This is a genomic window from Streptomyces sp. NPDC057136, from assembly GCF_042670885.1.
In the GTDB taxonomy this organism is placed as follows: domain Bacteria; phylum Actinomycetota; class Actinomycetes; order Streptomycetales; family Streptomycetaceae; genus Streptomyces.
Genome location: NZ_JBHUUV010000033.1, coordinates 18,936 through 72,414, shown reverse-complemented (window position 1 = coordinate 72,414; position 53,479 = coordinate 18,936). Strand labels below are relative to the sequence as shown.

Annotated in this window: 62 protein-coding genes and 4 pseudogenes (1 of these 66 running past the window's edge); 33 read left to right on the top strand and 33 right to left on the bottom strand. The window is 70.3% G+C overall.

All coding sequences use genetic code 11. The features are described 5' to 3' along the window. The 6 genes from ACFT7S_RS30375 to ACFT7S_RS30350 form a co-directional block, all read right to left on the bottom strand. On the bottom strand, positions 1-302 hold the beginning of the coding sequence (locus ACFT7S_RS30375) for a sensor histidine kinase (RefSeq protein WP_382737352.1). Its footprint begins 1,120 nt before the window's first position; 302 of the gene's 1,422 nt are visible here — the first part of the coding sequence; the start codon lies at positions 300-302; the stop codon falls past the left edge of the window. Beyond that, complete coding sequence (locus ACFT7S_RS30370; RefSeq protein ID WP_382737351.1) at positions 299-1,030, bottom strand: response regulator transcription factor; 732 nt, start codon at positions 1,028-1,030, stop codon at positions 299-301. The genes ACFT7S_RS30375 and ACFT7S_RS30370 overlap by 4 nt, the downstream gene beginning before the upstream one ends. 42 nt (positions 1,031-1,072) lie before the next feature. Further along, positions 1,073-1,261: a hypothetical protein gene (locus tag ACFT7S_RS30365; RefSeq protein ID WP_382737350.1), complete on the bottom strand. Its 189-nt coding sequence runs from the start codon at positions 1,259-1,261 to the stop codon at positions 1,073-1,075. Positions 1,262-1,309: 48 nt separating this feature from the next. Further along, a complete protein-coding gene (locus ACFT7S_RS30360) occupies positions 1,310-2,437 on the bottom strand; it encodes a S1C family serine protease (RefSeq protein WP_382737349.1) in 1,128 nt (375 codons plus the stop codon). Between the two features lie 108 nt (positions 2,438-2,545). Further along, positions 2,546-3,589 (bottom strand): LacI family DNA-binding transcriptional regulator, encoded by a 1,044-nt coding sequence (locus ACFT7S_RS30355; RefSeq protein ID WP_382737348.1) that lies wholly within the window; start codon positions 3,587-3,589, stop codon positions 2,546-2,548. Positions 3,590-3,613: 24 nt separating this feature from the next. Further along, positions 3,614-4,420 (bottom strand): response regulator transcription factor, encoded by an 807-nt coding sequence (locus ACFT7S_RS30350; protein ID WP_382737347.1) that lies wholly within the window; start codon positions 4,418-4,420, stop codon positions 3,614-3,616. A 300-nt stretch (positions 4,421-4,720) separates the two neighbouring features. On the opposite strand from ACFT7S_RS30350, the gene ACFT7S_RS30345 reads away from it, so the two are divergent. The 8 genes from ACFT7S_RS30345 to ACFT7S_RS30310 all read left to right on the top strand — a co-directional run bounded on the left by ACFT7S_RS30345 (position 4,721) and on the right by ACFT7S_RS30310 (position 10,107). After that, complete coding sequence (locus ACFT7S_RS30345; protein ID WP_382737346.1) at positions 4,721-5,644, top strand: alpha/beta hydrolase; 924 nt, start codon at positions 4,721-4,723, stop codon at positions 5,642-5,644. Between the two features lie 40 nt (positions 5,645-5,684). Next, positions 5,685-5,939, top strand: coding sequence for a MoaD/ThiS family protein (locus ACFT7S_RS30340; RefSeq protein WP_382737345.1), 255 nt, complete (start codon positions 5,685-5,687; stop codon positions 5,937-5,939). 10 nt (positions 5,940-5,949) lie between these two features. Further along, complete coding sequence (locus ACFT7S_RS30335; RefSeq protein WP_382737344.1) at positions 5,950-7,191, top strand: hypothetical protein; 1,242 nt, start codon at positions 5,950-5,952, stop codon at positions 7,189-7,191. A gap of 181 nt (positions 7,192-7,372) precedes the next feature. Then, entirely contained in the window at positions 7,373-8,062 is a 690-nt protein-coding gene (locus ACFT7S_RS30330; protein ID WP_382737343.1) for a DUF2993 domain-containing protein, read from the top strand. Between the two features lie 274 nt (positions 8,063-8,336). Beyond that, positions 8,337-8,417 carry a putative leader peptide gene (locus ACFT7S_RS30325; RefSeq protein ID WP_350310325.1) on the top strand — a complete coding sequence of 27 codons (81 nt, stop codon included), beginning with the start codon at positions 8,337-8,339 and terminating at the stop codon, positions 8,415-8,417. A gap of 145 nt (positions 8,418-8,562) precedes the next feature. Continuing rightward, a complete protein-coding gene (locus ACFT7S_RS30320) occupies positions 8,563-9,408 on the top strand; it encodes a sulfurtransferase (protein WP_382737342.1) in 846 nt (281 codons plus the stop codon). 50 nt (positions 9,409-9,458) lie between these two features. Next, complete coding sequence (locus ACFT7S_RS30315) at positions 9,459-9,746, top strand: DUF1416 domain-containing protein (protein WP_097868095.1); 288 nt, start codon at positions 9,459-9,461, stop codon at positions 9,744-9,746. Positions 9,747-9,846: 100 nt separating this feature from the next. After that, positions 9,847-10,107 (top strand): DUF3099 domain-containing protein, encoded by a 261-nt coding sequence (locus ACFT7S_RS30310; protein WP_382737341.1) that lies wholly within the window; start codon positions 9,847-9,849, stop codon positions 10,105-10,107. Positions 10,108-10,129: 22 nt separating this feature from the next. Here ACFT7S_RS30310 and ACFT7S_RS30305 read toward each other — a convergent pair whose 3' ends face one another. Further along, the gene (locus ACFT7S_RS30305) at positions 10,130-10,492 is read right to left on the bottom strand and encodes a DsrE family protein (RefSeq protein WP_382737340.1); all 363 of its coding nucleotides are present in this window, start codon (positions 10,490-10,492) and stop codon (positions 10,130-10,132) included. 105 nt (positions 10,493-10,597) lie between these two features. Here ACFT7S_RS30305 and ACFT7S_RS30300 point away from each other — a divergent pair, with 105 nt between their 5' ends. The 6 genes from ACFT7S_RS30300 (at position 10,598) to ACFT7S_RS30275 (ending at position 15,628) form a co-directional block, all read left to right on the top strand. Continuing rightward, positions 10,598-11,470, top strand: coding sequence for a hypothetical protein (locus ACFT7S_RS30300; RefSeq protein ID WP_382737339.1), 873 nt, complete (start codon positions 10,598-10,600; stop codon positions 11,468-11,470). Next, complete coding sequence (locus ACFT7S_RS30295) at positions 11,467-12,288, top strand: hypothetical protein (protein WP_382737338.1); 822 nt, start codon at positions 11,467-11,469, stop codon at positions 12,286-12,288. Before ACFT7S_RS30300 ends, ACFT7S_RS30295 begins: the two co-directional genes overlap by 4 nt. Further along, entirely contained in the window at positions 12,285-13,241 is a 957-nt protein-coding gene (locus tag ACFT7S_RS30290) for a hypothetical protein (RefSeq protein WP_382737337.1), read from the top strand. The genes ACFT7S_RS30295 and ACFT7S_RS30290 overlap by 4 nt, the downstream gene beginning before the upstream one ends. Before the next feature lie 236 nt (positions 13,242-13,477). Then, a complete protein-coding gene (locus ACFT7S_RS30285; RefSeq protein ID WP_382737335.1) occupies positions 13,478-14,050 on the top strand; it encodes an FABP family protein in 573 nt (190 codons plus the stop codon). A 53-nt stretch (positions 14,051-14,103) separates the two neighbouring features. After that, complete coding sequence (locus tag ACFT7S_RS30280) at positions 14,104-14,553, top strand: Fur family transcriptional regulator (RefSeq protein ID WP_382737334.1); 450 nt, start codon at positions 14,104-14,106, stop codon at positions 14,551-14,553. Between the two features lie 109 nt (positions 14,554-14,662). Further along, on the top strand, positions 14,663-15,628 hold the full coding sequence (locus tag ACFT7S_RS30275; protein ID WP_382737333.1) for a YgfZ/GcvT domain-containing protein: 966 nt from the start codon (positions 14,663-14,665) through the stop codon (positions 15,626-15,628). A gap of 31 nt (positions 15,629-15,659) precedes the next feature. Here the strand turns inward: ACFT7S_RS30275 and dtd are convergent, their stop codons facing one another. Next, the gene (gene dtd, locus ACFT7S_RS30270; protein WP_382737331.1) at positions 15,660-16,109 is read right to left on the bottom strand and encodes a D-aminoacyl-tRNA deacylase; all 450 of its coding nucleotides are present in this window, start codon (positions 16,107-16,109) and stop codon (positions 15,660-15,662) included. Positions 16,110-16,224: 115 nt separating this feature from the next. On the opposite strand from dtd, the gene ACFT7S_RS30265 reads away from it, so the two are divergent. The 3 genes from ACFT7S_RS30265 to ACFT7S_RS30255 all read left to right on the top strand — a co-directional run bounded on the left by ACFT7S_RS30265 (position 16,225) and on the right by ACFT7S_RS30255 (position 19,327). Then, positions 16,225-16,965, top strand: coding sequence for an ABC transporter substrate-binding protein (locus tag ACFT7S_RS30265; RefSeq protein WP_382737329.1), 741 nt, complete (start codon positions 16,225-16,227; stop codon positions 16,963-16,965). A 49-nt stretch (positions 16,966-17,014) separates the two neighbouring features. After that, positions 17,015-17,992, top strand: coding sequence for an asparaginase (locus ACFT7S_RS30260; RefSeq protein ID WP_382737327.1), 978 nt, complete (start codon positions 17,015-17,017; stop codon positions 17,990-17,992). 84 nt (positions 17,993-18,076) lie between these two features. Continuing rightward, the gene (locus tag ACFT7S_RS30255) at positions 18,077-19,327 is read left to right on the top strand and encodes a GNAT family N-acetyltransferase (protein ID WP_382737325.1); all 1,251 of its coding nucleotides are present in this window, start codon (positions 18,077-18,079) and stop codon (positions 19,325-19,327) included. Positions 19,328-19,423: 96 nt separating this feature from the next. Here ACFT7S_RS30255 and ACFT7S_RS30250 read toward each other — a convergent pair. Further along, a pseudogene (locus tag ACFT7S_RS30250) lies at positions 19,424-19,837 on the bottom strand (ATP-binding cassette domain-containing protein); the annotation flags it as partial. 88 nt (positions 19,838-19,925) lie between these two features. Here ACFT7S_RS30250 and ACFT7S_RS30245 point away from each other — a divergent pair. Further along, positions 19,926-20,708, top strand: coding sequence for a TetR/AcrR family transcriptional regulator (locus tag ACFT7S_RS30245; RefSeq protein WP_382737323.1), 783 nt, complete (start codon positions 19,926-19,928; stop codon positions 20,706-20,708). An 11-nt stretch (positions 20,709-20,719) separates the two neighbouring features. Here ACFT7S_RS30245 and ACFT7S_RS30240 read toward each other — a convergent pair whose 3' ends face one another. Then, positions 20,720-21,706, bottom strand: coding sequence for a zinc-binding dehydrogenase (locus tag ACFT7S_RS30240; RefSeq protein ID WP_382737366.1), 987 nt, complete (start codon positions 21,704-21,706; stop codon positions 20,720-20,722). Positions 21,707-21,810: 104 nt separating this feature from the next. Between ACFT7S_RS30240 and ACFT7S_RS30235 the strand changes: the two genes are divergently transcribed. Continuing rightward, the gene (locus ACFT7S_RS30235) at positions 21,811-22,464 is read left to right on the top strand and encodes a TetR family transcriptional regulator (protein ID WP_382737321.1); all 654 of its coding nucleotides are present in this window, start codon (positions 21,811-21,813) and stop codon (positions 22,462-22,464) included. A 78-nt stretch (positions 22,465-22,542) separates the two neighbouring features. Here ACFT7S_RS30235 and ACFT7S_RS30230 read toward each other — a convergent pair whose 3' ends face one another. From ACFT7S_RS30230 to ACFT7S_RS30170, 13 genes and pseudogenes are all read right to left on the bottom strand, one after another. After that, on the bottom strand, positions 22,543-23,160 hold the full coding sequence (locus tag ACFT7S_RS30230) for an HAD family hydrolase (RefSeq protein ID WP_382737365.1): 618 nt from the start codon (positions 23,158-23,160) through the stop codon (positions 22,543-22,545). A 69-nt stretch (positions 23,161-23,229) separates the two neighbouring features. Beyond that, positions 23,230-23,868: pseudogene (locus ACFT7S_RS30225) on the bottom strand (HAD family hydrolase); the annotation flags it as partial. 58 nt (positions 23,869-23,926) lie between these two features. Next, positions 23,927-24,451 carry a TIGR03618 family F420-dependent PPOX class oxidoreductase gene (locus ACFT7S_RS30220; protein ID WP_382737319.1) on the bottom strand — a complete coding sequence of 175 codons (525 nt, stop codon included), beginning with the start codon at positions 24,449-24,451 and terminating at the stop codon, positions 23,927-23,929. Between the two features lie 32 nt (positions 24,452-24,483). After that, positions 24,484-25,950, bottom strand: coding sequence for an MFS transporter (locus tag ACFT7S_RS30215; protein ID WP_382737318.1), 1,467 nt, complete (start codon positions 25,948-25,950; stop codon positions 24,484-24,486). A gap of 119 nt (positions 25,951-26,069) precedes the next feature. Further along, the gene (locus ACFT7S_RS30210) at positions 26,070-26,558 is read right to left on the bottom strand and encodes a MarR family winged helix-turn-helix transcriptional regulator (protein ID WP_382737316.1); all 489 of its coding nucleotides are present in this window, start codon (positions 26,556-26,558) and stop codon (positions 26,070-26,072) included. Between the two features lie 58 nt (positions 26,559-26,616). After that, on the bottom strand, positions 26,617-26,958 hold the full coding sequence (locus tag ACFT7S_RS30205) for a deoxyxylulose-5-phosphate synthase (RefSeq protein WP_382737314.1): 342 nt from the start codon (positions 26,956-26,958) through the stop codon (positions 26,617-26,619). A gap of 117 nt (positions 26,959-27,075) precedes the next feature. Continuing rightward, positions 27,076-27,390 (bottom strand): annotated as a pseudogene (locus ACFT7S_RS30200) (YciI family protein); the annotation flags it as partial. Next, a complete protein-coding gene (locus tag ACFT7S_RS30195) occupies positions 27,391-27,669 on the bottom strand; it encodes a DUF5958 family protein (protein WP_382737312.1) in 279 nt (92 codons plus the stop codon). It abuts the pseudogene before it with no gap. A gap of 34 nt (positions 27,670-27,703) precedes the next feature. Next, positions 27,704-28,045, bottom strand: a pseudogene (locus ACFT7S_RS30190) (DUF664 domain-containing protein); the annotation flags it as partial. 35 nt (positions 28,046-28,080) lie between these two features. After that, positions 28,081-28,752, bottom strand: coding sequence for a hypothetical protein (locus ACFT7S_RS30185; protein WP_382737364.1), 672 nt, complete (start codon positions 28,750-28,752; stop codon positions 28,081-28,083). 222 nt (positions 28,753-28,974) lie between these two features. Further along, positions 28,975-29,973: a type I glyceraldehyde-3-phosphate dehydrogenase gene (gene gap / locus ACFT7S_RS30180; RefSeq protein ID WP_382737310.1), complete on the bottom strand. Its 999-nt coding sequence runs from the start codon at positions 29,971-29,973 to the stop codon at positions 28,975-28,977. Between the two features lie 106 nt (positions 29,974-30,079). After that, complete coding sequence (locus tag ACFT7S_RS30175; protein WP_382737308.1) at positions 30,080-31,072, bottom strand: GlxA family transcriptional regulator; 993 nt, start codon at positions 31,070-31,072, stop codon at positions 30,080-30,082. 298 nt (positions 31,073-31,370) lie between these two features. Continuing rightward, positions 31,371-31,994: a histidine phosphatase family protein gene (locus ACFT7S_RS30170; RefSeq protein ID WP_382737306.1), complete on the bottom strand. Its 624-nt coding sequence runs from the start codon at positions 31,992-31,994 to the stop codon at positions 31,371-31,373. Positions 31,995-32,306: 312 nt separating this feature from the next. Here ACFT7S_RS30170 and ACFT7S_RS30165 point away from each other — a divergent pair, with 312 nt between their 5' ends. From ACFT7S_RS30165 to ACFT7S_RS30145, 5 genes are all read left to right on the top strand, one after another. Next, positions 32,307-32,852, top strand: coding sequence for a hypothetical protein (locus ACFT7S_RS30165; RefSeq protein WP_382737304.1), 546 nt, complete (start codon positions 32,307-32,309; stop codon positions 32,850-32,852). A gap of 195 nt (positions 32,853-33,047) precedes the next feature. Then, positions 33,048-33,548, top strand: coding sequence for a hypothetical protein (locus ACFT7S_RS30160; protein WP_382737302.1), 501 nt, complete (start codon positions 33,048-33,050; stop codon positions 33,546-33,548). A 99-nt stretch (positions 33,549-33,647) separates the two neighbouring features. Then, a complete protein-coding gene (locus ACFT7S_RS30155; RefSeq protein WP_382737301.1) occupies positions 33,648-34,178 on the top strand; it encodes a helix-turn-helix domain-containing protein in 531 nt (176 codons plus the stop codon). 28 nt (positions 34,179-34,206) lie between these two features. Beyond that, complete coding sequence (locus tag ACFT7S_RS30150) at positions 34,207-34,803, top strand: hypothetical protein (protein WP_382737299.1); 597 nt, start codon at positions 34,207-34,209, stop codon at positions 34,801-34,803. Between the two features lie 156 nt (positions 34,804-34,959). Further along, positions 34,960-35,298, top strand: a complete 339-nt coding sequence (locus tag ACFT7S_RS30145) for a DUF2516 family protein (protein ID WP_382737297.1) — start codon at positions 34,960-34,962, stop codon at positions 35,296-35,298. Here ACFT7S_RS30145 and ACFT7S_RS30140 read toward each other — a convergent pair. From ACFT7S_RS30140 to ACFT7S_RS30130, 3 genes are all read right to left on the bottom strand, one after another. Next, positions 35,280-36,653, bottom strand: coding sequence for a PP2C family protein-serine/threonine phosphatase (locus ACFT7S_RS30140; RefSeq protein WP_382737295.1), 1,374 nt, complete (start codon positions 36,651-36,653; stop codon positions 35,280-35,282). The genes ACFT7S_RS30145 and ACFT7S_RS30140 overlap by 19 nt on opposite strands. Positions 36,654-36,979: 326 nt before the next feature. Beyond that, on the bottom strand, positions 36,980-38,041 hold the full coding sequence (locus ACFT7S_RS30135; protein ID WP_382737293.1) for a C40 family peptidase: 1,062 nt from the start codon (positions 38,039-38,041) through the stop codon (positions 36,980-36,982). A 323-nt stretch (positions 38,042-38,364) separates the two neighbouring features. Further along, positions 38,365-39,204 carry a class I SAM-dependent methyltransferase gene (locus ACFT7S_RS30130; protein WP_382737291.1) on the bottom strand — a complete coding sequence of 280 codons (840 nt, stop codon included), beginning with the start codon at positions 39,202-39,204 and terminating at the stop codon, positions 38,365-38,367. Positions 39,205-39,409: 205 nt separating this feature from the next. On the opposite strand from ACFT7S_RS30130, the gene mshA reads away from it, so the two are divergent. The 3 genes from mshA (at position 39,410) to ACFT7S_RS30115 (ending at position 42,260) form a co-directional block, all read left to right on the top strand. Next, entirely contained in the window at positions 39,410-40,762 is a 1,353-nt protein-coding gene (mshA, locus tag ACFT7S_RS30125) for a D-inositol-3-phosphate glycosyltransferase (protein WP_382737289.1), read from the top strand. Then, on the top strand, positions 40,755-41,264 hold the full coding sequence (locus tag ACFT7S_RS30120) for a YbjN domain-containing protein (protein WP_382737287.1): 510 nt from the start codon (positions 40,755-40,757) through the stop codon (positions 41,262-41,264). The genes mshA and ACFT7S_RS30120 overlap by 8 nt, the downstream gene beginning before the upstream one ends. Before the next feature lie 213 nt (positions 41,265-41,477). Next, entirely contained in the window at positions 41,478-42,260 is a 783-nt protein-coding gene (locus ACFT7S_RS30115; RefSeq protein WP_382737285.1) for a hypothetical protein, read from the top strand. Between the two features lie 84 nt (positions 42,261-42,344). Here the strand turns inward: ACFT7S_RS30115 and ACFT7S_RS30110 are convergent, their stop codons facing one another. From ACFT7S_RS30110 to ACFT7S_RS30100, 3 genes are all read right to left on the bottom strand, one after another. Next, the gene (locus tag ACFT7S_RS30110) at positions 42,345-42,536 is read right to left on the bottom strand and encodes a hypothetical protein (RefSeq protein WP_382737363.1); all 192 of its coding nucleotides are present in this window, start codon (positions 42,534-42,536) and stop codon (positions 42,345-42,347) included. A gap of 86 nt (positions 42,537-42,622) precedes the next feature. After that, positions 42,623-42,871 (bottom strand): hypothetical protein, encoded by a 249-nt coding sequence (locus ACFT7S_RS30105; protein ID WP_382737283.1) that lies wholly within the window; start codon positions 42,869-42,871, stop codon positions 42,623-42,625. An 84-nt stretch (positions 42,872-42,955) separates the two neighbouring features. Then, a complete protein-coding gene (locus ACFT7S_RS30100; protein WP_382737280.1) occupies positions 42,956-43,867 on the bottom strand; it encodes a TetR/AcrR family transcriptional regulator C-terminal domain-containing protein in 912 nt (303 codons plus the stop codon). A gap of 134 nt (positions 43,868-44,001) precedes the next feature. On the opposite strand from ACFT7S_RS30100, the gene ACFT7S_RS30095 reads away from it, so the two are divergent. Continuing rightward, positions 44,002-45,582, top strand: coding sequence for an MFS transporter (locus ACFT7S_RS30095; protein ID WP_382737278.1), 1,581 nt, complete (start codon positions 44,002-44,004; stop codon positions 45,580-45,582). Positions 45,583-45,681: 99 nt separating this feature from the next. On the opposite strand, the gene ACFT7S_RS30090 is transcribed toward ACFT7S_RS30095, so the two are convergent. Next, entirely contained in the window at positions 45,682-46,038 is a 357-nt protein-coding gene (locus ACFT7S_RS30090) for a hypothetical protein (protein WP_382737276.1), read from the bottom strand. Next, positions 46,035-46,586, bottom strand: a complete 552-nt coding sequence (locus ACFT7S_RS30085) for a DUF6232 family protein (RefSeq protein ID WP_382737274.1) — start codon at positions 46,584-46,586, stop codon at positions 46,035-46,037. Before ACFT7S_RS30085 ends, ACFT7S_RS30090 begins: the two co-directional genes overlap by 4 nt. Positions 46,587-46,994: 408 nt before the next feature. On the opposite strand from ACFT7S_RS30085, the gene ACFT7S_RS30080 reads away from it, so the two are divergent. Then, the gene (locus tag ACFT7S_RS30080) at positions 46,995-47,405 is read left to right on the top strand and encodes a hypothetical protein (protein WP_382737272.1); all 411 of its coding nucleotides are present in this window, start codon (positions 46,995-46,997) and stop codon (positions 47,403-47,405) included. 96 nt (positions 47,406-47,501) lie between these two features. Here ACFT7S_RS30080 and ACFT7S_RS30075 read toward each other — a convergent pair whose 3' ends face one another. Beyond that, a complete protein-coding gene (locus tag ACFT7S_RS30075; protein WP_382737270.1) occupies positions 47,502-48,263 on the bottom strand; it encodes a phosphoglyceromutase in 762 nt (253 codons plus the stop codon). A gap of 204 nt (positions 48,264-48,467) precedes the next feature. Between ACFT7S_RS30075 and ACFT7S_RS30070 the strand changes: the two genes are divergently transcribed. Beyond that, positions 48,468-49,781 (top strand): MDR family MFS transporter, encoded by a 1,314-nt coding sequence (locus ACFT7S_RS30070; RefSeq protein ID WP_382737269.1) that lies wholly within the window; start codon positions 48,468-48,470, stop codon positions 49,779-49,781. A gap of 65 nt (positions 49,782-49,846) precedes the next feature. Further along, positions 49,847-50,428, top strand: a complete 582-nt coding sequence (locus ACFT7S_RS30065) for a hypothetical protein (RefSeq protein WP_382737367.1) — start codon at positions 49,847-49,849, stop codon at positions 50,426-50,428. A gap of 3 nt (positions 50,429-50,431) precedes the next feature. On the opposite strand, the gene phoU is transcribed toward ACFT7S_RS30065, so the two are convergent. Beyond that, positions 50,432-51,115: a phosphate signaling complex protein PhoU gene (gene phoU, locus ACFT7S_RS30060; RefSeq protein ID WP_382737267.1), complete on the bottom strand. Its 684-nt coding sequence runs from the start codon at positions 51,113-51,115 to the stop codon at positions 50,432-50,434. 201 nt (positions 51,116-51,316) lie between these two features. Here phoU and ACFT7S_RS30055 point away from each other — a divergent pair, with 201 nt between their 5' ends. After that, complete coding sequence (locus ACFT7S_RS30055) at positions 51,317-52,579, top strand: sensor histidine kinase (protein WP_382737265.1); 1,263 nt, start codon at positions 51,317-51,319, stop codon at positions 52,577-52,579. Beyond that, complete coding sequence (locus ACFT7S_RS30050) at positions 52,576-53,256, top strand: response regulator (protein ID WP_382737263.1); 681 nt, start codon at positions 52,576-52,578, stop codon at positions 53,254-53,256. Before ACFT7S_RS30055 ends, ACFT7S_RS30050 begins: the two co-directional genes overlap by 4 nt. Positions 53,257-53,479 lie beyond the last annotated feature (223 nt).

Here is a 53,479-nt window from a genome sequence, read left to right as displayed (position 1 = left end):
GTCTTGGGAGCGATGCACACCGTGCCCTGGGAGTCGATGAGCTGCACGGTGTACGCGCCGGGGAACGGCGGGGGCGGAATCAGGGTGGCGCCCTTGCAGTACGCGTACAGGTCGGTCAGGTACGTCTGGGCGACCTTGGAGCTGCGCAGCGAGTCGTTGAGCTGCCGTTCCAGCTGCGCCTTCGTCACGAACCAGCAGGCCGCCGCCACCGCGGCGACCGCCACCGCCACCGCCGTGGCGACCAGCAGGGCCAGGCGGGAGCGGAGCGGGAGGCCGCGGAACCGGCGTACGAGACCCGTCACCCCTCCCCACCCCCCGACCGCAGCGCGTACCCCACGCCCCGGACCGTGTGGACGAGACGGGGTTCGCCGCCCGCTTCCGTCTTGCGGCGCAGGTACATCACGTACACGTCCAGGGAGTTGGAGCTCGGTTCGAAGTCGAAGCCCCAGACCGCCTTGAGGATCTGCTCGCGGGTCAGTACCTGCCGCGGGTGAGCCAGGAACATCTCCAGGAGCGTGAACTCGGTGCGGGTCAGCTCGACGCGGCGGGTGCCGCGGGTGACCTCGCGGGTGATCAGATCCATCCGCAGGTCGGCGAAGGACAGCACGTCGTTGTCGGGGACGTCGCCGCCCGCCGCCGCCGCGTACGAGCTGCGGCGCAGCAGGGCGCGGATGCGGGCGAACAGCTCGTCCAGCTCGAAGGGCTTGACCAGGTAGTCGTCGGCGCCCGCGTCGAGGCCGGTGACCCGGTCCCCGACGGTGTCGCGGGCGGTGAGCATCAGGATGGGCGTGGTGGTGCCGGTGGACCGGATGCGGCGGGCGGCGGTGAGGCCGTCCATGCGCGGCATCTGGATGTCCAGGACGATCAGGTCGGGGGCGTACGACTCCGCCTTGGCGAGGGCGTCGTACCCGTCGACGGCGACCTCGGTGCCGTATCCCTCGAACGCGAGACTGCGCTGCAGGGCCTCGCGCACGGCGGGCTCGTCGTCGACGATCAGGATGCGCTGCGGATCGTCTTCGGCGGGGCTCATCGCTGGTCGTCCTCTTCTCGTTCCGGCCTCATCGGGGTGCTGTCAGCCTCGCACGGCCATGGCGCGACGGCGTGCGGCGCGACGCTTGCGGCCGGTGGGGTCCGAGGTGGCGCTGATCTCGTGGGCGCGCCCGGGGGCCTTCCGGGCGGCCATGGCGGTGGCGAGCCTGAGGGGCAGGGCCAGGTCGGCCGGGCCGGTGGGGGTGTCTGAGCTGTCTGAGCTGTCTGTCATGGCGGCCTCCTCGGCCTGTCGGTGCGGGGTGCTGCGGTGTTACTTCGGTCAGGAGTCGTTGCCCGCCCGCAGGGCGTCCAGGTCGGCCTTGACGGTGTCGACGGGGATGGCGAAGCCGAGGCCCACGCTGCCCGCGGCGGAACTGCCCGCAGAGCTCGCCGAACTCGGGGAGTACATCGCGGAGTTGATGCCGATGATCTCGCCGTTCATGTTGATCAGCGCACCGCCGGAGTTGCCGGGGTTGAGCGAGGCGTCGGTCTGGATCGCCTTGTACGTCGTCTTCGACGTACCCGTGTCGCCGTTGAACTGCTGGCCGCCGAACTCGAACGGCCAGTCGCTGCCGCCCTGTTGCTGCTGGCTCCGGTCCGAGCCCGCCGAGTCCTCGGAGGACTTCGCGACCGTGACGTCGCGGTCGAGGGCCGAGACGATGCCGCTGGTGACGGTGCCGGTCAGGCCCTCGGGCGAGCCGATCGCCACGACCTGGTCGCCGACCTTCACCCCTGAGGAGTCGCCGAGCGAGGCCGTCTTCAGTCCGCTCGCACCCTGGAGCTTGATGAGCGCGAGGTCCTTGTCGGCGTCGGTGCCGACGACATCGGCGGTGTACTTCTTGCCGGTGCTGAGCGTGACCTCGATCTCGGAGGCGCCGGTGATGACGTGGTTGTTGGTGATGATCTCGCCGTCGGACGTGATGACCACACCGGAGCCGGTGGACTGGCCCGCCGTCGACGTCGCGCCGATCTCGACGATCGCGGGCGACACGGCCGCCGCGACACCGGAGACGGTGCCGGCGCTGCTCTGCGAGACGGTCGTGCCCTGCACGACGCCGCCGGAGCCGGAACCGTTCGTGCCGCCGTCGGTGAACTGTCCGATGAGGGTCGCGGTGCCACCGCCGACCACCGACGCCGCGATCGCCACGGCCGCCAGCAGCGCGAACGGGCGCTTGGCACGGCGTGCGGGCTTCGACGGCTCGGGCGCGGGCTGCGGCGGCGGGTAGCCACCGGGACCACCGGCGTCGGCGCCACCGCCGCCGGGCCACACCGTGGTGCCGGGACCCGCGGCGATCGGCTGCGCGGGCTCGTACGGCGGCGGCGGCGGGTAGGCCGCTGCGCCGTTTCCGGACGAGGGATACGTCGGATACATCGCGTACTCGCCGCTCGGGCGGTGGCTCTCAGTCATGTACACGAGCGTGTCCGGCGAATATGAGAGGAGGCTGAGGGTGCCCTGAGAAGCCCGGCAGAACCCTGTATGCCCCATATAAGGACGGGGCGGCGGGATGCCTGAAGGCTACGGAGCCGGGACCGTCGGCTCCCCGCAGCCGCACGACCGCCGGACCACCAGCGCCGAGGGGAACTGCTTCAGCCGCTCGCGGCGCGAGCCCGCCACCCGCAGCGAGTCGTCGAGGACCAGGTCCACGGCCGCCCGCGCCATCGCCGGACGGTCGGAGGAGATCGTCGTCAGCGGAGGGTCGGTGAGCGCGGCCTCCTTCACGTCGTCGAAGCCCGCGACCGCCAGCTCACCCGGCACGTCGATACGCAGCTCGCGTGCCGCCCGCAGCACACCGATGGCCTGGTCGTCCGTGGAGCAGAAGATCGCCGGGGGCCTGTCGGGACCCGCCAGCAGCTGAAGGGCAGCCTGGTAGGCGTCGTAACGGTTGTACGGGGCCTGGAAGAGCCGGCCCTCCGTGGACCGCCCGGACTCGTGCATCGCCCGGCGCCAGCCCTCGACGTGGTCCGCGACCGGGTCGCCGACCGAGGGGGTCTGCTCCGTGCCGCCGAGGCACGCCACGTACGCGTTGCCGTGTTCCAGCAGGTGACGGGTGGCGAGCTGGGCGCCGCCCACGTCGTCCGTGACGACCGCGACGTCGTCGATCGCCTCGGGCCGCTCGTGCAGCAGCACCACACGGGCGTCCCACGCCTCGATCTCGGCGGCGGCACGCTCGCTGGGGCCCTGGCTGACCAGGATCAGACCGGAGACCCGCATACCGAGGAACGCGCGCAGGTAGTGGACCTCGCGCTCGTCCCGGTAGTCGGAGTTGCCGACGAGGACCATTTTCCCTCGTTCGGCGGCGGCCTGTTCGACCGCGTGCGCCATCTCCGCGAAGAACGGCTGCCGGGCGTCCGGCACGATCATGCCTATGAGGTCGGTCCGCCGCGAGGCCATCGCCTGGGCGACCCGGTCGGGCCGGTAGGCCAGCTCCTTGATCGCGGCGAGTACCCGCTCGCGCGTGGCCGGGGCAACCGGCCTGGGTCCGTTGTTGATGACGTAACTGACGACCGCGGTCGACGTCCCCGCCAGTCTCGCCACATCGTCCCGCGTCACCTTGGCCACGCGCGGCAGTCTACGCGGATGGACCTACCTCGCGGCAGGCCGGACCGGGGCTTCTTCCGTGACGTCGGACTCCTCCGGCTGCTCCGAACGGGTTACGGGTTCCGGGGTGGTCCTCGTCGACACCTGAGCCTTGGCCTCCTCCGCCGCGGCACGCTCCACCTTCTCCGGTGCGACGAAGCGGTAGCCGACGTTGCGGACCGTACCGATCAGCGACTCGTGCTCGGGGCCGAGCTTGGCGCGCAGCCGCCGGACGTGGACGTCGACCGTCCGTGTACCGCCGAAGTAGTCGTATCCCCAGACCTCCTGGAGCAGCTGGGCGCGGGTGAAGACCCGGCCCGGGTGCTGTGCGAGGTACTTGAGCAGTTCGAATTCCTTGAAGGTCAGGTCGAGGACCCGTCCCTTCAGTTTCGCGCTGTACGTCGCCTCGTCCACCGAAAGATCACCATTACGGATCTCCATCGGGGAATCGTCGGACACGATCTGCTGACGGCCGGTTGCCAGCCGCAGCCGTGCCTCGACCTCGGCCGGGCCCGCGGTGTCCAGCAGCACGTCGTCGATGCCCCAGTCGGCGGTGACGGCCGCGAGGCCGCCCTCCGTGACGACGAGGATCAGCGGACAGCCGGGTCCGGTGGACCGCAGCAGCTGGCAGAGCGAGCGCACCTGCGGAAGGTCGCGGCGGCCGTCGATCAGAATGACGTCGGCACCCGGGGTGTCGACGAGAGCGGGTCCTTCGGCGGGGGCGACCCGCACGCTGTGGAGCAGTAGGCCGAGGGCGGGAAGCACCTCCGTCGACGGTTGGAGCGCATTGGTCAGAAGCAGCAGTGAACTCATCGCCGCCCACCTGCCTGGGTCGTCGGTCGATCGTGCACGGTTCGCTCGCCCATTACGTCAGTCCTCCTCGTTCCCTGCGAGAGGGGCACTCCCGGGTCGGACCCGGGGGAGTAGTGCGGCACTGCTTCGTACGGCCGTATGACGTAGGGCCTGCGCCGTTCGTCATACGGGATTTACTGGTACGGCCCCGCGCCCTGAGGCCGCTGAGCTTGTTGAAACGTCTCCGTAACAACGCGTGGAAAGCACAAAAGGACCCGGGGGCTGCATTGCCCGAGTCCTCTTCGAAGCAGAATAACCCACATGTGTTCTGTCTCCGAGGGTCGGTTTCCGAGTTCTTCTGTTCGCTTGATCACGCGGGCTCCTCTGCGCACCGCGTTGCGCACCGATGACGGGACCCGGATCGAGGCGGTGTACGTACCGTGTACGGCGGGTGCCGGGGCCGCTGCCGAGGGGATGGGTGCCGGGACGGCGATCGTCGTCGCGCACGGCTTCACGGGCTCGGCCGACCGCCCCGCGGTGCGCCGGGCCGCGCGGGCGTTCGCGCAGCGTGCGGCCGTGATCACGTTCTCCTTCCGGGGACACGGGAGGTCCGGCGGGGTGTCGACAGTCGGGGACCGCGAGGTCCAGGATCTGGCGGCCGCGGTGGCGTGGGCGCGTTCACTGGGGCACGAGCGGGTCGTCACCGTCGGGTTTTCCATGGGCGGTTCCGTGGTGCTGAGACATGCCGCGCTGTATACGAAGCCGTCGGCCGTGCATCAGGAACCGCTCGGGGCGCCTTCGGATATCGGTGTCGGAGGCATTGCAGCGCACAAGGGGCGCATTGAAGCGCGCACCGCGGCGCACGCGGACGCGGTGGTCTCCGTAAGCGCCCCCGCACGCTGGTACTACCGGGGTACTGCTCCGATGCGCCGCCTGCACTGGGTGGTCACCCGCCCGGCGGGCCGGCTCGTCGGCCGCTACGGTTTCGGCACCCGGATCGACCGCAGGGACTGGGACCCGGTGCCGCTCTCCCCGGTCGCCGCGGTCCCGCTGATCGCCCCGGCCCCGCTGCTGATCGTGCACGGCGACCAGGACCCGTACTTCCCGCTGGACCACCCCCGGATGCTGGCCGAGGCCGCAGGGGGCGGCGCCGAACTGTGGCTGGAACGGGGCATGGGGCACGCGGAGAACGCGGCAGACGAGAGCTTGCTCACGCGCATCGCCGACTGGACGGCCGCGCGGTGACCGATGATGGACAACTGACGCACGACGAAAGGGTGGAGCCATGGCAGCGGGAACGATCCGCTACTGGGCCGCGGCCAAGGCCGCCGCGGGGATCGCGGAGGAACCGTACGCAGCGGCGACGCTCGCCGAGGCGCTCGAAGCGGTGCGCGAACGGCACCCGGGCGAGCTGACCCGCGTACTGCAAAGGTGTTCGTTCCTCATCGACGGTGACCCCGTCGGAACCCGTGGCCATGAGACCGTACGGCTTGCCGAGGGCGGCACGGTCGAGGTGCTCCCGCCGTTCGCAGGAGGGTGAACCGCAGACCATGAGCAGCAGCGATCAGCAGTATCCGAACAGTCAGCAGTACGCGTACGGGGACGGGGACCCCGGTGCGCAGCCGCCCGCCGACCCGTACGCGGGTCAGTCCTACGCCGACCCGTACGCCGACCCGGCTCAGGCGCAGCCCCAGCAGCCGTACGGTGACCCCGCCCCGTACGACCCGCAGTCGGCCTGGCCGACGCACCAGGCGCAGGCGCAGGCGCAGCGGCCCGCGTCGCCCGAGGACCACGGTCCGTCCGACCAGGGCGCGACGCAGACGTGGCAGGGGCAGACCTGGGACACCCAGTACCAGCCGACCGTGCAGCCGCAGCAGTCGCAGACGTATCAGGCGCAGTCGGGTTCGTACCCCCTGCCTCCCGAGGCACCTGTCGCCCCTGCTGCCCCGGTCGCCTCGGCCGCGGTGCAGGACGACACCCCCGGAGCGCCGGAAGCCGCCACCTACAGCTCGCCCACCACCGTGGGCAACGCCCGGATCACCGATGCCCAGCGCGCCCGCGCCGAGGGCCGCTCGCCGGTCATCGCGCCGGGTATGCAGCCGGCCGGTATCACCGCGGGCCTCGGTCTGCTGCTCGCGCTCGGTGCGGCGATGGGGCCGTACGCCCTGCTCGTGCCGCTCGTCCTGCTCCAGGCGGTCATGGCCGCCGGATGGTTCAGGCTCAACGGCATGTGGCCCGCCCGGCAGGGCATCGCGCTCGCCTTCATGGGCGGCTTCGCCGCCGATGTCGCTCTGCTCGCCGCGGGCCGTGAGAACGCCGCGGCGGCGCTCCTCGGCACGCTCGGCGTCTGGGTGCTGCTCACCCTGGTCCTCCAACTGCGCAGCCACGCGGGCGCCGACGAGCGGATGTACGGGCTGATGGCCACCGTCGTGTCGGCGGCGCTCACCGTCCTCGCGGCCGGACATCTGGCAGCGATTCCGGACGCGGTGACCGTGGGCGGTGTCGCCGTGGCCGCCGCCGTGCTCGCCAGGGCGCTTCCGCTGCCGGGCGCCGCTTCGGTCGTCGTGGCACTGCTCGCGGCCGCCGGTGCGGGTGTCGCGATGGGCGGGTTCACCGACTTCGGCTCCAAGGCGGCGTTTCTCGGACTCGCCGCGGGTGGGTGCGCGCTGATCGGGCTGCGGGTGGCGAGCTACGACTACCCGTCGCGGTTCGTGCACATGACGGCCGGGGTGGCACTGCCGCTGACCGCCGCGGCCCCCGCCGTCTATCTGATCGGCCGCGCGATCGCCTGATGTCTCCCCGCCGCCCAAGTCCCCACGCCCCTACGTGTCGTTCGTCGCTTTCCGGCCGTTCGCCGCGGCCGGGGGAACCGGGTGGTGGTCCTGTTCGTCGATCACCACGGGCGTACTGCGCAGTCGCAGTAGGCTCACGCGCACCGGGGGATCCGAGCGCTCGGGTGGGGGAGGAACAGGCATGCGTGCACTGCGGATACTGCTGATCATCGCGGTGGTTCTGGGCGGCGTCTTCGTCGCCGTCGACCGCGCCGCGGTGTATTTCGCCGAGTCCGAGGCCGAGGGCCGGGTGCGGCTCAGCGGTGCGGAAGCGGGCTCGACGGAGGTCTCGATCAACGGCTTCCCGTTCCTGACCCAGGTGGCCGGATCGGAGCTCGACCAGGTCGACGTCAAGCTGACCGGCATCCAGGCGAACGCCGCAGGCCGCACGCTCCGGATCAGTGAGATCAGGGCCCAGCTGCACCAGGTGACCCTGGGCGAGGGCTACACCAGCGCGACGGCCGCCCGGGCCACGGGTACGGCCGTCGTCTCGTACGACGACCTCACCGAGGCGGCCGACAAGGACGTCACCGTCGCCTACGGCGGCAACGGCAAGGTGAAGGTCACCGGCGAGATCAGCGTCCTCGGCCGCACCCTCTCGCGCAGCGTGCTCTCCACCGTCACGCTGGTCGACGGCGACACCATCCGCGTGCACGCGGACGAGGTCCCGGGCGAGGGCATCCCCGGCCTGGAGGACCTGGTCCGGCAGAAGACGGACTTCGAGCGCAAGATCGGCGGCCTGCCGAACGGTCTGAAGCTCCAGAAGATCGAGGTCACCGAAAGCGGCCTGGAGATCTCGGTGAAGGGCGCGGACGTCGCACTCGCCGGCTAGGCCTCTGACGCCGGCCCCTGACGCCGGCCCCTGACGCCGGCCCCTGACCTACCGCTACCAGCTACGCGCATACCGCCGCAGACCCTGCCATACTCCGCTCGTCCACATACTGAGACGGACCCGTCCGGCCCTCGGGTGGCTGACGTGCGCGGACCTCCCGGCGGCGGCTCTCCGCCGGGCGGGACTCGGGCCCCGTCTCGTATCACGGACGATCGTGTCTCACCATCCGACACGACGGTGACATCTCCACCCGTACGTCCCTACGATCGGACCCATGAAGCGACAGGCGGATCTCACGAAGCGGCGGGCAGTAGACCTGTGCCGCGTCGCCGCCATGCTCTGTCGCACCTTCTGAGCGGGATCGCCTCCCGTTTCCCCCGGCCCTTCGACCGTTGTCAGGGCCCGCCCCGTGCCTCCGTACACGCACCGCCGCCGTGCATCCGCGTGTACACCCCGCACATCGCACCACCCCGCCGCAGACTGCCCCGGAGGAGAAACACATGAGCCGCGCAGACGTCCTGGTAGACGCCGACTGGGTCGAGGCCCACATCGACGACCCGAAGGTTGCCATCGTCGAGGTCGACGAGGACACCTCGGCGTACGAGAAAAACCACATCAAGAACGCGATCCGGATCGACTGGACCAAGGACCTCCAGGACCCGGTACGCCGTGACTTCGTCGACCAGGCCGGCTTCGAGAAGCTCCTGTCCGACAAGGGCATCGGCAACGACACCACGGTTGTCCTCTACGGCGGCAACAACAACTGGTTCGCGTCCTACGCCTTCTGGTACTTCAAGCTCTACGGCCACCAGGACGTCAAGCTCCTCGACGGCGGCCGCAAGAAGTGGGAGCTCGACTCCCGCGACCTCGTCGACGGCGACCAGATCCCGTCCCGCCCGGCCACCGCGTACAAGGCCAAGCCGCAGGACGAGTCGATCCGTGCCTACCGCGACGACGTCGTGAAGGCGATCGGCAGCCTGAACCTGGTCGACGTCCGGTCGCCCGACGAGTTCAGCGGCAAGCTGCTCGCCCCGGCGCACCTCCCGCAGGAGCAGTCGCAGCGCCCCGGCCACGTGCCGAGCGCCCGCAACATCCCGTGGTCGAAGAACGCCAACGACGACGGCACCTTCAAGTCGGACGACGCGCTCAAGGCCCTCTACGAGGCCGAGCAGGTCGACCTGGCGAAGGACACCATCGCGTACTGCCGCATCGGTGAGCGTTCCGCGCTCACCTGGTTCGTGCTGCACGAGCTGCTCGGCCAGGCGAACGTCAAGAACTACGACGGTTCGTGGACCGAGTACGGCTCCCTCGTGGGTGTGCCGATCGAGCTCGGCGCCAACAAGTAAGCCTGCGGACCACCGACCAGCACGACACCCGACCAGAAGGACAGAACACCATGTGTGGAGCACAGGCCGGCGGCCCCGACGCCTCGACGATCAAGCCCGGTGAGACCACCATCCAGGGCAGCGTGACCCGTGACGGCGAGCCCGTCACCGGTTATGTCCGCCTGCTGGACTCGACCGGCGAGTTCACCGCCGAGGTCCCGACCTCGGCGACCGGACAGTTCCGCTTCTACGCGGCCGAGGGCACCTGGACGCTCCGCGCCCTCGTCCCGGGCGGCAGCGCGGACCGCACGGTCGTCGCACAGACCGGGGGCCTCGCCGAGGTCGCCATCGCTGTGTGACCCGTAGCGCATGACCGGCCGGAGGGCCGCACCCCAGGGGGTTGGACGCCACCTGAGCAGGGGTGCGGCCCTTCGCGCCGTTCGGTCCTACGCTGGAGGTATGTACGCACGGCGCCGCCGCGCCTATTTCCTGATGATGGGCGGATGCATCGTCCTCTTCGTCTCCGCCTGGGCGTTCGTGCGCCTCTGGTCGATTCCGGTCGCTGTCGGCATGTGCGTCGTCGCGATGGTCATCCCGCCGATCGCGGCGATGGTCGCCAACCGGCGCGGACCGGAGGACCGTTGGTGGGACGACCCCTCCGGTGACCAGAAGTCCGACGAGTGGTGGGACGAACTCGACGGCAAGAAGCGCCGCCCGTAGAGGACGGGGATCAGCAGGAGGCTCAGTAGACGAGCGCCTGGACACCGTCCGCCATGATCTCCTGCACGAAGACCTGCGCGCCCGCGATCCGTACGCCTTCCAGGACGTCCTTCTCGGAGATGTCGCGCCGCGCCGCGCACTGCGAGCACAGGGTGATCAGGCCGCCCGCCCGGACCGCCTCGACCAGGTCGGGCAGCGGGGCGGCGTGCGGCAGCTCGAACTCGGCGGCGCGCCCCGGCAGGGCGAACCAGGCGGATTCGCCGGTCAGCCAGAGCGAGACCTCCACGCCACTGGCGACGGCCACGGCCGCCACGGTGAACGCCTGCGAGCAGCGCTCGGGAGAATCGGCCCCGGCGGTCACCTTGATCACGAGCTTCTTCGGCATAGCCGAACTGTAATAGGCGGCCGTGCAACCTCCGCCGGTACCTGTGGGTCAGTTGTGTGCGCAGGTAACGGAATCTGCGCCTCAGGTCTCGTGGGGGGACCCCTTTTGGAACTGAACGACACCATTTCCGACGCGCAGGCCGGGCAGGCCGCGCAGGCGGTCACGTCCGTGCCGCCCGAAGCGCCGCCCGAGCGGCCGTCCGAGCCGCCGTTGATTCCCGCGGCCGTTCCGGGCCCGGCCGCGCAGCCGCGCCCGCGCCCGCGAGGCCGCACGACACTGCTGATCGCCGCTGCCGCGCTGCTCGGTATCGCGGGCGGTACGGCCGCCGGATACGGCATCCAGGCCGAGCGTGCACCGACGCCCCTGACCGCACTCTCGCAGCCCGGCCTCGCCCATCCGGCGAAGCCGCTGCCCGCGGACCGGGTCCCGGACCCACTGCCCGCCTCGCAGGACCGTCAGGTCGCGACGGACGGCGATCTGCGCAAGCTGGTGCTCGCCAAGCCCGGCGGCTGGGACACCCTCGAGGACCCGACGCTCCGCGACGGCTGGGTGAGCCTGGACGACTACGCCATGCAATTCGAGGACGAGGCGTACATGTACGAGGAACTCGTCTCGTCCGGCCTGCGCCGGGTCGCGGGTGCGAGCTGGGAGCGCGGTCAGCGCGAGGTCGGCATCCGGCTCGTCCAGTTCCGCAGTGGTACGGAACTGGGGGCCTTCGATCACGCCGAGGGCCAGCTGTCCTACATGGACGACAGCGAGAACGGCGCGGGCAACGCGGGACACGCCATCAAGGGGAGCGGCAACGGCCGCTACTACCTCTACCCGGTCAGGAACGAGCCGGGCTATCTGCCGCTCTACCGTGCCCGCGCCGTCGCCCAGCGGGGCGACGTGATGATGGAGATCGACATTTACGACACCAAGCCGGTCGCCAAGAAGGACATCCGCACGCTGGCCGAGCGACAGCTGGAGCGCCTGTGAACGACGACACCACACCCGCCCCGGCCGCGACACCTGATCCGGCTGTCACACCCGCCCCGGCCGACGCTCCCGCACGGCCCGGAAGGGCCCGCCGGGTGGTCCTCGGGGTCCTGCCCTTCGTGCTGGTGCTCGGTGCGATCGGCGGCGCGGCCGCGTACACGAAGACCACCGTGGACGGGGCCGACCGGACCGTCACCACAGCCGTCTGGCAGAAGCCGGACCGTGAGCCGGCCAAGGACCCGGCGGGCGATCCGCCCCGGGGCCGCGCCGTCACCGAGCTGAGCAAGCTGCTGCTGCCCGTCCCCTCCGGTTACCGGCTCGGCCCCGACATGGGCGCCGACGGCAACGACAGCGAGACGAGCGGCAGGAAGGCCGCGGCGGCGATGAAGGAGTCCGGCCGCGGGCTCGCCGGCAAGCAGCGCCGCGAGCTGGAGAAGCGGATCGACCGGTATGACATCCAGGGCCTCGCGCGGCGTTCGTACGTCGCCGACACCGACGACCTCGTCGTGGAGACGCAGATCGTGAAGATGAAGGACCGCAAGGCCGTCCGCGACATGTACACCTTCAGGACCGGGCTGATGGATGCCGTCGGCGTCTTCCGCGACGGTCCGAAGATCAGGGGCCACAAGCACGCCACGTGCTTCCGGATGCCCAAGGACAGCAAGAGCGACCTCGACGGCATGCACTGCGCCGCGTACGACGGCGGGGTGCTCCTGATTGTCGCGGCCACGGGCAGCGAGCCGTTCGACGCAGGCGCCGTCGCGGACGTGGTCAAGGACCAGCTGGACCACATCGCGTCCCCGGGGGAGTACATATGACCGAGCCGACCGAGCCGACCGAGCCGACCGAGCCGACCGAGCCGACCGAGCCGACCGAGCAGCCGGCCCCGGCCGAAGCACCTGCACCGACCGAAGCGCCGGCACCACCCGCACCACCGGCACCGCCCGCACCACCGGCACCGCCCGCACCGCCGGCCCCGGCTGTCCAGGCCGAACCGGTTGCAGCCGCCCGCCCACCGCGCCGTGTGCTGCGCGCCGTCGCCCGCTGGACCGCCGCCGTGCTGGTGTGCGGTGGCCTCGGTACCGGGACGGCGTACGGCATCGCATCCATGGAGCGCACCGACGTCCCCGGTCTCGCGACCGAGGGCGACGGCCGCTGGGACTACCCGGAGCTGTCCCTGCCCGCCCTGCCGTCCGGGGCGCCGAGAGCCCTCTCGTACGGCAATGTCGCCGGGGTGCACCACGCGGACCTGCGGAAGCTGCTGCTGCCCGTCCCTGCCGGAGCCACGCCGGACAAGAAGCTGACCGGCGGCTGGGTGACAACCGCGCAGTACGCGTCCGAGTACCAGGCCGACAAGCGCGCCGACATCACCCGGACGCTCCGCGACTCCGCGCTGCGGCACATCGCGGCGCGCGGCTGGACGATGCCGGACGGCACCGAGTCCCGGATCTATCTGCTTCGGTTCAACTCGACCGCGTACGCCGAAGAGTTCCGCGACGACCTCCACGTCGGCGCGAGCGCGGGCCTGTCGCTCGCCACGGCGCCGGACGCGGAGTTCGACGAGAGCTGGAAGAGCTCGGGCCGGGTGCACAACACCGTGTCGTACGTGTTCAGCGAGAAGAAGCCGTTCGGCAAGGAGCACGTCCGCCAGGCGTACACCGTCGCCGGGGACACCGTCGCCCTGATCGTGCACTCCAGGGACGGTAGAGCGGCCACCGAGCGGATTCCGTTCCACCAATCGGTGATCCTGCAGAACCAGCTGCTCGGCTGAGGACCTGGACGAGAAGGCCGGGCCCCAACCCATTAGGCTGGGGCCCGGCCCCGTACTGCGGCCACATCGTTCGTTCCGAGGAGCTCCCGTGCTTGAGGCATTCTTCTCCGCCCTGCTGATCCTGGTGTGTGTCGGCGTGCTCGCCTTCGCCGGTCTGACCGTGAAGAAGCTCTACCAGGGCCAGCGCTGAACCTCGCCGAACTCCGCCTCTCCCTCACAGATGGTCTGAGCAGCTCATGATCGAGATTCCGTCCGACCTCCATCCGGACCTGGTGCCGCTGGTCTTCCTCCTCGGCAACTGGACGGGCGCGGGCGTGTCCGACTTCCCCGGCGCCGAGAAGTGCAACTTCGGCCAGGAAGTCTCCTTCACCCACGACGGCCGGGACTTCCTGGAGTACGTCTCGCACTCCTGGGTGCTCGATGACGAGGGCAACAAGGTCCGCCCGCTGGAGAGCGAGTCCGGCTACTGGCGTGTCGACAAGGACCGCAAGGTCGAGGCCGTCATGGTCCGTGACCAGGGCATCGTCGAGATCTGGTACGGCGAGCTCGCCGACAAGAAGCCGCAGATCGACCTGGTCACCGACGCGGTGGCCCGTACCGCGGCCTCCGGCCCGTACAGCGGTGGCAAGCGGCTCTACGGCTATGTGAACAGCGACCTGATGTGGGTCGGCGAGAAGGCCACCCCCGACGTCGAGCTGCGCCCCTACATGTCGGCGCACCTGAAGAAGGTCGTCACGCCGGAGGAGGTCGCCGAGATGGCGAAGAGCCTCGGTGACATGCCGGACGACGGCATCGCCTTCTTCAAGTAGACGGAACGGCGCAGAACCTGGGGCCGGTGCTCACCGCCGCCTACACTGGGCCTGTGGTGAGCACCGACTGGAAGACCGATCTTCGGCAGCGTGGCTACCGGCTGACGCCGCAGCGTCAGCTTGTCCTGGAGGCGGTCGACGCGCTGGAGCACGCGACGCCCGACGGCATCCTCTCCGAGGTACGCAGGACCGCGTCCGGCGTGAACATCTCCACCGTCTACCGGACCCTGGAGCTGCTCGAGGAGCTCGGCCTGGTCAGCCACGCCCATCTGGGCCACGGCGCTCCCACGTACCACCTGGCGGACCGCCACCACCACATCCACCTGGTCTGCCGGGACTGTACGAACGTCATCGAGGCCGACGTCGGCGTCGTCGACGACTTCACCGCCAAGCTGCGGGACACCTTCGGCTTCGAGACGGACATGAAGCACTTCGCGATCTTCGGCCGCTGCGCGGACTGCGTGGCGAAGGCCGCCGGACAGCCGGGCCCGGCCGGGGACTGAGGACGTCTAGGGTCTTTCGTTTGGATCAGGCCCCGCGAGCCCGGCATGATCCAAACGAGAGGCCCTAGGTCACGGGCGGGCGTTTGCCCCCGGGCCGTAGGCTGGGCGCATGAAGAGCCCCTTGCTGTCCCTGCCCGGCGCCGTCCCCGCCGAAGGCCGCGACGAAGGTGTCGCCGGGCACTACGGTGACCTGTTCCGCGAGCAACGCGCCCTCGCCGACGGCACCGGCTTCGTGGACCTGTCCCACCGCGGAATCGTCACGGTCACCGGCGACGACCGGCTCGCCTGGCTGCACCTGCTGCTCACCCAGCACGTCAGCGATCTCGCGCCCGGCCAGGCCACCGAGGCCCTGATCCTCTCCGCGAACGGGCACATCGAGCACGCCCTGTACCTCGTCGACGACGGCGACACCGTGTGGATGCACGTCGAACCGGATACGCAGGGCGAGCTCATCGCCTATCTGGAGTCGATGAAGTTCTTCTACCGGGTCGAGGTCGCCGACCGCACCGACAGCTTCGCCGTCGTGCATCTGCCGGCCGGTTCCATCGCCGAGGTCCCCGAGGGCGTGGCCGTACGGGAGACGCCGCACGGCCGGGACCTCTTCCTGCCCCGCGCCGACCTGGAGACGTACGCCGCGGCGCACGGCCCGGCGGCCGGCATCCTCGCGTACGAGGCGCTGCGCATCGAGTCCCACCGGCCGCGCGTCGGCTTCGAGACCGACCACCGCACCATCCCGCACGAGCTGGGCTGGATCGGTTCCGCCGTCCACCTCCAGAAGGGCTGCTACCGCGGTCAGGAGACGGTCGCGCGCGTCCACAACCTGGGGAAGCCGCCGCGCCGCCTGGTCTTCCTGCACCTGGACGGCAGCGAGGTGCTGCTGCCCGGTCACGGAACGCCGGTACGGCTGGCCGCGGACGGTCCCGAGGGCCGTCAGCTCGGCTTCATCACCACATCGGCCCGCCACCACGAGCTGGGCCCCATCGCGCTGGCCCTGGTGAAGCGGAATGTGGCCGTGGACGCGGAACTGATGGCGGGGAACACGGCGGCGGCCCAGGAGACGGTCGTCGAGCCGTAGTTCTCCTACGCGTCGGTGTCCACCGCCGCTGCTACACCTCGATCAGTACGGTGAACGGGCCGTGGTTCGTGAGCGAGACGCGCATGTCCGCTCCGAACCGGCCCGTCTCCACCTGCGCGCCCAGCGCCCGCAACTGCGCCACCACCTCGTCGACCAGAGGCTCGGCGATCTCCCCGGGCGCGGCGGCGTTCCAGGTGGGCCTGCGGCCCTTCCTGGCGTCCCCGTAGAGGGTGAACTGCGAGATGACCAAAAGCGGCGCATTCACATCGGAACAGGACTTCTCGCCCTCCAGGATGCGTACGCTCCACAGCTTCCGGGCGAGTTGTGCCGCCTTCTCCGGAGTGTCCCCATGGGTGACCCCCACCAGCACACACAGGCCCTCGCCGACGATCTCGCCGACCACTCCGGTCCCCGACGGGCCGTCCGTGGCGCCGGCCACGGTGACGGACGCGCCGTCCACTCTCTGCACCACTGCACGCATACAGACCAACCTATCTTGGGCTGAACGGGTACAGAGCACCTGCGTGGGAAGCATGTGGGGTGGCACCATGCACGTGCCGGTGTTGCCGACGCACCGGTCGAGGGGACGGAACAGCATGAGTACATATGGAGCCGGGCAGTCACCCGGTGCCGTACCGACGACCCGTACCGGCATCATGCGGCCACCCGTACAGCGGACCGGTGTCCCACAGGGTCCAGGACAGCCAGGACAGCCGGGACAGCAGGGCGCGGTCCATGGGACGGGCCCGGCGGCGACGACCCTGCCCGTGTCCGGACCCACGTCCGTACCCGAACAGTCCGCCGTGCCCGGCGCGTCCGTCGTGCCCGGCGCGGGGGAGGGGCTGTCCGCGGTGCGCGCCCAGCCCGAGTTCCGCGGCCTGCGCCTGCCGGAGCTGCGCACGCTCCGCAAGAACGCGCAGCGCGACGAGGCCGACCTCAGTTACGTACGCAGGCTCGTCCAGGGCCGCATCGACATCCTCAAGGCCGAGCTGGCCCGCCGCCGGGACCCGGAGACCCCGGTGGTCGACCGGCTCTCGGAGATCCTCGCCGACGCCCCGTCGCTGCACCGGTCGTCCGCCCGGCACGTCACCCTCACGACGCCGCGCAGCGACGAGTACCGGCAACTGGCCGCGGAGACGCTCGCCGACGTGGAGCTGTCCGACCTCGACGCCCGGACGGACGACGAGCTGCACACCGCCATGGGGCGGCTCGTCCGCTACGAGCAGCAGGTCTCCCGGCGCCGTCACCGCCTCCAGCGCACCGCCGACGATTGCAGCGCGGAGATCGCACGCAGGTACCGTGACGGGGAAGCACAAGTAGACGACCTGCTCGCCTGAGGCAATCCTTCCGGGGGCGGGTCACCCGCCCGTCCCCCGGAAGGCCACCATGACCTCCAGCGCCGCCCCCTCGCCCGCCATAGCCCCCGCCCGGCCCGTCCTGGCCGAGGTCGTACGGTCCGGTTTCGTCGAGGGCCTCCACCGGGGGTCGCTGGTGGTGCTGGCCGCCGACGGGAGTGTGGAGTACGCGCTGGGGGACCCGGCCGCGCCCGTCTTCCCGCGCTCCTCCAACAAGCCGATGCAGGCCGCCGCGATCCTGCGGGCCGGACTGGATCTCGGCGGGGAGCGGCTGGCGCTGGCCGCGGCGAGCCACTCGGGGGAGGGCTTCCACCTCGATCTCGTACGCAAGATGCTCGCCGAGCACGGACTGACGCCCGACGATCTGCAGACCCCGCCGGATCTGCCGCTGGACGCTGTCGAGGCCGAGTCGTACCTCGCCTCCGGGCAGGTCCGGGAGCGGCTCACGATGAACTGTTCCGGCAAGCACACGGCGATGCTCGCGGTCTGCGTACAGAACGGCTGGGACACGGCGAGCTATCTCGACCCGGCGCACCCGCTCCAGCAGCTGGTGCACCAGGTGGTCGAGGAGGCGGCGGGCGAGCCGGTCGCCTCGGTCGGCACGGACGGCTGCGGGGCCCCGCTGATGGCGATCGGTCTGGTGGGCCTGGCGCGCGCGTTCCGGTCCTTCGTCCTGGCCGAGCCGGGCACGGCGGAGCGACGGGTAGCGGATGCGATGCGCGCCCACCCCGAGTACGTCGCGGGGACGCGGCGCCCCGACACCTGGCTGATGCGGGAGGTGCCGGGCACGCTCTCGAAGATGGGTGCGGAGGCGGTCCAGGCGGTGGCCCTCGCGGACGGCAGGGCCCTGGCCTTCAAGATCGACGACGGTGCGACGCGCGCGCTGGGTCCGGTGCTGGCCCGCTCGCTGGAACTGCTGGGCATCGACTCCCCGGTGGTCTCCCGGATCGGCCGGGCGCCGCTGCTGGGCGGCAGCGCCGAAGTGGGCGAAATCCGCGCGGCGTTCTGACGGCCGGGCGCTGGTCCGGGCGTTGGTCCGGGCAGGGCGTCAATGCACGAGACATTCCGGCGGGGCTGTGGTTAGCGTGGCCGCATGAACCTTGATCTCCGCACCGTCTCCGAGGCCGACTACCCCGAGTGGCTGCGGGCCGTGGGAACCGGATTTCTGCGCTCGGCGGCGCCGGCGGAGGGCGAGATCAAGGGACGTCTGGCCCATACCGATCTGAGCCGGGTGCGTGGTGTCTTCGACGGCGAGCGGTGTGTGGCGACCTTCCGGTCGTTCGCCCAGGAGCTGACCGTCGTTGGCGGTGCCACCGTGCAAGCCGATGCGATCTGCGGGGTGACGGTGACGCCCACGCACCGCCGCCGCGGACTGCTCGGCCGGATGATGGCGGCGGATCTGTCGGCGGCGAAGGAGCGGGGCGATGTGGTCGCCTCGCTGATCGCGGCGGAGTATCCGATCTACGGGCGGTACGGCTTCGGTCCGGCGACGTGGACGACGGAGTGGGAGATCGACGTCACCCGCGCCGGCCTGGACCCGCGCCGCCCGGTCCCTTCGGCGGCGGACGGCGGCCGGATCGACCTGGTGGACGGCGCGGAGGTACGCAAGATCGGCCCCGCACTCCATGACCGGCTGGCGGCGCGTACGCCCGGAGTGATCAGCCGCGACGAGCGCTGGTGGCAGCTCGGCACGGGCGTCGGCGTGCCGGAGTCCGACGGGTGGACGGACCCGTTCTACGCGGTCTACCGCTCGGCGGACGGCGAGGTCGACGGGCTGGTCGCGTATCGGGCCGACGACAACTGGGGCGACGCGAAGCAGCCGTTGAACAAGGCGACGGTGAAGCACCTGATCGCGGCGACCCCGGCGGCGGAGCGGGCGCTGTGGCAGTTCGTCTGCTCGATCGACTGGATCACCACGGTCCGCTCGGGCTACCGCGCCCCCGACGACCTGCTGCCCCTGCTCCTCCCGGACCCCCGCGCCGCCCGCATCGTGACCCAGGCGGACTGGCTGTGGCTGAGGATCCTGGACGTCACCCGTGCGCTGGAGGCCCGCACCTACGCGACCGAAGCAACCCTGGTCCTGGACGTCCAGGACACGACGGGCCTCACCGCAGGCCGCTTCCGCCTGGACGCCTCCCCGTCGGGCGCCACCTGCGTACCGACGACGGAGAGCGCCGATCTGACCCTGGACGTACGGGAGTTGGGGACGCTGTACCTGGGCGACGAATCGGTTCTCCGGCTGGTGGACCTCGGCCGGATCGAGGAGAGCCGTGCGGGCGCGGCGGCGGAGGCCGATGCGGTGTTCCGTGCGGGTCGGCGGGCTTGGTGCCCGGACATGTTCTGACAGGATCGGCAACTCCCGCTTGATGGTGCGAAGTTGTAGCGTTCTGTTGTGACTCCTGAGCGCACAGCTATGAATGGCGACCGGAGGTCAACGTGCAGGTACGGCTGAGCCGACGAGCCCGGCTGCCAGGTCGAGGCGGCGGCGCATGCCTCCGGAGTACGTACGGACGAGGCGGCGGGCCGCGTCGGTGAGGCCGAAGCGTACGAGGAGTTCGTCCGCGCGGCGCCAGGCCTCGGTGCGTGAGAGGCCGGTCAGGCGGGCCATCATGCGCAGGTTCTCCTCGCCGGTCTGGGTCTCGTCGACGGCGGCGAACTGGCCGGTCAGGCTGATCGCCCGGCGGACCTTGCCTCGCTCGGTGGCGATGTCGTACCCGGCGACGCGGGCAGTGCCCGAGTCGGCCTCGGTGAGCGTGGCGAGGATGCGTACGGCCGGCTTCCCGTAGGACTTGGTGAGGCCGTATGCCTCGATCGTGCCGGGCGGCGCCTTCGTATCGCTATCGCTCCCGCTCACGACCGGTCTCCTTCTGCGTATGGCGTACGCGTTATTGCGTAAGCATTACGCATATCTAGGATGGTGGTCAAGGGAAGGTGGGGTCCAGGTGGTTGAGAAGAACGGCACGCCGGGCGGTACGGGCCTGCCGGCCAGCATCGAGGCCGCCTGGGGGCTGCGCGAGCGCCCGGTCAAGGGACCGAAGCCGGGGCTGACCCTGGACCGCATCGTCGCCGCCGCCACGGCGGTGGCGACGACGGAGGGGCTGTCCGCCGTCTCCATGGGCCGGGTCGCCAAGGATCTGGGGGCGTCGACCATGGCGCTCTACCGGTACGTCTCCGCCAAGGACGAGCTCTACGTCCTGATGCAGGAGGCGGCCATGGGCCCGCCCGCCCCGCTGCCCGCCCTGGAGACGGGGGCGGGCTGGCGCGAGGCGATCAGCCAGTGGGCCGGGTCGCAGCGCGAGGTGTTCCACCGCAACCTCTGGATGCTCCGCATCCCGATCGCGGGCCCGCCCGCGAGCCCCAACTCGGTCGCCTGGTGGGACCAGGGACTCCAGGCGCTGGACGGCAGCGGCCTCCACGAGGGCGACAAGATCTCCGTCATCCTCCTCGTCTCCGGTTTCGTACGGAACGAGGCGCTGCTGATGAGCGACCTCGCCGCGGCCGTCGAGGCGCGGGGCGTCCCCGCGCGGGACGTGATGGCCGCGTGGGAACACACCCTGAACCGGCTCGTCGACCCCGTACGGCATCCGGCGCTCTCACGGCTGCTGGAGGCCGGTGTGCTGAGCGAGCCCGCCGAGCCGGACTACGAGTTCACCTTCGGCCTGGCCCGGCTCCTGGACGGCATCGACGTGCTCGTCCAGCGGCGGCGGGCGGAGGGCGGGACCTGAAAGCGGGCCGCTCAGCCGGTCCGTGTGGTGAGCAGCGCCTTGCCGAGCAGGCTGCGCGCCTCGATCGCCGCATGCGCCCGCCCCGCGTCCTCCAGCGGGAACACCTCCCCGATCACCGACCGCAGCCGCCCGGCGGCGGCCTCCGCGAGCGCCAGACCGGCCAGCCGTACGTGCTCCGCGTCCGACAGCTGTACGTCCCCGATGCCGAGCAGGGTGATCGAGCGCCGCGCCGCCTCCTCCGGGTCCACGGGTGCGAACCCGCCGGTCGGCGCCCCGTGCGCGGAGAACCGCCCGCCGTCCGCCACCAGCGGCAGGGCCGCCAGGCCCACCTGGCCCCCGACGCCGTCCAGCACCACATCGGCCGGGCCGCCCGCCTCGGCGAGGGCCGCACGGGTCTGCTCCACCCAGTCCGCCGCCGCCCCGTCGATCACCGTGTCGGCGCCCAACTCCCGTACCAGAGCGGTCTTCCGCTCGCCGCGCGCCACCGCCACCACATGGGTGCCCGCCGCGTGTGCCAGCTGGACCAGCAGGGTCCCCATGCCGCCCGACGCGCCGAGGACCAGGACCCGTTCACCCGGCTTCGGGGCCGTCGACTCCAGCAGGGCGAGGGCCGTCACACCGTCGTGGACGAGCGCCGCCGCCTCACGCAGCCCGAGCGCGTCCGGTACAGGCGCCAGCAGCTCGGCGGGGACCGTGGCCCGCTCCGCGTAACCGCCGGAGAAGCCCACCGAGGCGATCACCCGGCGCCCGGTCCAGGAGGCGTCGACGCCTTCACCGGCGGTACGCACCGTGCCGGCGACGCCGCCGCCGGGGACGTACGGCACCTGGACCGGGAACACCTCGTTGAAGTTGCCGGAGCGGATCTGGGTCTCCACGAAGATCGTGTCGACGTACGCCACATCGATCAGCACCTCGCCCGGTGCCGCGACCGGGTCCGGGCGCTCCGCCGCGACCAGAACCTCCGGGCCACCGAACTCCTGAGCCAGTGCCACACGCATACGGATCACGCCTCTCCCGTGCCGGCGGCCGGTCGTTCCGGCGCCCTGGGGACCACTCTGGGACGTCAAGTCCACTTGAGGTCAAGGGCGTAGGCTAAGCAGTCATGAGTGGAGAGAAGTCCAGGTCCGGGGCGGCGGCGCACGCGCCGGTCGGTCTGCGTGAGCGCAAGAAACAACTCACCTATCAGGCGGTCTCCGACGCCGCGATCGCGATGTTCCTGGAACGGGGCTTCGACAAGGTCTCGGTGGCGGAGGTGGCGGCCGCCGCCGATATCTCCAAGCCGACGCTGTTCCGGTACTTCCCGGCCAAGGAAGACCTCGTACTGCACCGGTTCGCCGACCACGAGGACGAGGCCGCCCGGGTCGTCGCCGGCCGCGCGGACGGCGAATCGCCGCTGGACGCGCTGCACCGCCACTTCCTCGCCGGGCTGACGGGCCGCGACCCGGTGACCGGCCTCTGCGACAACCCGCACGTCCTCGCCTTCCACCGCCTGCTGTACGGCACGCCCGCGCTGGTCGCCCGGATGTACGCGTACCAGGGCCGCTCGGAGGCGGCACTCGCCCGGGCCCTGGGCGACGGGGTCGCGGCACGGCTCGCCGCGGGGCAGATCGTCGCTGTCCTGCGCATCCTGGCCGAGGAGAACTGGCGGCGGATCGACGCCGGGGAGAGCGCGGACCAGGTGTACCCGGGCGCGGTGGAGGCCGCGGAGCTGGCCTTTGTGCAGCTGAGGTCGGGCTTGGGGCAGGGGCTGGGTTAAGGGCTCGCGGTCAGGGTGGCGGCGAACGCCTACCGGTGCGTGGCGAGTCGGCCATGCCCCCGGACAGCACGTGGTCGGTCACGCCGCCTCCTCCTGGCCGCCGCCGTCCGCCAGCAGCGCGCTCAACGGGGCGTACAGGTGGGCGAGTTCGCGGTAGAGGACGCCGGTCATGCCCAGCGCGACGGCCGCGTCGACGTTCTCCTGCCGGTCGTCCACGAACAGGCACCGGTTCACCGGCACCCCCGCGCGGGCCGCCGCCGTCTCGTAGATGGCCCGGTCCGGCTTGGCGACGCCCTCCCGGGCGCTGCTGACCACGTGGTCGGCCAGGTCGTCGATGCCCAACGCGGTGAGGTCCTCCTCCAGCTGGACGGACGCGTTGGTGACCAGGACCAGCGGCACCCGCTCCCGCACCCGGCGCAACAACGCCACCACCGCCTCGTCCGCCCGGAACGGCGCCTGGGCGAGCGCGTGCCCCAGTTCGTACGCCTGCGGTTCGGTCACCCAGCCTGCGAGGCGGGGGACGATGGTCCCGACCCACTCATCAGGGGTGATCCGGCCGAGGAGCAGCGGCAGGTCGACCTCGGGGGAGTAGGCGACCTCCATGGTCGTGCCCTCGGCGAGGCCCGCGGCGCGCTCCAGGGCGGCCAGGTGCGTCGTGTCGTAGAAGCGGATCACGTTGTCGAGGTCGCAGAGCACCGCGTCGAAGGGGCGGTCGGTCTCGAAGTCGGGGCCGGTCACGAAGTCCGGGCCGGTCACGAAGTCCGGGCCGGTCACGAAGCCGACGATGTCGCGTGCCGCCTCGCGCAGGCCGGTGAAGTGCCGGTGGGCGCCGGCCGTGGCGAGCGGCGCGTTCACCGACCAGACGGTCATCCCGGCCCGCAGTCCCGCGAGGACGCCGGACGGGGCGTCCTCGATGACCAGGCAGTCCTCGGGCCGGGCGCCCAGCCGCTCGGCCGCCAGCAGATACGGCACGGGGGACGGCTTGCCCTCCTCGACCGAGGCCGCGTCCACGATCACGTCCGGCATCGGCAGCCCCGTACGGGAGAACCTGCCCCGCACCCGGTGCTCGTAGTTGGACGTCACCAGGGCCCACGACCCGGCGGGCAGGGCTGCCAGCAGGTCCGCGGCGCCCTCGAAGGCCGTGTAGTGGCCGGTCAGGACGTCCTCGTCCTCCAACTCGTGCAGCAGGGCCAGACACGCGGCGGGGTCCAGGCCGGGCGCGACCTCGGCGAACGTCTCCATCGGGCGGGTGCGCAGGGCCGTCCGGTAGACCTCGTCGGGGTCGAGCCCGTGCCGGCGCGCCCAAGTGCCCCAGACGCGGCGCTGGTTGGCGAGCGCGTCGACGAGGGTTCCGTCGACGTCGAAAAGCACGTACTTCGCGGGCATCGCAGATCTCCGTCCCATCCTGTTTCGTGTCCTGCTTCGTGGCTGAGCCGTCGAGTATGCACGGGCCCGGTTGCGCTCACTCGGGCGACGGGATGTCCAGGGCCGTTCCGTACAGGCGGGACACCCGGATACGGATCACCACACGGCGCTCCGCGACCAACTGCTCCAGGAACGCCGCCTCGTCCGCCGGATTCTCGAAACCGGGCGTCAGGGACAGCAGCTCACGTCCGATCGCATCGCCGGGTTCGGTGGTCACCTCCGAGACCTCGGCCTCGCCCTCGGCCACCGCGAAGGACCAGATGTCGGGGCCCTGGACATGGAGGGCGGTGCGCGAATTGCGGCGTACCAGACGGGACTTGAGCCGCTCGTCGGTGGTGGAGACTCGCACGACGCGGGCCTCTTCGTCCCAGTGGTAGAGGACGGTCGACAGGTGGGGATGCCCCGTGCTCCGGACGTTGGCGAGGACCCCGAACTGCTGCTCGCGCAGCAGCCGGGACAGCTCGGGCCCGGTGAGCACGCGGGGCGCGGGCCCGCTCGCCGGCTTCTCGTCCGCCTTTATGTCCGTGTCGGTCGGCTCGGTCGTGGTGTTCGCTGCGTTCATGGCGATGGTTCCTTACGTTCGTAACGGGAGGGTCAGGCGTCGGTCGTGGGGCGGCGCAGTACGAGGAGCGCGACGGCGAAGGCGGTGACGAGCAGTCCCGTACCGACGCCGAAGGCCAGGTGGTAGCCGCCGGTCAGGGCCTCGGCCCGGGTGTGGCCGGCTGCCCGGAGGCTGTCGGTGCGGGTGGCCGCCAGGGTGGAGAGCACAGCGACGCCGAGTGCCATGCCGATCTGCTGCGTGGTGTTGAAGAGCCCCGAGGCGAGCCCGGCGTCCTCGTCCCCCGCGCCGGACATGCCGAGTGTCGTCAGGGCCGGGAGCGCGAGTCCGAAGCCCGCGGCGAGAAGCATCACGGGCAGCAGGTCGGTGACGTAATTCGCCTGCGTGGGAAGGCGGGTGAGGAGCCCGAGCGCGCCGATCAGCAGCACGATCCCGGCCAGCAGGACGCCGCGCTCACCGAAACGGGCGTTCAGACGGGCGGAGACGCCCAGCGATACGGCTCCGATGACCGCGGCGGCCGGAAGCATGGCCAGTCCGGTCTCGGCGGCGCCGTACCCGAGGACGTTCTGGAGGTAGAGGGCCACGAGGATCTGGAACGAGAACAGCGCGGCCACCATCAGCACCTGGACCAGGTTGGCCCCGGAGACGGCGCGGGACCGGAAGATGCGCAGCGGCATGAGCGGGGTACGGGCTGTGGCCTGGCGGACGACGAAGGCGGCGAGCAGGGCGAGCGCGAGTGCTCCGAGACCGAGTGTGGGGGCTGAAGTCCAGCCGTACTCCTCGACCTTGACGACCGTGTAGATGCCGAGCATCAGGCCGGAGGTGACGAGGAGCGCGCCGAGGAGATCGGCTCCCGCCGCCAGTCCGAGGCCGCGGTCGGCGGGCAGGACGCGCAGGGCGAGCGCGAGGGCGGCGAGTCCGATCGGCAGGTTGATGAAGAAGATCCAGTGCCAGTCGAGGGCATCGGTGAGGACGCCGCCGAGTACCTGGCCGATGGACGCGCCCGCCGCGCCGGTGAAGGAGAACACGGCGATGGCCCTGGCGCGTTCGCGGGGGTCGGTGAAGAGGGTGATGAGGATGCCCAGGCCGACCGCGGAGGCCATCGCGCTGCCGACGCCCTGGAGGAAGCGGGCGGCGATCAGTACGGCGGGCGACGCGGCGGCCCCGGCCAGCAGGGAGGCCGCGGTGAACACGGCGGTGCCGGCCACGAACATGCGCTTGCGGCCGATCAGGTCGCCGAGCCGTCCGGCGAGCAGCAGCAGGCTGCCGAACGCGATCAGGTAGGCGTTGACCACCCAGCTGAGGCCGGCGGGGGTGAACCCCAGGTCGCTCTGGATGGCGGGCATCGCCACGGTCACGATCGAACCGTCGAGCACGATCATCAGCATCCCGGTGGCGATCACTCCGAGAGCGAGCCTGCGGGTGCGGAGCGTGGGCGCGGGTGTGGGGGAGGGGGAAGGGCTGGGCGGTGCGGAGGGTATGGACGGTGCGGTGGCAGGCATCGGTCGTCTCCTGTCGGTTGGGTCGACACGAGGAACCGTAGCAGATGGTTTTGTTGCAGACTATCTCTCTCGGTCCTGCTCTCCATTCGCCTCCGCCCCGCCTCCGCCCCCGCCCTCGCCTACCTCTTGCTCTGGCGGGCGCGCCTGACCGGGCCGGGGTTCTCCGCCGGGGTGGCCAGGTGGCCGGCGGTCAGCTGGTTGAGCGCTCGGAGGAGCGCTGTCCGGTCATCCTCGGGAAGCGCGCTGAGCGCGTCCTTGTGTACCCGGTCGGCGATGGCCTGGCTCCGGACGGCCAGTTGGGCGCCCTTCTCGGTGACCGCGATGATCCGGGCGCGCCGGTCACGGCTGGAGGGGCGGCGCTCGGCGAGACCGGCGGCCTCCAGGGCGTCCACGGTCACCACCATCGTGGTCTTGTCCATGTCGCCGATCTCGGCGAGCTGGATCTGGGTGCGCTCCTCTTCCAGGGCGTGGACCAGGACGCAGTGCATGCGCGAGGTCAGCCCGATCTCGGCCAGGGCTGCCGACATCTGGGTGCGCAGGACGTGGCTGGTGTGGTCCAGGAGGAAGGAGAGGTCCGGTTCCGTACGGGCGGGAGTCATGGCGGTCATGCTCACCAGCGTAACAATTAGGTCCGTGACGGATTGTCCGCTAAAAGATGGCCTTGCTTCAGGGGAGCTCGGGGAGCTCGCGCCGGACGAGGGCTTTGGCGAATGGCTCCCCGGTGGTCTCGGCGTACGCCATGCGCTCCCGGACCTCGCCGAGTGTGCGGGGCCGGTAGCCCGGCCCGCCGAAGCAGCAGTTCTTGTGGAAGCGGATGCCCGCGTGCAGCAGGACCGAGAGCGTCCGCCAGGCCGCGGTATCCCTCCGCTTCGGCGCGGCGAAGGCCGAACCGACGTGGATCAGCGGCTCGGCACAGCGTGGACAGACACGGGCGCGTGACCGGTCGTACGGCTGCTTGTACGAGGCCCTGCACGGCAGGCAGACGTACGCGGTCTTCACGTGGGACATGGGCCGAGGGTAGGCGGCGCGCGCTCCGGCTTTCGAGCGCTTTTCTTCGAGCGCGCGGGCAACCCGGGTCCGCAGAGGCCCCGGGCCGGCCCGATGCGACATCCGGCTCCGGCCGGGTCAGCCCTCGTCGATCTGGCGGACCTCGGCGGTGAGGGACCAGCTCGCGGGGTGGACGCGGAGGAACCGGTCGGCCCACTCCAGGGCCTCGGCCTTGCCCTTGGCCCGGATGATGGAGTAGCCGCCGATGACTTCCTTGCTCTCGGTGAAGGGCCCATCGGTGTACGTCATCTTGCCGCCGGACCAGGTGACGCGGGTGCCCTCGGAGGTCGGGGTGAGCCCGGCGGTCTCCAGCATGACTCCGGCCTTGGTGATCTCCTCCAGCAGAGCACCCATGCGCTCACCGAACTCGGGTCCGGGGTCCTCGGCGGGAGATCAGGCCGACGTTTCGGGGGCGCGGACCGCGAGCTGATGCCACGCGTGGCCGCACCCCTCGGCACAGAAGCGCTCCCGTCGGCGTCCGTCGGCGAGGGCCGGCACCGCGATCAGAAGCCGGAACGACTTGAGGCGCTCGTGGGGAGGGGTGAGACTCGCGATCTTCCCGAGCCGTTGGTCGATCCGCCCTCGCGTGATCAGAACAACTGGTGTGTGCGTGGCACGAAGGCCGGCGCGATGACGGTGTCGATCGGTTATGCCGAGCCCTGCGGTGCTCACCCATACCGGCCGAATTTCGGGATGCGGTCCGAAATTACGTGTCGCGGTCGGCTTCCTGAGCTGCGAGCTCCAGTCGGCTTCGATAGTTCTCCCACCACGCCGAGTCGCCCGGCGCCTTGCCGTCGTTGCCCTTGTTCATACCCACGGCACCGTCCAGGAGTTCCCGGACGATATCGGCGTGCCCGGCGTGCCGGTGCGTATCGGAAATCACGCGCACTACGGCATGGTGCAACGTCACCTCGTCTCTGCCTGTCGGCCACCACGGCACTCTGCCGATGGTGTCGAGCGCCAGGGCGTCGATCGTCGCGTCCGCGTGCGCCCACGCGCGGCGGTAGAACTCCACGATGTGCTTCCGTGACTCGTCGACGGTGGCCCACTACGCACCCGCGAAGCCTGTCCGGCAGGCCCAGGTCAGGAAGCCGAGCCAGCCGCGATGGCATAGCCGATCGCGGCGGCTGCGTCGGCAATGCCCGCCAGGGGTGCCTTGTCGTTCAAAGCCGTGACCACATCCTGGGTCAGTGGGCGGAGGGCATACACGTGGCGCACCGCGTTGATGTCGACCGGGACCTCGTAGTAGTCCTCGGCGAACTTCTGGAATGCCTCCGGCGATGGGTCGACCAGCAAGTGGAACAGCCAACCCGAGCCGTCAGGGTCGGCGCTGTCCTCAGGGAAGTCGATCTCTCCCGCCTGCCAGTGCTCGCTTCCCGCCTCACGCCACATGCAGGCCGTCACCCGGGGCATTCCGTCGTCTGTGAAGGCCGGCTCTTCGACGCAACTGCGGAACACCTCGGGGACCGAGTCCACGACGCCCGGCCAGGGCTCGTCGTCGACATACGGGCTCATCGCCGACTCGTGGTCGAAGCCTCGGACATACGCGCCCGCCGGAGAGAAGATGACGTCGAACTCGTCCCCCGAGCCGTTGCGCATGGAGGCGATCTCCTCCGTCTCGGACCAAGCCTGGCTGAATGAGTAGTAGCGCTCGCCGTCAGGGTTCAGCACGGTCTCCAGCATGGCTATCGACCGACACCGTTCCCGCAGCGTCGGGATGTCAGGAAGCGCCTCGGCAACATCGTGAACGGTCATGGTGCCCATCCAAGCGCACTCCACCGTGCCGGGACGCGGTAGTTGGAACTGCGGGGGCCTGGCGACCTGCGTCCCTTCGGGCGGCGGGACACTGCGGTTGGAACCGACGGGAGCCAGGAAGTAACTGGCTGAGCGCTCTAGTTGACCCGGCCGGCCAACTAGAGCGCCAACAGGAGGTGCTGGGCAGCGCGGCCTCCGCAGGAGGGCCGCCCCGGCTTCCGGTCAGCTGGTGGCGAGGAGTTCGAGCGTATCGATCACGCGGTTCGAGAAGCCCCACTCGTTGTCGTACCAGGCGACCACCTTGACGTGGCGGCCGTCGACGCGGGTGAGAGCCGAGTCGAAGATCGCCGAGGCGGGATTGCCCGTGATGTCGGACGACACGAGCGGGTCGTCCGAGTACTCGAGTACGCCCGCGAGCGGCCCCTGCGCCGCGGCGCGGTACGCCGCCAGCACGTCCTCACGCGTCACGTCGCGAGCGACGGCCGTGTTGAGTTCGACGATGGATCCCACCGGAACCGGCACGCGGATCGAGTCGCCCGACAGCTTGCCGTCGAGGTTCGGCAGCACGAGGCCGATCGCCTTGGCAGCGCCTGTCGTGGTCGGCACGATGTTGACAGCGGCCGCGCGGGCGCGGCGGGCGTCCCGGTGCGGGCCGTCCTGCAGGTTCTGCTCCTGCGTGTAGGCGTGCACCGTCGTCATGAAGCCGTGCTCGATGCCGGCAAGATCGTCGAGCACCTTGGCCAGCGGCGCAAGCGCGTTGGTCGTGCACGAGGCGTTCGAGACGATCGTGTGCACCGAAGGGTCGTACGCGTCGGTGTTGACCCCGAACGCGAGTGTGACATCGGCGCCGTCCGCCGGCGCGCTGACGAGTACCCTTTTCGCGCCCGCGTCGATGTGGGCGCGGGCGGCCGTGGCCGACGTGAAGCGGCCGGTCGCCTCAAGCACGATGTCGACGCCGAGCTTGGCCCACGGCAGCTGCGCCGGTTCGCGCTCGGCGAGCACGGTGATGCGGCGGCCGTCCACAACGAGGGCGTCCCCGTCGACAACCACCGGTCGGCCGAGCCGGCCCGCCGTCGTGTCGTAGGAGAGCAGCCGCGCGAGGGTGGCAGGCTCCGTGAGGTCATTGACGGCGACGACCTCCAGGTCGCTGTCGCGTTCGAGCAGTGCGCGCAGCACATTGCGTCCGATGCGGCCGAATCCGTTGATGGCGATGCGAGTCATGAGTGGTGTCCCTTGTTCGGTTCGCCATCAGGTTCTCGTGCGGCATCCGCCGGTGACAGCGGCGTGATCGCCACGGTTCGAAAGGATCACGCCACGTAGTGGTGGGCTACTCGCCCTGGGCGAAGGTGCGCCGGTACTCGCTCGGCGTGGTGTCGAGGATGCGCTGGAAGTGCAGCCGCAGATTCGCACCGGTGCCGAGGCCGACGTCGGCGGCGATCTGCTCGATGCCCCGCTGCGAACGCTCGAGCAGCTCACGGGCCACGTCGATGCGGGCGCGCATGACCCACTGCATCGGTGTGTACCCCGTGTCTTCGACGAAGCGCCGCGAGAACGTGCGCGGCGACACCGCCGCATGCCGGGCGAGCACTTCAAGGGTGAGGGGCTCGCCGAGCCGGTGCAGCGCCCACTCTCGGGTGGCGGCGAACCGCTCGCCGAGCGACTCGGGCACACTGCGCGGCACGTACTGGGCCTGACCGCCGCTGCGGTAGGGGGCCGCCACCAGGCGCCGCGCCGCGTGGTTCGACGCGGACACCCCCAGATCCCCGCGCAGAATGTGCAGGCACAGGTCGATGCCCGAGGCGGCGCCGGCCGACGTCAGCACGCTGCCCTCGTCGACGAACAGAACGTTCGCGTCGACCTGAACGAGTGGACGCTTCGCCGCTAGTGCCCGCGTGTAATGCCAGTGCGTCGTGGCGCGCTTGCCGTCGAGCAGGCCCGTGGCAGCGAGCGCGAAGGCGCCCGTGGAGATGGCGGCGAGCCGCGCGCCCCGATTGTGGGCGGCGATCAGCGCATCAACGACGGCCTGCGGCGGGTCGTCACGGTCCGGGTACCGGTAGCCGGGAACGAAGACGATGTCAGCCCACGCAAGTGCCTCGATGCCGTGGGCGACGTAGTACGACAGGCCGTCGCCGCCGGCCACGAGACCGGGCGCCGCGCCGCACACCCGCACCTCGTACGGCATGCTCGCGCGGGTCGTGAACACCTGCGCAGGAATACCGACATCGAGAGGCTTCGCACCTTCGAGCACGAGGACGGCGACGTGATGCAGGGGTGAGGCTGGCACGGGGAAGAGGGTACGCGGAGGTGCAGGAGGGTGCATCGGCCTAGTTCCCAAAGCCGCGCAGGTCCGCCGGGAACTGTGCCGACATGGGCGCGGACATCGCCCGGTTCCAACATGCGTGACCAGGTTCCAACCAACGCGTCACGGCTCAGCCACTGACACTCACCTGCGGGACCACCGGTGACAACAATCGCTGGAAGGTGACATCTACCGCGTGAAGTTGTCCGGTCTCAGATAGGTCCGGGTGAGGCGGGCCCCTGACCTGCGGTGCCGGGACTTGAGTGAGACGGGTTTCGCAAGGTCGTCTCATTCAAGTCCGAGCGAACGGCCTTGTCGGTCAGATGTGGAGTTCCGGCGGGAAGCCGGTCCAGCGCAGTTCTGCGGGCAGGTGCCGCATGTCGTTGTAGAACAGCACGGAGGACGGCCTGCCGGGTGTGTATCGGATGACCGTCAGAGCTGCGTTGGCGTGGTTGAGGCCCATCCAGCGCCACTCGGGCGCGTCGAGGGCAGCCCGGATCAGCCAGCCGATGAGGAAGTTGTGCGTGACAACCAGTTCATGGCGGGGGAGATCGCCGTCGACCGGGCCTGTGAATTCTGCGAGTGCTTCCCGGGCCAGTGCTGGACCGCGGTTGCGCTCCTCTTCGGGAACCTGAGCGAGGAAGCTGAGCATGGCGTCGGCTGAATCCGGCGGCAGTTCCTCCTTCGTAGGCAGGTAGGGGACGTAGTCGCCGGCCAGTTCCGACTGGTGCAGTGGGACGGCGTCAAGTTGTGCGCTGATCAGCTGGGCCGTCTGTTGCGCCCGAGGCAGTGGCCCGTGGTAGATCGCCGAAAGTGGGGTGCTCTGGAGCCGTTCACCGAGCAGAACGGCTTGGCGTCGGCCGTTTTCCGTCAGGGTGGTCTCATCTGCTGACGCTTCACCGTGCCGGGCGAGGTAGAGGTATCGAGTGGCTGTGTCTGTCATGTCCCGGGTCTCCGTCATCATCCGTGATCTTGTATGTCAGAGATGGACGCTGAGCTCTTTGTGCATAGTTCCGTCGCGGCTGTCCTGTCTCAGTTCTGCCTCGTCGGAGGCTGATGGGGGGCAGGAGGGCTTCGACCTGTCTGGCTGTGGTCTCGATGGTGGTGCTGAGCCATGTGCGGCTGGTGCCTCGCAGGGGCGCCTGCAGCGGGAAGCGGCGGAGGAATTCGGCGATGGCCTGTGTGACACGAGGAGGTCGTCACTGAGGATCGACCGTCTCCAGTGGACCGATGCGAACAGGCTGATCAGCGTGACGTGTTCGGGATATCCAGCAGCTTCCAGCCAGGGGGCAGCCTGGTCAGGTTCGACCGTCGGTGCCTTGACCCGGACCAGGTCGTGGAGGAGTTCGGCTCGGCGGGTGAGCTGGTAGTGGCGGTGGGCCAGACCGCTCCAGAGTTTGCCGGTGGCGACGTAGCAGGCGTCGATGACCGTCGGACCGTAGCGCCGTCGGAGCCTCCAGTAGAGGCGTTGGGCGCGGATGACGTCGGGAGTTCGGGACAGGTCAAGCTGCTGTTCGGGAGCGAGGACGTTCTTGCCGATCCAGAGGTTGCGGCGGAGGCAGATGTCGTCGTGGATGGAGGCCCAGACCTGCGCGGGGAGTGTCGATCCGGTGCGTGTGACGACGCAGCGGCGGCAGGCCCAGCGAAGCACGTGGTCGGGGGCCGGGACTGGGCTTGTCGTGGTGGGCGACACGTCATTCGCCCGGAGGTCGGGGATGGCTTTGGCCAGGTTCTGCCGGGACTGGCCGCTGAGGATGCAGAGCGTATCGAGGCTGGTGAGGCGCGAGTCCAGCCAGCGTGAGGGAGAGCGCAGGCGGGCCAGCGGAACATGGTTCGCCCGGGCCAGCCGGTTCCAGTAGGACGCTTCGCACTCGCCGGGGAACGGCGGCAGGGTGATGGGCAGTGGGCGGATGAGGGCCGGGCGGAACACGAGGGTTCAGCCGGTGCGGGCAGAGAGGAGGTGCGTCCGCGGGCGGAGGACTCGCTGCTGTGGTCGATGCGGACGTTCTTGACCGTGGTCCGGGTGATGTGCTCGGTCCCGTCCAGGATCGCGGAGATCGCCGCCGCCCGGATGAGGTGGGAGAGGCTCCCGATCATGCCGCCCGTGCGCTGGTGCAGGTGTTTCGCCATCTTCAACAGGGTGTTCGGCTCGTGCCGGTGCAGGCGGAGGGTGCCTTCGATGGACGCGAGACCGCCACTCGGCGTTGAGAGGGAAGGGACCTGTGCGGTTGAGGACGCAACGGCCGGCGAGCTGCTTGCCACGGATGCCGGTGAACAGCCCCGACTGTTCGACGTTGATGCCGGCATAGGCGAACGTCGCGGGCAGATGCTCGGTGAAGTACTTCAGGCCTACGCGTCACCGCCGCTACGGGTCACCCTCAACCACCACAGGCACGATGTCTGGCAGCAGGGGAGGAAACGTCTCATCCGCGAACACCCCGAACTCATCCCCATGCCACCCGCACGGCCGCAGGTGACAGAAAGCGTGGCCAGGTGACAGCTATCGCGTCCCGGCACACCACGGCTCACGGCCCGAGGGAACACTTTTGCAAGCGGGCGCTTGCAAAAGTTAGCAAGGGTGTTGCAGTATCGAGTCATGGCATCACTCAACGTCGGCAGTCTCGGTGAGTATCTGCGTGAGCAGCGGCGCACGGCGCAGCTCTCGCTGCGGCAGCTCGCCGATGCAGCCGGGGTGTCCAATCCGTATCTCAGTCAGATCGAGCGCGGCCTGCGCAAGCCGAGCGCGGAGGTGCTGCAGCAGGTTGCCAAGGCCCTGCGGATCTCCGCCGAGACGCTGTACGTGCGGGCCGGGATTCTCGACGAGCGGGAGCGGGACGCGCTGGAGACGCGGGCGGTCATTCTGGCCGATCCGTCCATCAATGAGCGGCAGAAGAACGTGCTGCTCCAAATCTACGACTCCTTCCGCAAGGAGAACGGGTTCGAGGCCGAGGCCGAGGCCGAATCCGAAGCCGATTCCGGGGCCGATGTCCGCGACACAGATGTCGATGGGCACGTCGGTGACACGGATCGGGGTGCTGTGGAGGACACAGTGGACTTCGGCGCCGACGCGGATGCCCGCGGGCCCCGCACGGCCGGCGGCAGTGATGCACACACACCCTCAAACTGACTTCTGATGATCCGGGAGGACCACAGTCATGGCCATCACCGATGACCTGCGTAAGACCCTCACCGACCCCACCCCCCTCTACTTCGCCGCGGGCACGGCCGACCTCGCCGTCCAGCAGGCGCGCAAGGTCCCGGCGCTGATCGAGCAGCTGCGGGCCGACGCGCCCGAGCGCATCGAGGCCGTACGCAACAGTGACCCCAAGGCCGTGCAGGAGAAGGTGACCGCTCAGGCCAAGGAGGCGCAGGCCACCGTTCAGGCGAAGGTCACCGAGGTGATCGGGGCGCTCGACACCGACCTGAAGAAGCTCGGTGAGACCGCTCAGGACCTGGCGCTGCGCAGCGTGGGCGTGGCCGCCGAGTACGCGGTCAGGGCCCGTGAGACGTACGAGAAGGTCGCCGAACGCGGCGAGCAGACCGTCAGGACGTGGCGCGGTGAGACCGCGGAGGAGATCGTCGAGATCGCCGCCGTCGTCGAGGCCGAGCCCAAGGCGAAGCCGAAGGCGGCCCCCGCGGCCCCCGCGGCGAAGCCCGTACCGAAGCAGGCGGACGCCAAGGCCGCGCCCGCCAAGAAGGCGCCCGCGCGCAAGCCGGTGGCGAAGAAGACCACGCCGCCCGCCGGTAAGTGACCGGGCGGGAAACGATGCGCCGGTGAACGGTTGCCGGCGCAGGGCCGAGAACCGAAGAGCGGGATCACGGCCCGGGCACTCTCGCGGTGTCCGGTCCGTTCTCCCGGTAGCGTGGCCACGTTATGGCCGGTCCGACAGGCGGTGGGCACTGTGTTGATGCAGGGTTTCGCGGGACTGATGTCCCTCTTGAGCTTGGCACTGATTCTTCTGAGCGGCTTCGCTCTGGTGGACGCGGTGATCCGGCGTGAAGACGCTTATCGCGCCGCCGATAAGCAGACCAAGCCCTTCTGGCTGATCGTCCTCGCGATCGCGTTCGTCGTGATCTGGCTCTTCCCGATCATGTCGTTCCTGCCGATCATCGGGCTCATCGCGACGATCGTGTACATCGTCGACGTACGGCCCGCCGTGCGGCAGATCTCGGGCGGTGGCGGCGGACGCCGCGGCGGCGGTTCCAGCAGCGACGGGCCGTACGGTCCTTACAACGGCGGGCGCTGAGCGATCGCGGGTGCGGCCGAGCCGGAGCGGGGGCGGGGGAGACTCCGCCCCCGTCGGCGTATGACGTCCTCGTCGCGGTCCAGCAGCAGGACCGCGACGTCGTCGGTGAGCTCGCCGCCGTTCAGCTCCTGCACCTGCGCGACCGCGGCCTCCAGCAGCTCCTCGCCGCCGAGTCCCTGCTCCAGCTGACGGTTGATCATCGCGACCATGCCGTCCTGGCCGAGGCGCTGGGTCCCGGTCGGGCCGACGCGTCCCTCGATGAGCCCGTCGGTGTACATCATCAGGCTCCAGGAGCCGCCCAGTTCGACCTGCCGGCGCGGCCAGCGTGCGCGCGGCAGCAGACCGAGGGCAGGGCCCCCGTCCTCGTACGGAAGCAGATGCGCCGCACGCCCCTGGCGGGCGATCAGCGGTGCGGGGTGGCCCGCCAGGCAGAGTCCGGCGCGGCGGCCGTCGGAAGAGATGTCGACAGTGCAGACCGTCGCGAAGATCTCCTCGCTCTCCCGTTCGTGCTCCAGCACCTGCTGGAGCGTGGACAGCAGTTCGTCGCCGCAGAGTCCCGCGAGCGTCAACGCCCGCCAGGCGATGCGCAGTTCGACGCCGAGCGCCGCCTCGTCCGGGCCGTGGCCGCAGACGTCGCCGATCATCGCGTGGACCGTGCCGTCCGGCGTACGGACCGTGTCGTAGAAGTCGCCGCCGAGCAGGGCACGGCTGCGGCCGGGCCGGTAATGGGAGGCGAAGCTCAGGTCCGAACCCTGGAGGAGGGGTGTGGGCAGCAGGCCGCGCTCCAGCCGGGCGTTCTCCTGGGCGCGCAGCCGGGACTCGGTCAGCTGGTGCTGGGCGATGTCGGCGCGCTTGCGCTCCACGGCGTACCGGATGGCGCGGCTCAGCAGCCTGCCGTCGAGCTCGCCGCGGAAGAGATAGTCCTGGGCGCCGACCCGTACGGCCTCCGCGGCCAGCTCGGCGTCGTCCTCCGCGGTGAGGGCGAGGACGGCGTGACGGGGCGCGATCCGCAGCACGTGCTTGAGCGTGGCGAGGCCGTCCGGCTCCACGCCGGTGAGGTCCCCGTCGGAGCGCGCGTCCGTGCGTGCGTCGGTGCGGGCTTCGGCCCGTGCTTCGGAGCCGGTGGGAAGGGCCAGGTCCAGGAGGATGCAGTCGACGTCGTCGGTGAGGAGCCGGCCCGCCTCGGTGAGGTTGCGGGCCGAGCGGACGCGGACCCGGGTTCCTGCGGCGGACGGCAGCTCGGGTGCGCTGAAGGTGCCCGTGGGGTCGGCCTCGATCACCAGGAGGGTGAGGTCGGCGCCATAGGTGGCGTCCGCAGCGGACACGGCACGGTGCTGCGGTTCGGGTACGGGCATCGGTTCGGGTTTCCTTCCCTCCCCCCGAGGGCGCGGCGGGACGACGATCGACGATCCGCCAGACGGGGACGATAGCGGTCCGGGGCAGGGGAGCGGAATGGCGAACGGCACTCGGCCTCTGTCATATGCGCAGTCATAAGCCGCTTCCTGTCACGGATCCGGCGAGATGCGGCACCCGGATCGGGGATACGGGCCATGACAAACATCACCCGCCTCCCGCGCCACCGCGTGGTCCGGCTCACGTCGAGGCGCCGGAGCGGGGTGGCGTGGCTCACGGTGCGGGGACACGTACCCGCACCGCTCACCTGCCGACGTACCCGCCCCGCCTACTTGTCCGGGCGGACCACTCCCAGGATCGCCATCGATCCCGCACCCGTCAGCGTGACGTTTCGCCCGGGGCGCGGTGCGTGGACGATCGCGCCGTCGCCGACGTACATCCCGACGTGGCTGGCATCCGCGTGGTAGATGATCAGGTCGCCGGGGCGCATGTCCTCGACGGCGATGCGCGGGAGCAGGCGCCACTGCTCCTGGGACGTACGCGGGATCGGGCGCTTCGCCGCCGCCCACGCCTGGGAGGTCAGCCCCGAGCAGTCGTACGAACCGGGGCCCTCGGCTCCCCATACGTACGGCTTGCCAATCTGCGCGGTCGCGAACGCCACGGCCTGCTTGCCGCTCGCGCTCGCCTCGCGGTTGATGTCCCTGAGCGCTCCGGAGCCGAGCCAGGCGCTCTGCGCCTTGTACTCCGCCTGCTCCTCCAGCGTGACGAGCCGCGCCCGCTCCTCCTTCGCCAGCTGCGATTCGAGCTTCTTCGCCGCTGCTATCTGGGCGTTGATCTTCTTCTTGGCCTTGGCCTGCTCGAGACGGTTGGCTTCGAGCTTCCCCCAGTTGATGCTCGCGTCCTTGGTGTACGTCTCCAAGTCCTCCTGGGTCCGGGTCAGTTCGGCCAGGACGCTCTTGGACGCCTGCTGGCCCTGCCTGACCTGGTTCACCCCGTCGAGGAAGAGCTGCGGATCGTCGCTGAGGACCAGCTGCGCACCGGGCGGCAGTCCACCGTTGCGGTACTGCTCGCGGGCCTGGGCGCCCGCCCTGTTCTTGAGCTCGGCGATCTTCGCCTGGCCGTCGACGATCGCCTTGGCGAGCTTGATGATCTCGCCGGACTGCTTGGCCGTCTGCTCTTCGGCCAGGTTGTACGCGTCCGTGGCCGCGCCCGCCTTGCGGTAGAGGGTGTCGATCTCCTCCCGCACGTCTTCGAGACTCTTCCTCTCCGCCGCCGGGGCGGTGGGGGACGGCTCGGGCAGTGGTGCGGCCATCGCCTGGACCGGCGCGGCCAGCACAGCCAGCGCGCAGACCAGAGTGATCGCGGCAGCGGCACAGTGGCGTCGGTTCACGGACTCCCCCTCCGGGCACAAAGCGACACAAGCCAGACCGTACGAATACGGATTTCTGACTTACCGTCAGTAACTTTTCAGCAACTTCGCGATCGTGCCATGTCGTCCCGTAAAGCAACAGAGGCTGACACCACCTGAAGCATCACACGGCCCGCCCGTCGAGGGCGGGCGGATGACGCCCCGTCGTGTCGACGAATGGTGAGCCGTCCGTAGTTCCCGGAGTTGCCGTTCGGGCGTGTCGACCGTGCCCGCACAGCGCCCGTTTCACGACGCGTCGAACGTACGCGGACCGCCACCTGTCCGCGACGCGCACACGCACCTGTTCACGAACCGTTGGGCCGCAGGGCGTCCCACCGCACCGTGATCTCACCCTGCCGCCATCGCCGTTCCCCGTCCGTCAGCGGCCACTCCCCGGAGAGCGCCCGCGCCGTCGCGATCCAGCGCTGCCGGGCGCCGAGCGAGGCGTACGGAGAGGCAGCCGCCCAGGCCCGGTCGGCATCACGCAGGAAGGCGTGGACGGGCTCGCCCGGCACATTGCGGTGGATCAGCGCCTTGGGGAGGCGTTCCGCGAGGTCGGAGGGGCGCTCCAGCGAACCAAGCCGGGTCGCGAACGTGACCGTGCGCGGGCCCTCCGGGCCCAGCGCCACCCACACGTGCCGGCGCCCGATCTCGTCACAGGTGCCCTCGACGAGCAGCCCGTCCGGCGCCAGCCGCGCGCACAGCCGCCGCCACACCGCGGCGACCTCGCCCTCGTCGTACTGCCGCAGTACATTCGCCGCCCGGATCAGCGAAGGCCGCCCGGCGGCGCCACCCCCGGCAGCCGGACCCGTCCCGCCCCCCGGCATGACGCTCGGCGGGACCGGGATCTCGAAGCCGCCGTGGACGAACGTGAGCCCCTCCCGTTCGTACGGCTTCGCCGCCGCCACCCGCTCCGGGTCGATCTCGATGCCGACCACCGCCGTGCGCGGTGCGGCCGTGCGCAGGCGCGCCAGCAGCTCGACGGCGGTCCAGGGGGCCGCCCCGTAACCGAGGTCGACCGCCACGGGAAAGTCCGAGCGGTGCAGGGCGGGGCCGTGGGTCGCGGCGATCCAGCGGTCCATACGGCGCAGCCGGTTCGGGTTCGTGGTCCCGCGGGTCGCGGTGCCGATGGGGCGCTGGCGCATGACAGCGAGCGTATGCGACGCCGGAAACAGGGAAGACGGTCGGCCGGGACCCGCCCCCGGGACCTGCGCCGGGGGTCCCGAGGGCGCACGGCATGGTCATGGTTCGGTAAAGCGGAATGAACTGCCGCATGTCGCTGTTCTGGGTGTTCGTAGGGACCACTGCGCCCCTGAGAAGTCATGCCCTGAGTAAGGAGGACCGGACGACGTGAGCCAGTACGTCTCTCGGCTCGGCGGCAGCCGCGTGGCGCCGCGTATCCGGTTCCCGGGCGGCTTCCCGGGCACGCACCGCAAACCGCGGCGTATCGCGATGCTGTCCGTGCACACCTCTCCGCTGCACCAGCCCGGTACGGGCGACGCGGGCGGCATGAACGTCTACATCGTGGAGCTGGCCAAGCGCCTCGCCGCGATCAACGTCGAGGTCGAGATCTTCACCCGGGCCTCGGCCGGCGCCCTGCCCCCTGCGGTCGAGCTGTCGCCCGGCGTCCTGGTGCGGCACGTCGACGCTGGCCCGTACGAGGGTCTGGCCAAGGAGGAGCTGCCCGCGCAGCTCTGCGCCTTCACGCACGGCGTGATGCAGGCCTGGGCCGGTCAGCGCCCCGGCTACTACGACCTCGTCCACTCCCACTACTGGCTCTCCGGCCAGGTCGGCTGGCTGGCCGCCCAGCGCTGGGGCGTTCCCCTCGTCCACGCCATGCACACCATGGCGAAGGTCAAGAACGCGGCGCTCGCCGAGGGCGACACCCCCGAGCCCCCCGCCCGCGTCATCGGCGAGACCCAGATCGTGCGCGCCTCGGACCGGCTCATCGCGAACACGGCGGAGGAGGCGGACGAGCTCGTCCGCTTCTACGAGGCCGACCCCGGCAACGTGGCCGTCGTCCACCCCGGCGTCAACCTGGACCGCTTCCGCCCCGCGGACGGCCGCGCCGCGGCCCGCGCCCGCCTCGGGCTGCCCCAGGACGCCTTCATTCCGCTCTTCGCCGGCCGTATCCAGCCGCTGAAGGCCCCCGACATCCTGCTGCGCGCCGTCGCGGTGCTCCTGGACCGCGAGCCCTCGCTCCGGCACCGGATGGTCGTACCCGTCGTCGGCGGGCCGAGCGGCAGCGGGCTCGCCAAGCCGGAGGGCCTGCAGAAGCTGGCCGCGCGGCTGGGCATCGCCGATGTCGTACGGTTCCACCCGCCGGTGGGGCAGGACCAGCTCGCCGACTGGTTCCGGGCCGCGTCCGTGCTGGTCATGCCCTCGTACAGCGAGTCCTTCGGTCTCGTCGCCATAGAGGCCCAGGCGGCCGGCACCCCGGTCGTCGCGGCGGCCGTGGGCGGTCTCCCGGTGGCCGTGCGGGACGAGGTCAGCGGCTTCCTGATCCCCGGGCACGACCCGGAGGCGTACGCCGGAGCGCTGGGCCGGTTCGTGGACACGCCGGAGCTGGTCGGCCGGATGGGGGCGGCAGCCGCCGCGCACGCCCAGTCGTTCGGCTGGGACACGGCGGCGTCGGCGACATCCGATGTGTACACGGCAGCGATGTACGAACACCGCCGTCACGTACGCTCGCACCATGGCTGACGTACCCGACGAAGCAGCAGTGGCGCAGGTCATCGAGGCGACGCTGAACGACGCGGAGCTCGAATGGGAGAGCCCGGAGCCCGGTAACTACGTCGTGAAGCTGCCCGGCACCCGCAAGCTCTTCACCACGTGTTCCCTGCTCGTCGGCAAGCACTCCCTCTCCGTCAACGCGTTCGTCATCCGCCATCCGGACGAGAACGACGCCGCCGTGCACCGCTGGCTGCTGGAGCGCAACCTCCGCCTCTTCGGCGTGAGTTACGCGGTCGACCCCCTCGGCGACATCTACCTGGCCGGCAAGCTCCCGCTGGCCGTCGTCACCCCGGACGAGCTGGACCGACTGCTCGGCACCGTCCTCGAAGCGGCCGACGGATCGTTCAACACCCTCCTCGAACTGGGCTTCGCGAGCGCGATCCGCAAGGAGTACGCGTGGCGGGTGTCGCGCGGCGAATCCACCCGGAATCTGGACGCGTTCGCACACCTGACCCAGCGCCCGGCCGGCTGACGCGCCCCACGGTCCCCGCGCATCTCCGCCCCTCCCCGGCGCATTCACAGAGTGATCACAGGTGAATCACAATCACATCCCGTGACTGGTCAAGCCGATCACCGGACAGGTGTCCGAATCTAAAGTGTGACGCACTGCGACGGCCCATCCCGAGCGGCGCGTAACTACCGCGCCGGGCAAGGGCCGTTGTTCCATGAGACGGAGAGATGAACCATGCGCGCCACCGCCGTACGCCGTACCGCCCTCGCCGCTTCCGTGGCGGCCCTGGCCCTGCTGGCCACGGCCTGCGGCGGCTCGGAGCCCAGCAAGGGTGACGAGGCCAAGGACGGTGCCAAGGAAGGCGCCGCCGGGAAGCCCGCCGTCAAGGCGCTGACCGCCGCCGAGCTGGAGAAGGCGTCCCTGGTCCAGGGCGACGTCGAGGCCCACAAGATCACGAAGGCCGGCCCCGAGGACACCGTCGCCGCCGCCGACGTCAGCTCCGACAAGGAGGCCTGCGCCCCCCTGGCCCGCGCGTTCTACGGCGCGGAAGAGGGCAAGCCGGCCGCAAGCACCAAGCGCCAGGTGATCAGTGAGCCCAAGGTCGAGGCCGGCGACATGACCGAGGAAAACGCCGAGGACACGCTCGCGTCGGCTTTCGATCTGACGTCCACGCTGCTGTCGCTCTCCTCGTACGACAGCGCGACCGCCGAGGGCAACATCGCCGCCCTCCGCAAGGCCGCGACCGACTGCGCCGGTGGCTTCAGCGTCACCACGGCCGGTGAGACGCAGAAGATCACCAAGATCACCGAGGAGAAGGTGTCGGGCGGCGATGAGGCCCTCGCCTGGACGCTGGCGGCCGAGCAGGACGGCGAAAGCGCCCCGCTGACGCTCGTGGCGCTGCGCCAGGGCGGCACGGTCGCCACGTTCACGTCGTTCAACCTCGCGGCGGCCAGTGGCAAGGGCACGCTCGAACTGCCGGCGGCCGTGGTCGCGGCCCAGGCGGCGAAGCTCGCCTGATCCCCACCCGCCGAGACCGTGCGCGCCCTGCCGAACGGCGGGGCGCGCCCGTGTTTCAGGGCAGGGTTGGCAGTGGTACGCCTTTCAGGGCAGCGGTACGAGCCTCACCACGGTGACGGTGAGGACCGACCCGGAGACGTAATAGAGGACGATGGCACCGAGGACCGTCGCCTCCCGACGGTCATGCTCGCTCTTGACGGCGCACGACCCGTGTCCGTACGGATCACGGCCCAGCGTGCGGGCCATCTCGTCGCGGAACGGATCCCCGTCCCGCATCTTGGCGAGGGTGTCGTCCGCCGGCGGCGCGTAGGAGATACGGAACGCACCGGCACCCGGCCGGCCGCGGTCCCTGCGGTGGCGGCTCAAGAGATCTGCCGCCTCTCGGCCTCGTCCTGCGCCAGCCGGACCAGGATGCCTTCGGCCTCCGGATCGGGCACGGCCTCCAGCATCCAGTGCCGCATGACCGCGTGGATCTCGTCCACCCCGGCCTCGTTGATCGCATGGTCGAATTCCGTGCGTCTGTCCTCGGGCAGGGCAGTGCGGATGGCCGGGATGCTGTTGGGTACGTCGACTTCGGTGCCGCCGACGAAGGTCTTCAGAGGCTCGCCCATGATCGTTCTCCCCGATCTCCTTGCTCTCCACGCCCGTTCGCGTGCGTCCGCGGGTGTGTCAGGGACAGTCCACGACGCGCACGATCATAGGGTCGCGGCACGGTCGGCGAGCACCTGGACGCCGTCCAGGATGCGTTCGAGACCGAACTCGAAGAGTGCGTCCAGTTCGAGGTCGAACTGATCGGGGCCGAAGAGCGTCGACAGGACCGGAAAGGCCCCGGATGTCTGAATGGCCTCCATCTGCGGCTCGTTGGACGCCATCCATTCCTCCGGAGTGATGCCGGTGTCCTGGCGCGCCTGCGACTCCAGCTCCATCGCCATCGCGATTCCCTGGGCGAAGCCGAGCAGGGTGAGGTGCGTGTGGAGTTTTTCGGCGGGAGTGAGGCCCAGTCCTCCGAGGGAGGCCAGGGCGCGTTCGGTGTACCGCATGGCGTGGGGCGAGGCCATCGGCCTGGTGAGCGCGGCCATCGCCCGCGAAAGCCAGGGGTGACGCTCGTACCGGCTCCACAACCACCGTGCCTCCAGGGCGAATCGATCGCGCCACGAGGCGGGCGGGGGGCCTGCGGGCGTCTCCTTGAACACCGTTTCCGACATCAGCCGTACGAGCTCGGCCTTGTTCGGCACGTGCCGGTACAGGGCCATCGTGGACGTACCGAACTCCGTGGCCAGCCGGCGCATCGAGAGGGCCCCGAGCCCCTCCGCGTCGGCCAGCTCGACCGCGGTACGGGTGATGCGCTCGCGGGTGAGGCCCTGGCCGGGCGCTGTCCTGCCGTCGCGCCGCGTCTCCGCCACGACGGTGCCGACGCCGGGCACGACCCGCACCAGCCCCTCCTGCCCCAGCGCCGCCAGCGCCTTGGACGCGGTGGCCATCGCGACGCCCCACTCCTGCGTGATGCGCCGGGTGGAGGGCACGGGGTCGCCCGGTGAAAGCTCCCCCGAGGCGATGCGGCGGCGGATGTCCCCGGCGATACGGAGGTAGGGCGGATCGATGGCCATGGCGGCACTGTACTAGTGCACCGAACTGCCGTCTGCCCTGCTGAGAAAGGGGTACGGGCCCGGTGCACTAGGCAACTGATTGCGGTGTACGCGCCGACCCGCTTCCGTAACACTTCATGGAGACACACGCACTCATGGAGACACCCCCCGGCCCCCGCGCGGGCCGTAAGGAATGGATCGCTCTCGGCGTCCTGATGCTGCCCCTGCTCCTCGTATCGATGGACGTCTCGGTCCTCTACTTCGCCATCCCGTACGTGAGCGAGGACCTGACGCCGAGCGCCACCCAGCAGCTGTGGATTCTCGACATGTACGGCTTCGTGCTCGCCGGGCTCCTCATCACCATGGGCGCGCTCGGCGACCGGCTCGGGCGCCGTACCGTGCTGCTCGCCGGGGCCGTGGTGTTCGGCGCCGCCTCGGCGGCAGCCGCGTACGCCCAGTCCGCCGAGGCGCTCATCGCAGTACGCGCACTGCTCGGCCTCGGCGGCGCCGCCCTGATGCCGTCGACCCTCGCGCTCATCCGCAACCTCTTCCACGACGCACGGCAGCGCGCCAAGGCGGTGACGGTCTGGACGGCCGTCATGACCACCGGCGTCTCCTTCGGGCCGGTCGTCAGCGGCCTGTTGCTGGAGCACTTCTGGTGGGGCTCGGTCTTCCTGATCAACCTGCCCGCGATGCTGCTCCTCCTGGTCCTGGTCCCGTTCCTGGTACCGGAGTTCAGGTCGAAGGACCGCGAGCCCTTCGACCTGCTGAGCGCGGTGCTCTCGCTGACCGCTCTGCTCCCGGTGATCTACGGCATCAAGGAACTCGCCAGGCACGGCTACGCGCCCCTGCCCGCCCTCGGGATCAGCGGCGGGCTCGTGCTCGGTTATGTCTTCGTCCGCCGCCAGAAGCGTCTGGCACACCCGATGGTCGACCTCGCCCTGCTGAGGCAGCGCGCCTTCGGGGGTGCGGTCGGCGCGAACCTGCTGGCGATGTTCGCCACGGTGGGTATGGCCGTCTTCCTCACGCAGTACCTGCAGTCCGTCCTCGCCATGGGCCCGCTGGAGGCGGCCCTGTGGAGCCTGGTGCCGGCCGCGGGCGTCGCGGTGATGGCCCCGACCGGTGCGGTACTCGCGCAGCGGTTCGACCGGGCGTACGTCATGGGCGGCGGTTTCCTCGTCTCCGCCTGCGGCTTCCTCTGGCTGACCCAGGTGCGTACGGACTCGGCCCTCTGGGTCACTCTCGCCGGCGGCGCGGTCTACGCGGGCGGCCTGGTCGCGGCCATGACCCTGGCCAACGAACTCGCCCTGGGCGCGGCCCCGCCGGAGCGCGCGGGCTCGGCGGCGGCGGTGCTCGAATCGGGCCAGGAACTGGGCGGTGCCCTCGGCATGGCCATCCTCGGCTCGATCGGCGCGGCGGTGTACAGCCGCGACATGGAGACCACCCTGCCGTCGGGCCTGCCGGACGCCGACGCGGTACGCGAGACCCTGGGCGGCGCCACGGCGGTGGCGTCCCACCTTCCGGAAGCCACCGCGGACGCGGTCCTGACGGCGGCCCGCGATGCCTTCACCCACGGGATGAGTTACGCGGCGGTGGGAGCCGCGGTGACGATGGCGGGGGCGGCGGCGCTGTCACTGGCGCTGCTGCGGGGATCGCCGGAGGCGGCCGGCGCCGCCACCACCGCCTCCCGCCCCGACGGCGCGAAGCAGCCGGCGGACGCCGGCAGCACGCACTGACACGAGATCGCGGACGGAGCGTTGCGTGCAACGCTCCGTCGCATCCGCGAAATGCCTTCTGCTACCCGTTCCGCTACCCGCCGCTCCTGCCGTAGCCCTTCAGGCGCCGAGGAGTTCGATCAGCGCGCGGGCCGCATCGAGGACGGGCTGCCCGAGCGCGCCCACCGTGGCGGCGATGCCCGCGACGGTCAGCAGCGCGCTGTGCCGTTCCTCCGGGGGCACGGCGGGGTCGGCCGTGATCGCCGGGAGCGAGGCATCGATGCGCTGCGCGGTTGCCGGGGCCACCTGCGCACGCAAGTCCCCGAGCAGCGCGACCAGTTCACGAACGGCCTGCTCCAGGGCGGGGTCGGGCGGCGGGGAGCCGGCGGCGCCGGTGCCGTGGTTGACCATGCCGATGTTGTCGTGGCCGCCGTGCATGTTGACGACGTTGCCGAAGTTGTAACTGTCTCCGCTCATACGCCTGACATCCCCACATTGCCCGAGCCGCCATACATGTTCACGGCATCACCGAAGTAGTAGTTGCTGGGATTGCTGATGGTCAGCTGCTCCACGCGAACGCTGAGTTCCGTCTCCGGATTCTCGATCGCGTGCGCGATCTGCTGGACGAGCTGGTTGAGGTGGCCGGGATCGCCCGTGACCAGGGCGGTCGACCGGCCGTTCGACTCGACGGCCATGACGAAATGGGAGGGCGCGGACAGCACGCTGATCATGTCCACGAAGAAGTAGATCAGGCAGCCCACCGTGGCCAGCCAGATGAAGAGGATGAAGCCGCCGAACGCGTCGCCACTCCGGGCGAGGGCGCCGGCGATGGCGCCGAACACCGTGAATGCCATCGCCACCGGGACCGCGAGCGCCGCGCGTTTGAAGAAGCGGAGCACCGCTTCCTTGCGCCTGGGGTGGAGCGTGAACGTGTAGACGCGGGCGACGTTCTGGAGCGGATACGCCGCCCCTCCCACCCACAACAGCCTCTTGGTGACGACCAGGCTGAGGGCTGCTGACGCCATCCCGACAGAAGCGACCGGCGGCGGACCCGACGGGCGCGGAGTCGTCCAGGGACGCGCCTCCGGCTGCGACGAGGGCTGGGACGAGGGCTGGGACGAGGGCGGTGCCGGTGGCGGTGACGAGGTGGGTCTCGGTGGCGGCGACGAAGGCGGTGTCGATGGCTCGTTCGTATCCATGCTTCCCCCTGAGTTCATGTTTCCCCTGAGAGGGAACCGCATCGGAGTGAAGCCTTATTAAGGATCAACCGGACCTCTGCCACAAGGCGAATTCAGGCCCACGCGACCCCATCCGAACCAGTCGCCGCCCTGCCCCGCCACAGCGATGATCCCCATGCTCGCGGAAAGCCGGTACGGGGAGAGTTGAGTACGTGCGCTCTGGTCGGTTCCGGGGTGAGCCGGAACGCTTGGGCCATGCGACAACTACCGATGAAACTCGTTCCCCAGCTGCTGGCGATCCTCGTGCTGGCTGTGGTGACGCTCGCGGCATGGGCTGCCTGGCTGGGCTGGGACCAGCATCGTGACGTGCAGCCTGACGGTACGACGACCGGCCCGTACGAGGCGTGGCAGGTGATCGGGCTGCTGCTGGCCCTGCTGGCACCGGTGTACTGGGCGGCATCCCGACGCTACATCGCAGGCGCCGTGCTCGGTACAACGGTCGGCCTGACCGGTGCCGCCTATTACGACTGGTCGGACGATTCCAGCGGCCTCTTTGTGATCGGCGTGGGGATGGTCATGGTGGGGAGCTTCTTCGTGACCGCCGTCGTCTCCGCCGTGATCGTCTCAGTGAAACGAGACCAAGGACCCCGGACAGTCGCCGCCTAGGGTGCGCAGGACTGCACGGCCCAGCGACAGCCCCAGTACAACGACAAACCCCCTGCTTGCGGCAAATCCGCAGGCAGGGGGCTTTTTCAGGTCGTGTTACTTCTTCTTGCCCTGGTTCTTCACTGCCTCGATCGCCGCCTGCGCGGCGTCCGGGTCCAGGTACGTGCCGCCCCGCTTCAGGGGGTGGAAGTCGGCGTCCAGTTCGTAGACGAGCGGGATGCCGGTCGGGATGTTGAGGCCCGAGATGTCCTCGTCGGAGATGCCGTCCAGGTGCTTGACCAGGCCGCGGAGGCTGTTGCCGTGGGCGGCGACCAGGACCGTCTTGCCGTCGAGGAGGTCGGGGACGATGCCGTCGTACCAGTACGGCAGCATGCGCTCGACGACGTCCTTGAGGCACTCCGTGCGCGGACGCAGCTCGCTCGGGATCGTCGCGTAGCGCGCGTCGTCGGACTGGGAGAACTCGGCGCCGTCCTCGAGGGGCGGCGGCGGGGTGTCGTACGAGCGGCGCCAGAGCATGAACTGCTCCTCGCCGAACTCGGCGAGCGTCTGCGCCTTGTCCTTGCCCTGGAGGGCGCCGTAGTGGCGCTCGTTCAGACGCCAGGAGCGGTGGACCGGAATCCAGTGGCGGTCCGCGGCTTCCAGCCCGAGCTGGGCGGTGCGGATCGCGCGCTTCTGGAGGGAGGTGTGCACGACATCGGGGAGCAGGCCGGCGTCCTTGAGCAGCTCACCGCCGCGTACCGCCTCCTTCTCGCCCTTGTCGGTGAGGTCTACGTCCACCCAACCGGTGAACAGGTTCTTCGCGTTCCATTCGCTCTCGCCGTGGCGGAGGAGGATCAGCTTGTACGGTGCGTCGGCCATGGGCCCGAGCGTAATCGAACCCGTGCGGCCCGCGCGCGCCCGGCCACAGGGCGGACAGCGGCCGCAGGAGGGGTGCGCGGGGCTTCGATTGACGGTAGGCGTCAATCCAGTGGCGGTTGGCAAACCCCGCTTCGTAATATGCGGACTGCTAGCGGACCACTTACGGTCCACGCCGGTTCCGTACGTCCCCGGGGGGAAATCCGCATGTCTGTCGACGGTCTCAGAAGGGCCGCACGCGAGACGGTCGCCGGTCTCCCCAGGGAGTTCTGGTGGCTGTGGACGAGCACCCTCATCAACCGCCTCGGGGCGTTCGTCGCGACCTTCATGGCGCTCTATCTGACCCTGGACCGGGGGTACTCCGCCTCGTACGCCGGTCTCGTCGCCGCCCTCCACGGGCTGGGCGGTGTCGTTTCCTCGCTCGGCGCCGGAGTGATGACGGACCGGCTGGGGCGCCGGCCCACCATGCTGATCGCGCAGGTGTCGACCGCGCTGTCCGTGGCGCTGCTCGGCTTCATGGTCCACCCCGTGGCCATCGCCGGGGTCGCGTTCCTCGTCGGTATGGCGAGCAACGCCTCGCGGCCCGCCGTGCAGGCGATGATGGCCGACATCGTCCCGGCGAAGGACCGGGTTCGCGCGTTCTCCCTGAACTACTGGGCCATCAACCTCGGCTTCGCGGTCTCGTCCGCCGGTGCCGGGTTCATCGCCGAGTACAGCTACCTCGCCGGGTTCATGGGCGAGGCCGCGATGACACTGGTCTGCGCCGTCCTCGTCTTCATCAAGGTCCCGGAGTCCCGGCCGGAGAAGGCGCCCGTCGCACCCGGTGCGAAGGGGACCGCCCAGGACGACGTCCGGCTCTCCACCGTGCTGCGCGACGGCCGGTTCATGAGCGTCGTCGGGCTGTCGTTCGTGATCGCCCTCATCTTCCAGCAGGGGTACGTCGGCCTGCCGGTCGCCATGGGTACGGACGGGTTCTCCGCCTCGGACTTCGGTACCGCGATCGCCGTCAACGGTGTGCTGATCGTGGCGCTCCAGATCCCGGTCACGCGCTTCATCCAGTACCGCGACCCCCGCAAGCTGCTCATCATCTCGTCCCTGCTCGCGGGGTACGGATTCGGGCTGACCGCGTTCGCCGGATCGATCGCCGTGTACGCGCTGACGGTCTGCGTGTGGACCCTCGGCGAGATCATCAACGCGCCGACCCAGACGGGCCTGGTCGTCCAGCTGTCACCGGCCCAGGGCCGCGGGCGCTACCAGGGCATGTACACGATGTCCTGGTCGGCGGCTGCCCTGGTCGCCCCGCTGATGTCCGGCTTCGTGATCGACCGGTACGGCGCCGAGTGGCTCTGGGGAGCCTGCGCCGTACTCGGCACGGTCGCGGCAGCGGGCTACTGGCTGCTGACGCGGAACCTGCCGCAGGAGTACGCGGCGGGGGAGGCGGTCGTGGAGAGCGGGGCCCCCACGGCGGCCGCCGCAGCAGTGAAGGTGGAGAACGCGGAGGCCGGGAAGCCCACCGGCTGATCAAGGGCGGCGAATGGTGGGTCACCTATCCGGCCTCCTGCGAAGCCGCCCTGGACATCACCTACTTGCCCGTCCAGGTGGACGCGGGCGGATGGGCGAGCCGCGTACGGCACGACATCGAGCAGGCCGTACGGGAAGCCGGGGCGGCGGACGGTTGGCTGACCGCGCACCCGCCCCGGTTCACCTGGGACACCGAACTCCCGCCCGCCGAGGTCGAGTCCGGCCATCCACTCGTCCACGCGCTGACCGCGTCCACAACCGCGCTGGGCCGCGCCCCGCGACGAAGGTTGCCGTCACGGGGCGCCACCGCACATGGCCGTCAGCCGGAGCAGCCACCGCACTGGCACGGGCCGCCCGACTGGCAGCCGCACCCGCAGCCCGACCCGCAGCCGCAAGCGGCGAGCACAGACAGGTGCACCACTTCGGTCGGTGCCTCCTGCTGGGGTTCGTTGACGGGGGAATCGGCCATGCTTCCTCCTCGGGGCGTACGCGCTCACGAGGGCGTACGGACATGGTGTGCCGCCCCCACCCCATTGGATGCCCACTCCTGCGGGCGCATCAACGGCGCACACATGCAGAACACCTGTGCGACCCGCGCACCCGGCGGAGTGCAGGGGGAGCGCACGCCGCGTGCACGCGGAGCGTAGGAGCTACGCGCTCTCCACCGGGCCCTGAGTCGCCGCCTGGAGGTCGTCGGCGTGCTCGCCGGTGACGAGGTACACGACCCGCTTGGCCACCGACACCGCGTGGTCGGCGAAACGCTCGTAGTAACGGCCGAGCAGCGTCACGTCGACGGCCGTCTCGATGCCGTGCTTCCAGCGGTCGTCCATCAGGTGCTGGAACAGCGTGCGGTGCAGCAGGTCCATCTCGTCGTCGTCCTGCTCCAGCTGAAGCGCCAGATCGACGTCCTTCGTGATGATGACCTCGGCGGCCTTCGCCATCAGGCGCTGCGCCAGCTGCCCCATCTCCAGGATGGTGGCGTGCAGGTCGTGCGGCACCGCCGACTGCGGGAAGCGCAGCCGGGCCAGCTTCGCGACGTGCTGGGCGAGGTCGCCCGAGCGCTCCAGGTCGGCGCTCATCCGCAGCGAGGTGACGACGATCCGCAGATCGGTCGCCACGGGCTGCTGGCGCGCGAGGAGCGCGATGGCGCGTGCCTCCAGGTCGTGCTGGAGGTCGTCGACCTTCTGGTCCGCGGCGATGACACTCTCCGCGAGCTTCAGGTCGGCGTCGAGCATGGACGTGGTGGCCCGCCCGATCGCGGAGCCGACGAGCCGGGCCATCTCGACCAGGCCCTCGCCGATCGAATCGAGTTCCTCGTGGTAAGCGTCGCGCATGGAAGTCCCTCTCCAGTTTCCTTACTGAGGCCGGGGTCTCTTGGACCGACCCCCACGCTCCCACGGTGCGGGTGGAACGCGTCGGGATCCGACCGCAGAAGTGAACCGATACTTGCTCCTCGGTGAACTCTGGGCGACGAGTGTTCGAGATGGCACTCGGATGGCTGGGAGAGAGTTGCCGAGCACGCATAACCTTGAAGCATGGACGTGAACGCGGCGGTCGCCGCAGCTGCCGCGATCGCCGGGTTGTTGACCGGTGTGATCGCCATGCTGGCGTTCCGCTGGAGCGAGCGCGAACAGAACAGACCCACGCGCACGTCCCTGCGGCCCGACGGCAACGCAGCACTGCCCCCCGGAGTGGACACCGTCCTCTCCGTACTCAGCTCATCCGCCGTCGTCCTCGACGAGAGCGACAGTGTCGTCAAGGCCAGCTCAGCCGCGTACGCCCTGGGCCTGGTCCGCGGCGGCCGGCTCTCCGTCGACGCCATGCTCCACATGGCCAGGGACACGCGCAGGGACGGTGAGATACGCCAGGTCGAGCTGGATCTCCCACGGCGCGGTACGGGCCGTGGCGAGGCGCTCGCCGTCTCCGCCCGGGTCGCCCCGCTGGGCTCCCGCCTGGTGCTGCTGCTGGTCGAGGACCTCACCGAAGCCCGCCGGATAGAGGCGGTACGACGTGACTTCGTCGCCAACGTCAGCCATGAACTCAAGACCCCCACCGGCGCGCTCTCCCTGCTCTCCGAGGCCGTCATGGACGCTTCGGACGATCCGGAGGCGGTGGAGCGGTTCGCCGGGCGAATGCAGATCGAGGCGACCCGGCTCACCAACCTCGTACAGGAACTGATCGACCTCTCCCGGGTGCAGAACGACGACCCGCTGGAGGACGCCGAGCCCGTCCGGGTGGACGAACTGGTCGCCGAGGCCATCGACCGCTGCCGGCAGCAGGCCGGCTCGAAGCAGATCACCATGGCCTCGGGCGGCACCGCGGACCTCTTCATCTGGGGCAACCGCGGCCAGCTCGCCGCGGCTCTCGGCAATCTCGTCGAGAACGCCGTCAACTACAGCCCCGCCCGTACGCGCGTCGGGATCGCCGCCCGCCGCATCGTGGCACCCGGCGGGGATCTGATCGAGATAGCCGTGACCGACCAGGGCATCGGCATCTCCGAGAAGGACCGCGAGCGGGTCTTCGAGCGGTTCTACCGCGTCGACCCCGCCCGGTCGCGAGCCACCGGTGGCACCGGTCTCGGCCTCGCCATCGTCAAACACGTGGCCGCCTCGCACGGCGGGGAGGTCACGGTCTGGAGCTCCGAGGGTCAGGGCTCCACCTTCACCCTGCGACTGCCCGAATCGGGCGTCGTACGGGAGCACACCACCGGCGGACCGCTTATCGTCAACGGCGACGACGAGGCACCGTTCGAGACCGACACCTTTGAACCATTCCCTGCCCCGGAGGCTCTTCCGTGACCCGAGTGCTTGTCGTCGAGGATGAGGAATCCTTCAGCGACGCCCTGTCCTACATGCTCCGCAAGGAAGGCTTCGAGGTCGCCATCGCGGCGACCGGCCCCGATGGACTCGACGAGTTCGAGCGCAACGGCGCCGACCTCGTCCTGCTGGACCTGATGCTGCCGGGCCTGCCTGGCACCGAGGTCTGCCGCCAGCTGCGCGTCCGGTCCAATGTCCCGGTGATCATGGTCACCGCCAAGGACAGCGAGATCGACAAGGTCGTCGGGCTGGAAATAGGAGCCGACGACTATGTGACCAAGCCCTTCTCCTCGCGGGAGCTCGTCGCCCGCATCCGCGCGGTCCTGCGCCGCCGCGGTGAGCCGGAGGAGGCCGCTCCGGCCGCCCTGGAGGCGGGTCCGGTACGGATGGACGTGGACCGTCACGTGGTCACCGTCTCCGGCGGCAAGGTCGACCTGCCGCTGAAGGAGTTCGACCTGCTGGAGATGCTGCTGCGCAACGCGGGCCGCGTGCTGACCCGTATGCAGCTGATCGACCGGGTCTGGGGCGCGGACTACGTCGGCGACACCAAGACCCTCGACGTCCACGTCAAGCGTCTCCGCGCCAAGATCGAGCCGGACCCGGGGGCGCCGCGCTACCTGGTGACGGTGCGTGGTCTGGGTTACAAGTTCGAGCCGTAAACCGGTATCCGGGTGAGGCGGGCGTCGTCCGGACAGTCGGACGGAGTCCGGCACAGTGCTCCGATGCCCGCGAAGCGGTGCGAGGTGCGCACGCGGGATGGTGCTCGAGCCGGACCCGGGGGCGCGGCGCTACCTGGTGACGGTGCGTGGTCTGGGTTACAAGTTCGAGCCGTAAACCGGTATCCGGGTGAGGCGGGCGTCGTCCGGACAGTCGGACGGAGTC

Coding starts and splice junctions, on each gene's coding strand:
- ACFT7S_RS30175 (WP_382737308.1), bottom strand. CDS start 31,072: ATGCACCCTCCTGCACCTCCGCGTACCCTCTTCCCCGTGCCAGCCTCA.
- ACFT7S_RS30315 (WP_097868095.1), top strand. CDS start 9,459: ATGTGTGGAGCACAGGCCGGCGGCCCCGACGCCTCGACGATCAAGCCC.
- ACFT7S_RS30155 (WP_382737301.1), top strand. CDS start 33,648: ATGGCATCACTCAACGTCGGCAGTCTCGGTGAGTATCTGCGTGAGCAG.
- ACFT7S_RS30320 (WP_382737342.1), top strand. CDS start 8,563: ATGAGCCGCGCAGACGTCCTGGTAGACGCCGACTGGGTCGAGGCCCAC.
- ACFT7S_RS30335 (WP_382737344.1), top strand. CDS start 5,950: ATGAGCAGCAGCGATCAGCAGTATCCGAACAGTCAGCAGTACGCGTAC.
- ACFT7S_RS30240 (WP_382737366.1), bottom strand. CDS start 21,706: ATGCGTGTGGCACTGGCTCAGGAGTTCGGTGGCCCGGAGGTTCTGGTC.
- ACFT7S_RS30090 (WP_382737276.1), bottom strand. CDS start 46,038: ATGAGCGGAGACAGTTACAACTTCGGCAACGTCGTCAACATGCACGGC.
- ACFT7S_RS30350 (WP_382737347.1), bottom strand. CDS start 4,420: ATGAGTTCACTGCTGCTTCTGACCAATGCGCTCCAACCGTCGACGGAG.
- ACFT7S_RS30255 (WP_382737325.1), top strand. CDS start 18,077: ATGAACCTTGATCTCCGCACCGTCTCCGAGGCCGACTACCCCGAGTGG.
- ACFT7S_RS30150 (WP_382737299.1), top strand. CDS start 34,207: ATGGCCATCACCGATGACCTGCGTAAGACCCTCACCGACCCCACCCCC.
- ACFT7S_RS30130 (WP_382737291.1), bottom strand. CDS start 39,204: ATGCGCCAGCGCCCCATCGGCACCGCGACCCGCGGGACCACGAACCCG.
- ACFT7S_RS30275 (WP_382737333.1), top strand. CDS start 14,663: ATGAAGAGCCCCTTGCTGTCCCTGCCCGGCGCCGTCCCCGCCGAAGGC.
- ACFT7S_RS30160 (WP_382737302.1), top strand. CDS start 33,048: ATGCGGACGTTCTTGACCGTGGTCCGGGTGATGTGCTCGGTCCCGTCC.
- ACFT7S_RS30260 (WP_382737327.1), top strand. CDS start 17,015: ATGACCTCCAGCGCCGCCCCCTCGCCCGCCATAGCCCCCGCCCGGCCC.
- ACFT7S_RS30330 (WP_382737343.1), top strand. CDS start 7,373: ATGCGTGCACTGCGGATACTGCTGATCATCGCGGTGGTTCTGGGCGGC.
- ACFT7S_RS30325 (WP_350310325.1), top strand. CDS start 8,337: ATGAAGCGACAGGCGGATCTCACGAAGCGGCGGGCAGTAGACCTGTGC.
- ACFT7S_RS30205 (WP_382737314.1), bottom strand. CDS start 26,958: ATGTCCCACGTGAAGACCGCGTACGTCTGCCTGCCGTGCAGGGCCTCG.
- ACFT7S_RS30345 (WP_382737346.1), top strand. CDS start 4,721: ATGTGTTCTGTCTCCGAGGGTCGGTTTCCGAGTTCTTCTGTTCGCTTG.
- ACFT7S_RS30100 (WP_382737280.1), bottom strand. CDS start 43,867: ATGGCCATCGATCCGCCCTACCTCCGTATCGCCGGGGACATCCGCCGC.
- ACFT7S_RS30095 (WP_382737278.1), top strand. CDS start 44,002: ATGGAGACACCCCCCGGCCCCCGCGCGGGCCGTAAGGAATGGATCGCT.
- ACFT7S_RS30080 (WP_382737272.1), top strand. CDS start 46,995: ATGCGACAACTACCGATGAAACTCGTTCCCCAGCTGCTGGCGATCCTC.
- ACFT7S_RS30115 (WP_382737285.1), top strand. CDS start 41,478: ATGCGCGCCACCGCCGTACGCCGTACCGCCCTCGCCGCTTCCGTGGCG.
- ACFT7S_RS30235 (WP_382737321.1), top strand. CDS start 21,811: ATGAGTGGAGAGAAGTCCAGGTCCGGGGCGGCGGCGCACGCGCCGGTC.
- ACFT7S_RS30215 (WP_382737318.1), bottom strand. CDS start 25,950: ATGCCTGCCACCGCACCGTCCATACCCTCCGCACCGCCCAGCCCTTCC.
- ACFT7S_RS30340 (WP_382737345.1), top strand. CDS start 5,685: ATGGCAGCGGGAACGATCCGCTACTGGGCCGCGGCCAAGGCCGCCGCG.
- ACFT7S_RS30055 (WP_382737265.1), top strand. CDS start 51,317: ATGGACGTGAACGCGGCGGTCGCCGCAGCTGCCGCGATCGCCGGGTTG.
- ACFT7S_RS30075 (WP_382737270.1), bottom strand. CDS start 48,263: ATGGCCGACGCACCGTACAAGCTGATCCTCCTCCGCCACGGCGAGAGC.
- gap (WP_382737310.1), bottom strand. CDS start 29,973: ATGACTCGCATCGCCATCAACGGATTCGGCCGCATCGGACGCAATGTG.
- ACFT7S_RS30370 (WP_382737351.1), bottom strand. CDS start 1,030: ATGAGCCCCGCCGAAGACGATCCGCAGCGCATCCTGATCGTCGACGAC.
- ACFT7S_RS30070 (WP_382737269.1), top strand. CDS start 48,468: ATGTCTGTCGACGGTCTCAGAAGGGCCGCACGCGAGACGGTCGCCGGT.
- ACFT7S_RS30210 (WP_382737316.1), bottom strand. CDS start 26,558: ATGACCGCCATGACTCCCGCCCGTACGGAACCGGACCTCTCCTTCCTC.
- ACFT7S_RS30365 (WP_382737350.1), bottom strand. CDS start 1,261: ATGACAGACAGCTCAGACAGCTCAGACACCCCCACCGGCCCGGCCGAC.
- ACFT7S_RS30285 (WP_382737335.1), top strand. CDS start 13,478: ATGATCGAGATTCCGTCCGACCTCCATCCGGACCTGGTGCCGCTGGTC.
- ACFT7S_RS30110 (WP_382737363.1), bottom strand. CDS start 42,536: ATGCGGGACGGGGATCCGTTCCGCGACGAGATGGCCCGCACGCTGGGC.
- ACFT7S_RS30265 (WP_382737329.1), top strand. CDS start 16,225: ATGAGTACATATGGAGCCGGGCAGTCACCCGGTGCCGTACCGACGACC.
- ACFT7S_RS30085 (WP_382737274.1), bottom strand. CDS start 46,586: ATGGCGTCAGCAGCCCTCAGCCTGGTCGTCACCAAGAGGCTGTTGTGG.
- ACFT7S_RS30105 (WP_382737283.1), bottom strand. CDS start 42,871: ATGGGCGAGCCTCTGAAGACCTTCGTCGGCGGCACCGAAGTCGACGTA.
- ACFT7S_RS30170 (WP_382737306.1), bottom strand. CDS start 31,994: ATGACAGACACAGCCACTCGATACCTCTACCTCGCCCGGCACGGTGAA.
- ACFT7S_RS30145 (WP_382737297.1), top strand. CDS start 34,960: ATGCAGGGTTTCGCGGGACTGATGTCCCTCTTGAGCTTGGCACTGATT.
- ACFT7S_RS30305 (WP_382737340.1), bottom strand. CDS start 10,492: ATGCCGAAGAAGCTCGTGATCAAGGTGACCGCCGGGGCCGATTCTCCC.
- ACFT7S_RS30140 (WP_382737295.1), bottom strand. CDS start 36,653: ATGCCCGTACCCGAACCGCAGCACCGTGCCGTGTCCGCTGCGGACGCC.
- dtd (WP_382737331.1), bottom strand. CDS start 16,109: ATGCGTGCAGTGGTGCAGAGAGTGGACGGCGCGTCCGTCACCGTGGCC.
- ACFT7S_RS30185 (WP_382737364.1), bottom strand. CDS start 28,752: ATGACCGTTCACGATGTTGCCGAGGCGCTTCCTGACATCCCGACGCTG.
- ACFT7S_RS30310 (WP_382737341.1), top strand. CDS start 9,847: ATGTACGCACGGCGCCGCCGCGCCTATTTCCTGATGATGGGCGGATGC.
- ACFT7S_RS30360 (WP_382737349.1), bottom strand. CDS start 2,437: ATGACTGAGAGCCACCGCCCGAGCGGCGAGTACGCGATGTATCCGACG.
- ACFT7S_RS30120 (WP_382737287.1), top strand. CDS start 40,755: ATGGCTGACGTACCCGACGAAGCAGCAGTGGCGCAGGTCATCGAGGCG.
- ACFT7S_RS30290 (WP_382737337.1), top strand. CDS start 12,285: ATGACCGAGCCGACCGAGCCGACCGAGCCGACCGAGCCGACCGAGCCG.
- phoU (WP_382737267.1), bottom strand. CDS start 51,115: ATGCGCGACGCTTACCACGAGGAACTCGATTCGATCGGCGAGGGCCTG.
- ACFT7S_RS30220 (WP_382737319.1), bottom strand. CDS start 24,451: ATGAACGCAGCGAACACCACGACCGAGCCGACCGACACGGACATAAAG.